Source organism: Roseovarius sp. W115 (assembly GCF_032842945.2).
Classification (GTDB): domain Bacteria; phylum Pseudomonadota; class Alphaproteobacteria; order Rhodobacterales; family Rhodobacteraceae; genus Roseovarius; species Roseovarius rhodophyticola.
On record NZ_CP146606.1, the window covers coordinates 510,948 to 568,618 of the forward strand.

General features: G+C 56.7%; 51 protein-coding genes and 1 pseudogene (1 of these 52 only partly in view). 18 read left to right on the forward strand and 34 right to left on the reverse strand.

Annotation, left to right across the window (positions count from 1 at the left end):
• From RZS32_RS02585 to RZS32_RS18965, 4 genes and pseudogenes are all read right to left on the reverse strand, one after another.
• On the reverse strand, positions 1-219 hold the 5' end (the start) of the coding sequence (locus RZS32_RS02585) for a TRAP transporter substrate-binding protein (protein ID WP_317055474.1). The gene continues 813 nt to the left of window position 1, outside the view; 219 of the gene's 1,032 nt are visible here — the first part of the coding sequence; it begins with the start codon at positions 217-219; its stop codon lies off the left edge, out of view.
• Positions 220-274: 55 nt separating this feature from the next.
• Positions 275-1,600, reverse strand: coding sequence for a TRAP transporter large permease (locus RZS32_RS02590; protein ID WP_317055475.1), 1,326 nt, complete (start codon positions 1,598-1,600; stop codon positions 275-277).
• Positions 1,597-2,169 (reverse strand): TRAP transporter small permease subunit, encoded by a 573-nt coding sequence (locus RZS32_RS02595; RefSeq protein ID WP_317055476.1) that lies wholly within the window; start codon positions 2,167-2,169, stop codon positions 1,597-1,599. Before RZS32_RS02595 ends, RZS32_RS02590 begins: the two co-directional genes overlap by 4 nt.
• Positions 2,166-2,941, reverse strand: a pseudogene (locus RZS32_RS18965) (N-formylglutamate amidohydrolase). Before RZS32_RS18965 ends, RZS32_RS02595 begins: the two are co-directional and overlap by 4 nt.
• Positions 2,942-3,077: 136 nt before the next feature.
• Between RZS32_RS18965 and RZS32_RS02610 the strand changes: the two are divergent.
• Positions 3,078-3,332 (forward strand): MurR/RpiR family transcriptional regulator, encoded by a 255-nt coding sequence (locus tag RZS32_RS02610; RefSeq protein ID WP_339106792.1) that lies wholly within the window; start codon positions 3,078-3,080, stop codon positions 3,330-3,332.
• A 17-nt stretch (positions 3,333-3,349) separates the two neighbouring features.
• Entirely contained in the window at positions 3,350-3,940 is a 591-nt protein-coding gene (locus tag RZS32_RS02615) for a MurR/RpiR family transcriptional regulator (RefSeq protein WP_339106793.1), read from the forward strand.
• Between the two features lie 9 nt (positions 3,941-3,949).
• Here RZS32_RS02615 and RZS32_RS02620 read toward each other — a convergent pair whose 3' ends face one another.
• From RZS32_RS02620 to RZS32_RS02635, 4 genes are all read right to left on the reverse strand, one after another.
• Positions 3,950-4,804 (reverse strand): ABC transporter permease, encoded by an 855-nt coding sequence (locus tag RZS32_RS02620; RefSeq protein WP_317055479.1) that lies wholly within the window; start codon positions 4,802-4,804, stop codon positions 3,950-3,952.
• A 1-nt stretch (position 4,805) separates the two neighbouring features.
• Positions 4,806-5,669: an ABC transporter permease gene (locus RZS32_RS02625; RefSeq protein WP_317055480.1), complete on the reverse strand. Its 864-nt coding sequence runs from the start codon at positions 5,667-5,669 to the stop codon at positions 4,806-4,808.
• 2 nt (positions 5,670-5,671) lie between these two features.
• Entirely contained in the window at positions 5,672-6,778 is a 1,107-nt protein-coding gene (locus tag RZS32_RS02630) for an ABC transporter ATP-binding protein (RefSeq protein ID WP_317055481.1), read from the reverse strand.
• A gap of 65 nt (positions 6,779-6,843) precedes the next feature.
• Entirely contained in the window at positions 6,844-7,905 is a 1,062-nt protein-coding gene (locus tag RZS32_RS02635; RefSeq protein ID WP_317055482.1) for an extracellular solute-binding protein, read from the reverse strand.
• A gap of 279 nt (positions 7,906-8,184) precedes the next feature.
• Between RZS32_RS02635 and RZS32_RS02640 the strand changes: the two genes are divergently transcribed.
• Both RZS32_RS02640 and RZS32_RS02645 read left to right on the forward strand, forming a co-directional pair.
• The gene (locus RZS32_RS02640) at positions 8,185-9,177 is read left to right on the forward strand and encodes a TAXI family TRAP transporter solute-binding subunit (protein ID WP_317055483.1); all 993 of its coding nucleotides are present in this window, start codon (positions 8,185-8,187) and stop codon (positions 9,175-9,177) included.
• 84 nt (positions 9,178-9,261) lie between these two features.
• The gene (locus RZS32_RS02645; RefSeq protein ID WP_317055484.1) at positions 9,262-11,388 is read left to right on the forward strand and encodes a TRAP transporter permease; all 2,127 of its coding nucleotides are present in this window, start codon (positions 9,262-9,264) and stop codon (positions 11,386-11,388) included.
• 38 nt (positions 11,389-11,426) lie between these two features.
• Here RZS32_RS02645 and RZS32_RS02650 read toward each other — a convergent pair whose 3' ends face one another.
• The 5 genes from RZS32_RS02650 to dctP are packed head-to-tail and all read right to left on the reverse strand — an operon-like array spanning position 11,427 to position 17,110.
• The gene (locus RZS32_RS02650; RefSeq protein ID WP_317055485.1) at positions 11,427-12,944 is read right to left on the reverse strand and encodes a malonate--CoA ligase; all 1,518 of its coding nucleotides are present in this window, start codon (positions 12,942-12,944) and stop codon (positions 11,427-11,429) included.
• A complete protein-coding gene (locus RZS32_RS02655) occupies positions 12,925-14,202 on the reverse strand; it encodes a malonyl-CoA decarboxylase (RefSeq protein ID WP_317055486.1) in 1,278 nt (425 codons plus the stop codon). The genes RZS32_RS02650 and RZS32_RS02655 overlap by 20 nt, the downstream gene beginning before the upstream one ends.
• Positions 14,199-15,515 (reverse strand): TRAP transporter large permease, encoded by a 1,317-nt coding sequence (locus RZS32_RS02660; RefSeq protein WP_317055487.1) that lies wholly within the window; start codon positions 15,513-15,515, stop codon positions 14,199-14,201. Before RZS32_RS02660 ends, RZS32_RS02655 begins: the two co-directional genes overlap by 4 nt.
• Positions 15,515-16,063 carry a TRAP transporter small permease gene (locus RZS32_RS02665; protein WP_317055488.1) on the reverse strand — a complete coding sequence of 183 codons (549 nt, stop codon included), beginning with the start codon at positions 16,061-16,063 and terminating at the stop codon, positions 15,515-15,517. The genes RZS32_RS02660 and RZS32_RS02665 overlap by 1 nt, the downstream gene beginning before the upstream one ends.
• A 60-nt stretch (positions 16,064-16,123) precedes the next feature.
• The gene (dctP, locus tag RZS32_RS02670; protein ID WP_317055489.1) at positions 16,124-17,110 is read right to left on the reverse strand and encodes a TRAP transporter substrate-binding protein DctP; all 987 of its coding nucleotides are present in this window, start codon (positions 17,108-17,110) and stop codon (positions 16,124-16,126) included.
• A 134-nt stretch (positions 17,111-17,244) separates the two neighbouring features.
• Between dctP and RZS32_RS02675 the strand changes: the two genes are divergently transcribed.
• The 3 genes from RZS32_RS02675 to RZS32_RS02685 all read left to right on the forward strand — a co-directional run bounded on the left by RZS32_RS02675 (position 17,245) and on the right by RZS32_RS02685 (position 20,082).
• A complete protein-coding gene (locus tag RZS32_RS02675) occupies positions 17,245-17,901 on the forward strand; it encodes a GntR family transcriptional regulator (protein WP_317055490.1) in 657 nt (218 codons plus the stop codon).
• 158 nt (positions 17,902-18,059) lie between these two features.
• Positions 18,060-18,899, forward strand: coding sequence for a hypothetical protein (locus RZS32_RS02680; protein ID WP_317055491.1), 840 nt, complete (start codon positions 18,060-18,062; stop codon positions 18,897-18,899).
• The gene (locus RZS32_RS02685) at positions 18,892-20,082 is read left to right on the forward strand and encodes a hypothetical protein (RefSeq protein ID WP_317055492.1); all 1,191 of its coding nucleotides are present in this window, start codon (positions 18,892-18,894) and stop codon (positions 20,080-20,082) included. Before RZS32_RS02680 ends, RZS32_RS02685 begins: the two co-directional genes overlap by 8 nt.
• On the opposite strand, the gene RZS32_RS02690 is transcribed toward RZS32_RS02685, so the two are convergent.
• From RZS32_RS02690 to RZS32_RS02705, 4 genes are all read right to left on the reverse strand, one after another.
• Positions 20,060-20,953: a glycosyltransferase family 2 protein gene (locus RZS32_RS02690; RefSeq protein WP_317057837.1), complete on the reverse strand. Its 894-nt coding sequence runs from the start codon at positions 20,951-20,953 to the stop codon at positions 20,060-20,062. The genes RZS32_RS02685 and RZS32_RS02690 overlap by 23 nt on opposite strands.
• A gap of 8 nt (positions 20,954-20,961) precedes the next feature.
• Positions 20,962-22,023, reverse strand: a complete 1,062-nt coding sequence (locus RZS32_RS02695) for a glycosyltransferase family 2 protein (protein WP_317055493.1) — start codon at positions 22,021-22,023, stop codon at positions 20,962-20,964.
• Positions 22,004-22,165, reverse strand: a complete 162-nt coding sequence (locus tag RZS32_RS02700; protein WP_339106794.1) for a hypothetical protein — start codon at positions 22,163-22,165, stop codon at positions 22,004-22,006. Before RZS32_RS02700 ends, RZS32_RS02695 begins: the two co-directional genes overlap by 20 nt.
• 152 nt (positions 22,166-22,317) lie before the next feature.
• A complete protein-coding gene (locus RZS32_RS02705; RefSeq protein WP_317055495.1) occupies positions 22,318-23,010 on the reverse strand; it encodes a sugar transferase in 693 nt (230 codons plus the stop codon).
• Positions 23,011-23,416: 406 nt separating this feature from the next.
• On the opposite strand from RZS32_RS02705, the gene RZS32_RS02710 reads away from it, so the two are divergent.
• Together RZS32_RS02710 and RZS32_RS02715 are read left to right on the forward strand one after the other, a co-directional pair.
• Positions 23,417-24,874, forward strand: coding sequence for a lipopolysaccharide biosynthesis protein (locus RZS32_RS02710; RefSeq protein WP_339106795.1), 1,458 nt, complete (start codon positions 23,417-23,419; stop codon positions 24,872-24,874).
• Positions 24,871-25,821: a polysaccharide pyruvyl transferase family protein gene (locus RZS32_RS02715; protein WP_317055497.1), complete on the forward strand. Its 951-nt coding sequence runs from the start codon at positions 24,871-24,873 to the stop codon at positions 25,819-25,821. Before RZS32_RS02710 ends, RZS32_RS02715 begins: the two co-directional genes overlap by 4 nt.
• Before the next feature lie 3 nt (positions 25,822-25,824).
• On the opposite strand, the gene RZS32_RS02720 is transcribed toward RZS32_RS02715, so the two are convergent.
• From RZS32_RS02720 to RZS32_RS02750, 7 genes are all read right to left on the reverse strand, one after another.
• Entirely contained in the window at positions 25,825-27,114 is a 1,290-nt protein-coding gene (locus RZS32_RS02720; protein ID WP_317055498.1) for an O-antigen ligase family protein, read from the reverse strand.
• Positions 27,111-28,517, reverse strand: coding sequence for a family 16 glycosylhydrolase (locus RZS32_RS02725; protein ID WP_317055499.1), 1,407 nt, complete (start codon positions 28,515-28,517; stop codon positions 27,111-27,113). The genes RZS32_RS02720 and RZS32_RS02725 overlap by 4 nt, the downstream gene beginning before the upstream one ends.
• Positions 28,505-29,386, reverse strand: a complete 882-nt coding sequence (locus RZS32_RS02730) for a sulfotransferase family protein (protein WP_317055500.1) — start codon at positions 29,384-29,386, stop codon at positions 28,505-28,507. Before RZS32_RS02730 ends, RZS32_RS02725 begins: the two co-directional genes overlap by 13 nt.
• 31 nt (positions 29,387-29,417) lie before the next feature.
• On the reverse strand, positions 29,418-30,323 hold the full coding sequence (locus tag RZS32_RS02735) for a glycosyltransferase family 2 protein (RefSeq protein WP_317055501.1): 906 nt from the start codon (positions 30,321-30,323) through the stop codon (positions 29,418-29,420).
• Positions 30,324-30,341: 18 nt separating this feature from the next.
• The gene (locus RZS32_RS02740) at positions 30,342-32,603 is read right to left on the reverse strand and encodes a GumC family protein (RefSeq protein ID WP_339106796.1); all 2,262 of its coding nucleotides are present in this window, start codon (positions 32,601-32,603) and stop codon (positions 30,342-30,344) included.
• A gap of 40 nt (positions 32,604-32,643) precedes the next feature.
• Complete coding sequence (locus tag RZS32_RS02745) at positions 32,644-33,525, reverse strand: sulfotransferase domain-containing protein (RefSeq protein WP_339106797.1); 882 nt, start codon at positions 33,523-33,525, stop codon at positions 32,644-32,646.
• 221 nt (positions 33,526-33,746) lie between these two features.
• Entirely contained in the window at positions 33,747-34,781 is a 1,035-nt protein-coding gene (locus RZS32_RS02750) for a LacI family DNA-binding transcriptional regulator (protein ID WP_317055504.1), read from the reverse strand.
• 122 nt (positions 34,782-34,903) lie between these two features.
• Between RZS32_RS02750 and RZS32_RS02755 the strand changes: the two genes are divergently transcribed.
• The 5 genes from RZS32_RS02755 to RZS32_RS02775 are packed head-to-tail and all read left to right on the forward strand — an operon-like array spanning position 34,904 to position 40,838.
• A complete protein-coding gene (locus RZS32_RS02755) occupies positions 34,904-36,415 on the forward strand; it encodes a tripartite tricarboxylate transporter permease (protein ID WP_422395951.1) in 1,512 nt (503 codons plus the stop codon).
• Complete coding sequence (locus RZS32_RS02760) at positions 36,412-36,876, forward strand: tripartite tricarboxylate transporter TctB family protein (RefSeq protein WP_317055506.1); 465 nt, start codon at positions 36,412-36,414, stop codon at positions 36,874-36,876. Before RZS32_RS02755 ends, RZS32_RS02760 begins: the two co-directional genes overlap by 4 nt.
• Positions 36,877-36,915: 39 nt before the next feature.
• On the forward strand, positions 36,916-37,884 hold the full coding sequence (locus RZS32_RS02765; protein ID WP_317055507.1) for a tripartite tricarboxylate transporter substrate binding protein: 969 nt from the start codon (positions 36,916-36,918) through the stop codon (positions 37,882-37,884).
• A gap of 60 nt (positions 37,885-37,944) precedes the next feature.
• Positions 37,945-39,348 carry an acylating sulfoacetaldehyde dehydrogenase gene (gene sauS / locus RZS32_RS02770; protein WP_317055508.1) on the forward strand — a complete coding sequence of 468 codons (1,404 nt, stop codon included), beginning with the start codon at positions 37,945-37,947 and terminating at the stop codon, positions 39,346-39,348.
• Entirely contained in the window at positions 39,345-40,838 is a 1,494-nt protein-coding gene (locus RZS32_RS02775) for an AMP-binding protein (protein WP_317055509.1), read from the forward strand. The genes sauS and RZS32_RS02775 overlap by 4 nt, the downstream gene beginning before the upstream one ends.
• Here the strand turns inward: RZS32_RS02775 and RZS32_RS02780 are convergent.
• The 7 genes from RZS32_RS02780 to dld form a co-directional block, all read right to left on the reverse strand.
• Positions 40,807-41,934, reverse strand: coding sequence for a Hint domain-containing protein (locus tag RZS32_RS02780; RefSeq protein WP_317055510.1), 1,128 nt, complete (start codon positions 41,932-41,934; stop codon positions 40,807-40,809). The two genes, RZS32_RS02775 and RZS32_RS02780, sit on opposite strands and share 32 nt — an antisense overlap.
• A gap of 267 nt (positions 41,935-42,201) precedes the next feature.
• Positions 42,202-43,845 carry an NAD(P)-binding protein gene (locus RZS32_RS02785; RefSeq protein WP_317055511.1) on the reverse strand — a complete coding sequence of 548 codons (1,644 nt, stop codon included), beginning with the start codon at positions 43,843-43,845 and terminating at the stop codon, positions 42,202-42,204.
• A complete protein-coding gene (locus RZS32_RS02790; RefSeq protein WP_317055512.1) occupies positions 43,845-44,891 on the reverse strand; it encodes a thiamine pyrophosphate-dependent enzyme in 1,047 nt (348 codons plus the stop codon). The genes RZS32_RS02785 and RZS32_RS02790 overlap by 1 nt, the downstream gene beginning before the upstream one ends.
• Before the next feature lie 12 nt (positions 44,892-44,903).
• Positions 44,904-45,110, reverse strand: a complete 207-nt coding sequence (locus RZS32_RS02795; RefSeq protein ID WP_339106798.1) for a hypothetical protein — start codon at positions 45,108-45,110, stop codon at positions 44,904-44,906.
• Positions 45,085-46,179 (reverse strand): transketolase C-terminal domain-containing protein, encoded by a 1,095-nt coding sequence (locus RZS32_RS02800; protein ID WP_339106799.1) that lies wholly within the window; start codon positions 46,177-46,179, stop codon positions 45,085-45,087. Before RZS32_RS02800 ends, RZS32_RS02795 begins: the two co-directional genes overlap by 26 nt.
• On the reverse strand, positions 46,172-46,747 hold the full coding sequence (locus RZS32_RS02805) for a 2-oxoacid:acceptor oxidoreductase family protein (RefSeq protein WP_317055514.1): 576 nt from the start codon (positions 46,745-46,747) through the stop codon (positions 46,172-46,174). Before RZS32_RS02805 ends, RZS32_RS02800 begins: the two co-directional genes overlap by 8 nt.
• A 10-nt stretch (positions 46,748-46,757) precedes the next feature.
• Complete coding sequence (gene dld, locus RZS32_RS02810) at positions 46,758-48,476, reverse strand: D-lactate dehydrogenase (protein WP_317055515.1); 1,719 nt, start codon at positions 48,474-48,476, stop codon at positions 46,758-46,760.
• 458 nt (positions 48,477-48,934) lie between these two features.
• Here dld and RZS32_RS02815 point away from each other — a divergent pair, with 458 nt between their 5' ends.
• Positions 48,935-49,714, forward strand: coding sequence for a FadR/GntR family transcriptional regulator (locus RZS32_RS02815; protein WP_317055516.1), 780 nt, complete (start codon positions 48,935-48,937; stop codon positions 49,712-49,714).
• On the opposite strand, the gene RZS32_RS02820 is transcribed toward RZS32_RS02815, so the two are convergent.
• Positions 49,711-50,937, reverse strand: coding sequence for a serine hydrolase domain-containing protein (locus tag RZS32_RS02820; protein ID WP_317055517.1), 1,227 nt, complete (start codon positions 50,935-50,937; stop codon positions 49,711-49,713). The genes RZS32_RS02815 and RZS32_RS02820 overlap by 4 nt on opposite strands.
• 205 nt (positions 50,938-51,142) lie before the next feature.
• On the opposite strand from RZS32_RS02820, the gene RZS32_RS02825 reads away from it, so the two are divergent.
• Positions 51,143-51,724, forward strand: a complete 582-nt coding sequence (locus RZS32_RS02825; RefSeq protein ID WP_317055518.1) for an outer membrane protein — start codon at positions 51,143-51,145, stop codon at positions 51,722-51,724.
• 69 nt (positions 51,725-51,793) lie between these two features.
• Here the strand turns inward: RZS32_RS02825 and RZS32_RS02830 are convergent, their stop codons facing one another.
• Complete coding sequence (locus tag RZS32_RS02830) at positions 51,794-52,906, reverse strand: patatin-like phospholipase family protein (RefSeq protein ID WP_317055519.1); 1,113 nt, start codon at positions 52,904-52,906, stop codon at positions 51,794-51,796.
• 356 nt (positions 52,907-53,262) lie between these two features.
• Here RZS32_RS02830 and RZS32_RS02835 point away from each other — a divergent pair, with 356 nt between their 5' ends.
• The gene (locus tag RZS32_RS02835; protein ID WP_339106800.1) at positions 53,263-54,120 is read left to right on the forward strand and encodes an isopenicillin N synthase family dioxygenase; all 858 of its coding nucleotides are present in this window, start codon (positions 53,263-53,265) and stop codon (positions 54,118-54,120) included.
• A gap of 156 nt (positions 54,121-54,276) precedes the next feature.
• Here the strand turns inward: RZS32_RS02835 and RZS32_RS02840 are convergent, their stop codons facing one another.
• Entirely contained in the window at positions 54,277-55,188 is a 912-nt protein-coding gene (locus RZS32_RS02840; RefSeq protein WP_339106801.1) for a hydrogen peroxide-inducible genes activator, read from the reverse strand.
• Between the two features lie 108 nt (positions 55,189-55,296).
• Between RZS32_RS02840 and katG the strand changes: the two genes are divergently transcribed.
• Entirely contained in the window at positions 55,297-57,474 is a 2,178-nt protein-coding gene (katG, locus tag RZS32_RS02845; RefSeq protein ID WP_317055522.1) for a catalase/peroxidase HPI, read from the forward strand.
• The last annotated feature ends 197 nt before the right edge of the window (positions 57,475-57,671 follow it).

Genomic DNA, 57,671 nt, shown 5'->3' on the forward strand with positions numbered 1-57,671 from the left:
GGGGACAAGCTGATCTGCAAAGAAAAGCTCGATCTGCATCCGGTCGCCCGCGATTTTGTTGAAGGTTTCAATCGCCGGCACCACCACTTCGGCGGCCAAGGCAGCGCCTGCATAGGTTTGCATCCGCCAGATGATGGTCGATTGCGCCAGAGCCGGTGTGGCAAGAGCGGCGGGCGCAGCAACGGCGGCGCCTTTGATAAACTTACGTCTTGTGGTCATTTTGATGTCTCCTTGTTGGTTACTCGATTGGCTTCAATGCTTTTCTTCTTATTGGTTAATTTCCGTACACATATTGCGGCAGCCACAGAGCGATCTGCGGAAAGAGCATGATGACGGTGAGCGCCAGAACCATGACCGCGACAAAGGGGATGATAGAGCGGTAGATGTCGCCAAGGCCAATCTCAGGCGGTGACATGGCGCGCATCAAAAAGAGGTTATAGCCAAAGGGCGGGGTCATATAGGCGATCTGCGTGGTGATGGTATAAAGCACACCATACCAGATCAGATCGAACCCAAGTGCGCCCACAAGCGGAATATAGAGCGGAGCAACGATCACCAGCATGGCCGTGTCATCCAGAAATGTGCCCATCAAGATAAAGCTGAGCTGCATCAGGATGAGGATCATCCAGGGGCTGAGGCCGAGGCGTTCGGTGAAGAGGCTTTCGATAGCTTTGACCGCGCCCAGACCGTCAAACACCGCGCCAAAGGCCAGAGCGGCGAGGATGATCCACATGAACATGCAGGTGATACCAAGCGTGCTGCGGACAGATGTTTCAAAAACGGTCCATGTCATCCGACCCTTCAAGACAGCCGCGAGAAAGGCGGTGATTGCCCCGATAGCCGAGCTTTCCACCAGTGACGTCCAGCCGTTCACGAAAGGGATCATCATCGCAAAGAAGATGGCAAACGGCAGAAGCCCCGACAGCAGAAGCCGGTATTTCTCGGCCTTGGGCATATCGCGCTCTTCCTCGGACAGCACAGGGCCGAGGCTTGGGTTCACACGACAACGGATGGTGATGTAGATAACAAACATCGCGGCCATCATCAGCCCCGGTATGATCCCGGCGAGCCAAAGCTGCCCCACAGGTTGACGCGCGATCATGGCATAGAGCACCAGCACGACCGAAGGTGGCACCAGAATGCCCAGCGAGCTGCCCGCCTGAATGACACCGGTCACCATACGCTTGTCATATCCACGGCGCAAAAGCTCTGGCAGGGCGATGGTGGCCCCGATGGCCATACCCGCGACACTCAAGCCGTTCATGGCCGAGATCAGAACCATCAACCCGATGGTGCCAATGGCCAGCCCGCCACGTAGCCCGCCCATCCAGACATGGAACATCTTGTAAAGATCGTCGGCAATTCGGCTCTCAGACAGGATGTAGCCCATGAACACGAACATCGGCACAGTCAAAAGCGGATACCACCGCATCAGCTTGATCGACTGCGAAAAGGCAATGTCAAAACCGCCGCGATCCCCCCAAAGAGCGAGCGCGGCGATAACGGCCACAAAGCCGATCGCACCAAACACGCGCTGACCGCTGAACAGTAGCACCATCATCGAGGCGAACATCAATAGTGCGATGGCCTCATAGCTCATTGCGCCACCTCTTCGCCGCGCAGGCGCAGGATGTCTTTGAATAGTTCCGAGAGCGCTTGCAGCAGCATCAGTATGATGCCCAGACACATGATAGATTTGATCGGCCAGAGATATGGACGCCAGATCGTGCGGCTGCGTTCCAGTGTCCCGAGGGATTTCTCGCCCGTGGCCAGATCAACGAAGAACCCCACCGGGTTTGAGCCAAAGTGCCCCAGGGAATAGGCAGTTGAACTGAGCCCACCCCAGAGCAGCACGCCAAGATAGGTGATCAGGCAAAGCACCATGAGCGCATCCGTGGCTGCTTTGCGTTTAACGGACCAGTTTTCGTAAAAGAGGTCCATGCGTACATGCGCACCCATCTGGATCGCATACGGCCCACCCAGAAAGAAGTAGGCAATCATCGCAAATTGTGCGACTTCCAGCGTCCAAAGTGACGGCTGATCGGAAAACTTGCTGATGGTTGACCACAAGAGCACGGCCATCATGGCGAAAATGCCGTACATGATGAAACGCCCGACACGGTGGTTGAAGGCGTCGGTCCACCGAATGTAGGCACGTAGGGCTTTCATGGGCGCTCCTCTTTTTCCGGGGAGGCTCGTAGCGCGGTTAGCGCCTGTTCAAACCAATGCGAAAGCGTTTGTGCCATCTTTGAACAGGCGTCTGGAGAGGCAATGAGATCATTTCGGACTTCTATCATCACGTTGAGAAGGTTCTTGCGCAGCGCATGACGCCGCAGCGTGTGCGTGACGCCATCCTCAGGGCCATAAGGCTGATTGCGCCGCACATCGTATCCGCTTGCGATGGACAACACCGCATCAGCGAGCCGGGCATCTTGGTCGTGCAGAATGCCGATTTCAACATCCCTTTCCTGACCAAGAAAGGTTGGCGTGAAACTGTGGATCGTAACCACGACAGGCGGTTTCGCGTGGTTCAAAAGAGTATCTTTCAGCGCCTGTTCAAAGGGGCGATAGTAGATTTCGGTACGCGCGCGCCGGGCTTGATGGGACAGGTCCTGATTTCCAGGCACCGTATAGATTTCGCTTACGTCCGGCATGGCACTTGGCGCTTCGGGGGGCGGTTGCAATCATAGACCAGACGAGACACGCATCCCGCCACGAGCACAGCGTTCAGGTGTTTCGACATCGCCGTTGCTGTTTCCAGCGCCCCCGGGTCCCAGGCAATGTGACTGGTGGCCACCTGTTTATCAAGACCCAAGTTATTGAAATTCGGCGGGATATAGGCGCTTGCATGTTCGCAAACCAGGACAACCTCGTGCAACCCTTCGGGATTTATCACCTGGACCACCGGGTCCAAACTTGAAGTCGCAGCCGTCTTGATCATCCCACCCTCCAATGAAGATTTTTCTTCATGGGGCTTGCGACTGTCAAATGTTTTTTGATGAATTTTTTTACAAGATCGTACATCATGTAAAAAATTGACCAAAAATTCCGCGCGCACAGTGACAAGAGACCGGACGTTGAGCACCAATACGATTGCCGAAAAACTGCAGGACCGCTCGGATGACCTGACACGATCGGAACGACAGCTTTGCGACGTGATCTTGCAGAACTACCCCGCGTCGGGCCTTGGCACGATCACCTCATTGGCCGAAGCAGCTGAGGTCTCGACCCCCACGGTGGCAAGGCTTGTGCAAAAACTTGGGTTTTCGGGGTTTCCCGAGTTTCAACGCGCCTTGAGGGCCGAGTTGAACGAGAAAATCTCAAGCCCCTGACCAAGCGCGCCTCGTGGGTGGATGATGCGCCTGAGGGTCATGTGCTCAACCGTTTCACCAAGGCGGTCATCGACAACATTGGTCAATCCATGTCCAAAATCGCCCCTGCTGAGTTTGAGCATTGCTGCGATTTGATCAGTGATCCCTCTCGCAAAATCTATGTCATTGGCGGACGCATCACGCGGACTTTGGCCGATTACTTCTTTTTGCACCTGCAGGTCATCCGGGATGATGTCGTGCAGATCACGTCGAGTTCGAATGCCTGGCCGCATTATCTGCTGGACCTCAAGGAAACCGATGTCGTCGTGATCTTTGACATTCGCAGATATGAAAACGGAACTCTGAAACTGGCGGAAATGGCGCGCGAACGTGGGGCCGATATCGTGCTTTTCACGGATCAATGGGTGTCGCCCATTGCCGACCACGCCACGGTTAGTTTTGCCAGCCACATTGCCGTGCCATCTGCATGGGACTCAAACCTGACCCTGATGCTCATGTCAGAGATCGTGATTGCCGAAGTGCAGGAGCGTGACTGGGAACATACGCAAGCGCGTATGGAAGCCTTGGAAGACATGTTCGACCGCACCAAGCTGTTTCGAAAGTTCTAGGCCTGCGCCTTACCGTTTCGCATTTTGGAACAGCAGTGAGATGAGCCCGATGGCCGCTGATACGATGATCAGCAGAAGGGAAACGGCGTTCAGGACCGGCGTCGACCCTTGTTTGAGCTTGTCGAACATCGTGATTGTCAGGGGCGATTCCGATCCCACGAGCATCAATGTGGTGTTGAAGTTCTCAAAGCTCATCAGCACTGACACTATGGCGGAGGCGATGATGGCCGGGAATAGAAACGGCAATGTAATCTGGCGGATCGCACCCCACTGACTTGCCCCAAGATTGAGGGCCGCTTCTTCAAGGCTGGGGTCGAATTTCTGCAGACGTGCGGAAATCACCAAAGTGGCAAAGGTTGCGATAAACGAAAACTGCCCGAGGATGACAAGGATCAAACCGGGGCGAAGACCGTCAAACCACAGGCCTGTTGCATCCTCCAACGTGTTGGCCACGGCACTGGAAAAGACCAGGATCGAGATACCAAGGATCACGCCGGGAATGATCAGCGGCAACAACATGAGCATGTACAAGAGCGCTTTGCCCCGGAATTCATGCCGCACGAAAAGAAACGCGTTACACGTTCCCACGGCAACCGCCAAACCAGCCACCCAGACCGCCACAAAAGCAGACGTGCCAATGGCGCGCATGATGGACCGTTCGTTGAAGACGCCGATGAATGGGGCGTCTGTTCCAAAGAACCATGCGAGTGTGAACCCCTCCCATGGCAGCGAAGGAAAAACGCTGTTGTTGAAGGCAAAGATACAGACAACGGTGAGCGGCAGTGCGAGGTAGACGAAGAACGTGATCACATAAGCGCGGTAGCACCAGATCGAAAAGCGGGAACGGGGTACCGTGGGGATCATCTCAGCGCCCCATCGTCTCAGTCAGGGATTGCCGCGAGAGCTTAAGACCGACGAAGACCACCAGCGAGGAGAGCGCCAAAAGCAGGAAGCCAAAGGCCGAGCCCAGTTCCCAGTTAAACCGGGTGATGAATTGGGTGTAGATCATGCCGGTGAACCAAAGGCTGTCTTTGCCGCCCAACAAGATCGGGGTGAGGTAGTTGCCAAGCGATAACATGAATACAACGATGCAACCCGAAACGATCCCGGGCATGGCATGGGGGATCACGATCTCACGCATCACCGAAAAACTTGTGCCACCAAGGTCGTAGCCTGCTTCGATCAGGCTGTCGTCGAGACTGTCCAGTGTTGTGACCAGCGGGACGACCATGAAGAGGATCGAGGTGTAGACCAGACCAACCATGATCGCGGCGTCGTTGTAGAGAAACTCAATCGGCCCAGCGGTTAGACCGACATATTGCAGCGCGTTGGAAAACACGCCCGTTTCGCGCAGCAAGATCATCCAACCATAGGTGCGCACCAGTTCGGACACCCAAAACGGGATCATACACATCAGAAAGAGCGTGGTCTTTGTGCGCCCCCGAGTGAGCTTGGCGATGTAGTAGGCAATCGGGAACCCAAGTAGCAGGGTCAGAATAGTCGCCAATATGGACATGATGGCGGTGCGTGCAAACGTGCGCCAATAAAGCGGCTCCGTGAAAAACGCCGCATAGTTGCCAAAGCCAATCTCATACTCCCGCACCCCGGTCTTTTCCGAAATGGACACAACGAACAGACCGATATGTGGAAGGATGATCAGGACCACCAACCACAACAAAAGCGGCGCAATCAGCAGGTAGAACCCAAGCCGGGATGCGTCAGAGGACATCGCTAAGCCCCGTCATGCGCATAGCAACGCGCCTTGGCGGGATGCCAGCTCGTGTAGACTTCGTCTCCGGGCTGCAGATCTGCAAAGGCCCCGGTTTGTGGCAAGGCCACATTGAACGACATGCCCGCCTTTGCATCCTTCAGGCTCACCATGCTGTTGGCGCCATTGAAAAACACAGATGTCACAACCCCGACGCTGGTATTTGTTTTGACTGTCAAATCCGCTTGGGCTTTGGCCAGTTCGATGGCTTCGGGGCGCAGGAAAATCTCGGCCCCCTGCCCTACGCTCAAGTCGCTGGCGTCCGCTTCGACTTCGATTTGCGTGCCCGCCTGAGTGACCATTGACAAGGCGGACCCTGACTTGGCGCTGACCTTTGCGTCAAACCGGTTCGCATCACCGACAAAACCAGCCACGAAGGCGGTCTTTGGATCGTAATAGATCTCATGCGGCGTGCCGATTTGCTCAAAGCGGCCATGGTTCATCACTGCAACCTTGTCGCTCATGACAAGGGCTTCGGACTGATCATGCGTGATGTAGACGAACGTGGTGTTGAATTCCGACTGAAGTGCCTTCAGCTCGATCTTCATATGCTCGCGCAGCTTGAGGTCCAAGGCGCCAAGTGGTTCATCCAGCAAAAGCACGTCAGGTTCCAAAACCATGCACCTTGCGATGGCGACACGCTGTTTTTGCCCGCCGGACAACTGCTCTACCCGTCGCTCTGAAAACCCAGGCAAACCAACACGTTCAAGCACTTGGGTCACGCGTGCCTTTATCTCGGACCTGGCGACACCGCGCTGGCGCAAGCCAAAGCCGACATTGTCGCCGATATTCATCGTCGGGAAGAGCGCCAGATGCTGAAACACCATGGAGACCGGGCGCTTGTTCGGCGGCACACCAAGCATTGAGCGGCCTTTGATCAATAGATCGCCGCTTGAGGGGGATTGAAACCCGGCAATCATCCGCAAAAGCGTGGTTTTCCCACATCCCGAAGGTCCCAGAATGGAAAAGAACGACCCTTGCGGCACTTCAAAAGTGACGTGATCAACGGCGCGGAAACTGTCGAAATCTTTGACAAGATCGCGACAGACAAGATCAGGCGAAACGGTCATGCGGACGGGTTCTTTTGTGGTGAAAAGGGCACCGCTCGGCGCCCCTTTCTATGAATTCCAAGACCTCAGTTCGCGGCGTTGACGCGATCAAGTGTCGCGCCTTCCATCGTCTCAAGACCAGCGGGGACCGGAGGATACCACTTGATGTTGTCAATGGCGCTCTGATCAAAGCTGCCTTGATAACGCGCCTTGAGATCGGCGCTAACACCTGCATCGCCATCAACCGCCGCGGTGAAATTGCCTGCTGTGTTGGTGATCATGGCGGCGATTTCTGGCTGCATGACAAAGTTGATCCAGTCATAGGCGGCATCATCAGCCCGGCCACGCGCAGGCAATACAAACGTGTCGATCCATCCCAAAGCCCCGGATTCAGGGGCAACAAAGGTGATATCCGGATTGTCCGCGTTGAGCTGCCAGCCGCCTGTGTCCCATGCCATGGACGCGACCACTTCGCCCGAGCGCAGAAGGTTTTTAATCTCGTCGCCACCTTCCCAGTAGGTTTTTACATTTGGTTTGCATTCGGTGAGCTTGGCTTCGACCTGGTCCAGGATCCCTTGGTACGCCTCTGTATCGGAATAGGCTGCGAACGGGTCCAGCCCCATCGAATAGGCAAAGCCAATGAGCGTTGGCCGTTTCAGGCGGTATGACACCTTACCCGACACGGAAGCTTCGCAAAGATCTGTGTAGTCTTTTACATCCCCAGCCTCCGCCGTGTTCACGACAAGCCCACTTGTCCCCCAGACATGCGGCAAGCCGTAAACTTCACCGTTATATGTCGTGTTGCCAGCCGTTGCGCTTAGCATCGACGGAATGAAAAGTTCGGCATTCACGCGTGACATGTCGATTGGCTTGTAGATGCCAAATTCTTCCTGAGCACTGGTGATCCGGTCCTGGCTGGGTTGTGCAAGGTCGAACCCGCCGCCATTTGTTGCCCGCAGCTTGGCAATCATTTCTTCGTTGTTTGACGTTGTGACTTCGACAGTGTGACCTGTCTCGGCCTCAAACTTGGCGATGACCTCTTCAGGCGCATAGCCACCCCAGGTCAAAAGCCTGAGCGTCTCTGCGTGAGCGCCCTGTGCCATCAGCGATGTCGCGAGCACAATCGACGAAACGAGTTTGATTTTCATGTCTTTATCCACCCTCTTGAATTGCAGCTGTGCTCATTAAGCCCCGCTGTATCGCATATGTCCATCCTTGATATGAGACAGATGTAACAGGAAAGCGAATGAGGTCCGCACGGGCGGAAGACACTTCTGGCCGGGTCTCTCTCAGACATGCGCCGCTGACAATTACGTGATCTTTTGCTGTTTCAATACTTGCCGATCGCGTCCGCAGCTATAAGGTAACTATTCCAGATACAAACAAAACAAGCGCCCTTGTAAGCGCAACTCTGACAGGAGGAATTCATGACTGTTATGCACAAATTAGGTGCCTTAAAGGCGTTTGCCGTTGCTGGCGCATTTGCGCTGGCCGCACCAGCGACATTCGCTGAGGACAAAAGCGACTGGCCCGATAGCTTCTCGGTCGGCACCGCCAGCCAGGGTGGTACATACTTTGTCTATGGAGCTGGCTGGGCGAACATGGTGTCCGAGACTCTGGGTATTCCAGGCGGGACGGAAGTGACTGGTGGCCCGGTTCAGAACGCCGCCCTCGTGCAAGCCGGCGAGCTTGACATGGCGATGGTCACAATGGGCCCCGCTTTTGACGCTATCAATGGCGAAAGCGCGCTGGCACCTGGTCTCAAGCACGACAAAATCCGTGCGATTTTTCCAATGTATAAAACCGGCTTCCACGCTGTGACACTTGCCGGATCAGGCATCAAGACCTTTGCAGATATCCCTGACGGAGCGGTGGTCGGCGTTGGTCCTGCGGGTGGTACACCCGGCACGTACTGGCCTCGCATCTTGGAAGGCATGGGCAAAAACGTCGAATTCCGCAATGGCGGCGCGGCTGATTTGGCTGGTCAATTGCAGGACGGCTTGATTGACGTCTACACATGGGCCGGCGGGTTGCCTTACCCATCGTTCAGCCAGCTCGATGCGCAAACGGATGTAACGTATTTCGGTTTCACGGCTGATGAACAGGCTGAAGTCGTCGCGACCCAACCTGTGGCCACGTTCACCATTCCGGCGGGCACCTACCCGTCCCTGGAAGAAGATCAGTTGAGCGTATCCATGTGGAACTTTGCGATTGCACATGCGGACGTCCCTGAAAGCCTTGTCTACGAAGTGGTCAAAAAGGTGATGACCAGCAATCCGCAAATGCTGGAGATCCACAAAGCCGCGGCCGAAACTCTGCCAGAGAACTTCGACAAGAATACGTTCATTCCCTGGCATCCTGGCGCGGTGCGTTGGTTTGAAGAAAACGGCTTTGATATCCCCGACGAGCTCAAGGGCTAACGTCTTTGATCAGTTGAAAATGCATCAGCACCCTGTTCTAAGTGGGCAGGGTGCTGTTTTTTCTTAAGCCGGTGGACAAATCAGATGACAGATACGCGGGTGCCAAACGACGGCGCAACGGACTTAACGCCTGAGGCGGCTCCAGACGACAGCCTTGTTGGGATCACGCGTTTTGGCTTTCTGCTCTGTGCCATTTATGCAGGCTGGCACCTTTATGTTCTGAACATTGCACCACTGGAGACGTGGACGTTCCGCATTGTCCATATCGCGGGCGCGCTCATCCTTGGCTTTGGCATGAGTGCTGCCGTGTCGGTGCGTCCAGCGCCCGAAGCGGCGGCGGGGCGGTTATCCGTTATTCTGGGGGCCATTGCTCTGGCCGGGACACTTGTGGGCCTTGGATCCGTCATAGCGGCGGCAAGTTTCATGGAACCGGGTGCCTCTGCCCCTCCGGAATGGACTTTGGCCGCGTTTGGCTGGGCGTTGGGTGGCGGCACCATCTTGGCTATCCTGACCGGCTGGTTGTATCCGGCACGAAGTGGCCAAATCCCCCTAGCCGATATCGCGCTGATCGTCGCGACGCTGGCCAGTTGCGGCTTTATCCTTTTCAGTCTGGATTTGCTGTCTTTGCGTCTGCGCGCAGGCACGCCTTTCGCGGACCCCAACAACGGATGGGCTGCGTTTGTGATCGTGGTTTTGATCGCAGAAATGACCCGTCGGGTGGCAGGACTAGCCCTCGTCGTCATCGCACTGGTCTTCATCGCATATGCGTTTGCAGGCCCATGGATGCCCGGTTTTCTGGAACACAAAGGCTATGACGCAAAACGTTTCTTCACCTATGTGTTCACAGACAACGGCGTACTGGGACCGACAACTGCGGTCTCTTCGACCTACATCATCCTCTTCATCATCTTCGCGGCCTTCCTGCAAAGCTCCAAAGTTGGCGATTATTTCGTGAATTTCGCCTTTGCCGCCGCAGGCCGTGCCCGCGGTGGTCCAGCCAAAGTCTCGGTTCTCGCTTCTGGCCTGATGGGCATGATCAACGGCACCTCTGCAGGCAATGTGGTCTCTACCGGATCGCTGACAATCCCACTGATGAAAAAGGTCGGCTACCAGCCAAAATCCGCAGCCGCGATTGAGGCTGCCGCCTCGACCGGTGGGCAGATCATGCCGCCCATCATGGGGGCCGGTGCGTTCATCATGGCCGAGATCACCGGCATCCCTTACACGGAATTGGTTGTCGCGGCGCTGATCCCTGCCGTCCTCTATTTTGCCTCAATCTACTTCATGGTCGATTTTGAAGCGAGCCGCACGGGCATGCGAGGTTTGAGATCAGATGAGTTGCCAAAGATGTCTGACCTCATCCGGCAGGTATATCTTTTCCTTCCTATCTTTATTTTGATCGGAGCTCTCTTCAGCGGGTACTCCGTCATTCGCGCCGGTACATTGGCCATTGCGTCAGCGGCGGTTGTCAGTTGGCTGACCCCCTACCGCATGGGTCCAAAACAAGTCTATGAGGCGCTCGGCAACGGCGGGCGTATGTCGCTTCAGATCATCATTGTATGCGCCTGTGCTGGATTGATTGTTGGGGTTATCTCTCTGACCGGCGTCGGGGCCCGCTTTTCCAACTTACTGTTTGATCTGGCACAACAAAGCACCCTTCTGGCACTTGTCTTTGCGATGATGATCGCCGTGATCCTCGGCATGGGCATGCCCACAACAGCCGCCTATGCGGTGGCCGCATCGGTTGTCGCGCCAGGGCTCATCGAGATCGGGATCGAGCCTCTGGTTGCACATTTCTTTGTCTTCTACTTTGCCGTGGTCTCGGCAATCACGCCCCCCGTGGCTCTTGCGGCCTATGCAGGTGCTGCAATCGCAGGCTCTGAGCCGATGCGCACGTCGATCACCAGCTTCAAGGTCGGACTTGCGGCCTTTATCGTACCTTTCATGTTCTACTATAGCCCGGGCCTTTTGATGGAAGCGCCCTGGTATGTCAGCTTGCGCAATCTCGTCACGGCGCTTGTAGGCGTTTACATGTTGGCAGGTGCTGTCCAGGGGTGGTTTATCGGATCGGCAGGGCCGGTTATGCGGGTTTTGTTGTTGGTTGGCGCCGTTTGCATGATTTCAGGGGACTGGCGCACTGACCTTTTGGGGATCGCGATTGCGGGGTCCTTGATACTCATCGGCTGGAAGGCAGGAAAGCAGGCAGCCTGAGTTAACCTAAAAGACATCCTTGCAAGACCGTCGGCGCCTCATGCAGGCACAAAGAGGTCCTTGTACTGGTCCCGCAGGATGTTCTTTTGCACCTTCCCCATCGCATTGCGCGGCAAGGCGTCAAGGCAGACCAGTTTACGCGGATGTTTGAAGCGCGCCAGGGATGTCGTGGCCGCAGTGGCGATAGCGTCAAGGTCGGGTGTTTCACCGGGTTCCGGAACGATAACCCCGACGACAGTTTCCCCGAAATCCGCATGAGGCACGCCGATCACAGCGCTTTCCAGCACACCGGGTTGCGCGTCGAGCACCAGCTCAATTTCCTTGGGGTAGATGTTATAACCGCCCGAGATGATCAGGTCCTTGTTGCGGCCCACGATGTGCACATAGCCACGATCATCGATCAGCCCGAGATCGCCGGTGATAAAGAACCCGTCTTCGCGCAGCTCAGCGGCGGTTTTTTCTGGCATCTGCCAGTAGCCTTTGAAGACGTTGGGGCCGCGCACTTCGATCTGCCCCACTGTGTCTTTGGGCAGGGTTTCTCCAGTTTCAGGATCAGTGATCTTCAATTCGACACCCGGCAAAGGAAAGCCAACCGTGCCTGCCCGACGTTCACCGTCATAAGGGTTGGACGTGTTCATGTTGGTCTCGGTCATACCGTAGCGTTCAAGGATACGGTGACCGGTGCGGGCCTCGAACTGTGCGTGCGTCTCGGCCAGAAGCGGAGCAGACCCCGAAATGAACAGGCGCATATGTGCTGTCAGGTCCTTGGTAAAGCGCTCATCGCTCAAGAGACGTGTATAGAACGTGGGCACACCCATCATTGATGTCGCCTGCGGCATCAGCGCGATCATGTCCTCGACATTGAATTTGGAAACGAAAATCATCGCACCGCCAGCAATGAGCGTGATGTTGGTTCCGACAAAAAGCCCATGGGTGTGAAAGATCGGCAAGGCGTGCAACAGCACGTCCTTGTCGGTGAAATGCCAGTGCTCGGCCAGGGTGCGCGCATTTGACAGCAGGTTGGCTTGCGTGAGCATTGCGCCTTTTGAGCGCCCCGTTGTGCCAGAGGTGTAAAGAAACGCGGCAAGGTCATCTTCGACGCGTGTGACGGTATCAAAAATATCTGGCTGATGGCTCGCCTTGTCCACCAAGCTGCCACACCCGGCTGCATCCAGCGTTTCCATAACTGCGCCAGATCTTGCGACAACCGGCGCCAGCCCGTCGCGTCGTGCCGGATCACAGATCACCGCGCGCGCACCGCTGTTATCGATGAAGTAGCTGAGTTCATCGACCGTGTAGGCCGTGTTCAAGGGTAAAAAGACCAAGCCGGCCTGCACGCAAGCCGCATAGAGCGCCAGAGCATCAGGAGACTTCTCGACCTGTACGGCTACGCGGTCGCCGGTCTCCAGGCCCATTACTTTCAGAACATGTGCATATTGAGCGGCCTTCGCCAGAAAGGCCCCATGCGTCCAAACCGCCCCGTCCGGCAGGATGAGGAACGGCGTGCTTTGACCGGCATGTTTGCCGAAAAGCTCATCATAAAGCGGGTTTGTCATCTACCACCCCCTGCTTGAGGGTTTTTGCCGCTGATTGGCTCAGTGAACGGATTTCCGAGGACATGGCGATTTTGTTCTGAACGGCAAAGTGTTCATGGTTTTGGGCCACTTTTGTGAGATCGTAGAGATAGTTGACCATCACACCATGGGATTGTTGCAACCCTTTCTCCGAAACATCTGCCTGGGCATGCACCATCTGAACCTGTGCCCCATTGCCCAGATGGAATCGCGCGACAGGATCACGCGGTGTGTCATCCGGCCGTTTGGCCGCCACAAGGTAGTGCGCCGCCATTGCGCGCATCAGGTCATGGTCCTCCGCAGAGGCCTCTGGCAGGGTGTCACTCAGCCAGCGGGAGAAGCCAGGAATTGGGGACAGCGTGACAAAGGTCTTCAACCCGGGAAGTTCTAGCGACAGGTCAGCCGCCACTTGCTTGATCAACGAATTGCCAAAGGAAATTCCCGCAAGCCCGGCCTGACAGTTCGAGATCGAGTAGAACACCGCCGTATCTGCGTCATCGGCCAGAATGCCCGCGCGCTCTTCGGACAGCAGGTTCTGGACAGAGCCTGGAATACCCAAGGTCAGCGCCACTTCGACAAAGATCAGAGGCTCATCCGGCATCGCTGGATGGAAAAATGCGAAACAGCGCCGGTCAGCAGGTTCAAGACGGCGGCGCAGGTCTTCCCAGCTGTCGATGGCATGGACCGCCTCATAGGCGATGATCTTTTCCAGAATATGCGCCGGGCTTTGCCAGTTGATTGGTCGCAGCACCAGAAAGCCGCGATTGAACCAGGACGCAAAGAGGTGGCGAAAATCAATATCGAGCGCCTCAAGTGATGGATCACCCTCTGACAGGCGCAATAGGTCTGCACGCATGTTGACCAGTTGCCCGGTGGCGTTGGGCACCATGTTGAGGCGCCGGATCAATTCCTGTCGCTGCGGTTCAGCCGCCAACAAAAAGCTTTTGTAGCTCGCTCTGCCCGGATCCGCCTCGTAAGTCGACAGCGCCCCGCGCACAGCTTCGGGGTCGATGTTCATCTCTTCGGCCACGTGGCGGAAGAACGCGCGTTTTCGATCATCATCCATCTCGGCAAAGCGCGTCAGGATCAATTGTCCCAGCGCACGCCCTTCGCCTTCGCTGCTGGCATTAACCAGCGCCGCGGCAAGATCTTCGGTGCTGCGCGCATCATCGGAAAACAGGTTTGCAAACTTCACCCTGCGGTCAAAAACTGTCGACAACAGATCGGCGAGCATCGTCATCTTGTGGCTCCCATCACGACATCTGGTAACCATGTGGCGATGCCGGGGAAAAGGCACAAGAGAATGATGGCGATGATCATGCAGGCGACGAAAGGCAGCGAGCCTTTGAGGATCGTTTTGAGCGAGATATCAGGCGCGATACCGTTGATGACATAAAGGTTGAGACCGACAGGCGGTGAAATCAGGCCGATTTCCATGTTGATGGTCAGCACCACGGCAAACCAGATAGGGTCGAACCCGGCGGTGGTGATGATGGGCAAAAGGATTGGGGCCGCCATCAGGATCACAGCCACTGGAGGCAGGAAGAACCCGGCAATCAACAGGAAGACATTGATCGCACCCATCAAAACCCAGCGGTTGACGTCGAGTGTGCCAATCCATTCGGCGATAGCCTGGGTGATGAAGAGCGATGAGAGCATGTAGCTGAAGACGCCCGCCGCCGCGATGATGAAGAGGATCATCACCGATTCCTTGGTGCTGTCACGCAGCACGACCCAGAGGTCGCGTGGGTTCCAAAGCTTGTAGATGATCATCGCAATGAGCAGGCACATCAATGCGCCCACCGCCGCCGTTTCCGACGGCGTCGCGATGCCGCCATACATGGCGTAAAGAACACCAAGAATGATGCCCAGAAACGGCAAGACGCGCGGCAGGATTTCGAATTTTTCGCGCCACGTGTAGCTGCCAGAGCTGAGCACAGTCGCGTCACCGGACCGCCAGGTCGAATAGAGCGACCACGCCATGAAGAGCCCAACCAGAAGCAGGCCGGGGAACACCCCGGCCAGGAACAATCGCCCAATCGATGTCTCGGTGGCGATGCCATAAACGATCATGGTCACGGAAGGCGGGATCAGGATACCCAGCGTGCCACCGGCTGCGATGGAGCCAGCGGCCACGGCATCCGGGTAGCCGCGTTTGCGCATCTCGGGGATACCCATTTTACCGATGGCCGCACATGTTGCCGGTGATGACCCCGACATGGCCGAGAAGAGCGCGCAGGCCCCAAGGTTCGAAACCACCAGTCCTCCGGGGACGCGGGTGAGCCAACGCTCCAGAGCCTCATAAAGGTCCGCGCCTGCCCGTGTGGATGCAATCGACGCGCCCATGATGATGAACATCGGGATCGACAAAAGTGCGAAGTTGTCGAGCTTGCCAAAGAGAATTTCGGGCATGAGTTCCAGCGAACGCATCCCATCAAAGACGATCAAAAAACCAGCTGAGACGATGAGAAGTCCCAGGGCAACCGAAACGCCTGAGAAGAGAACAAATATGGTGAAAAAGGCGACCAGCGCGCCAAGGACAAGAGGATCCATCAGCCGTCCTCCAGCCCAAAGGGTTTGTCAACGCCGATGATCACAGCCACCAGATCAGCGATGAGTTGCAACAGCAAAAGACCAAACCCCACCGGCAACGCAAGGTAAGGAATCCAAAGCCTTACGCCCCAAACCGTATCCGATTTCCAGCCGCGTTCCCACGCGAAATGCCAATAGTCGTAGCCGTAGAAGAGCATGACGCCCACGATCACGATCGAAAGGCTGAGCGTAACCATGGCCAAGCCAAACCGTGCCTTTGGTGGCAAGGCCAGCGGGATCAGATCGACATTCACGTGACCGCGCAAGCGCTGCACATATGGCAAGCCGATGAGCGTGGCCGCGATGACCAGATAGATTACCGCCTCGGTCTGCCACACCGTTGAGCCGTTGAGCACAAAGCGCACAAAGATCATCTGGCAGGTGATCATCACCGCCGTCACGATCATGGCCGCCGAGCACCAACCCGCCAGCGTGGAGATCGCCGCAACTGAGCGCAAAAATAGGTTGTCCCCGACGCGTGCGACCGAGGCGTTGCTTTGGCCAGCCATGGCTCACTCCTGTATTCGAATTGGGTGGGGCCGCGACACGCGGCCCCGCTCAGCCGTGGGTCACTCGACCGAAAGAGCCATATCAAGCAATTCCTGACCACCCGGTGTTTCCTCGACGAAGGCTTTGTAGGACGTCTCTTGCGCCAAGGCACGCCAGGCATCGAACTCTTCGAGCGTCATATTGGCAATCTCAACACCGTTGTCGGCAAAGATCTTGGCCGATGCCGCGTCCTGTTTCTTGGCTTCTTCGAGATAGAACGCCTCGGCCTTTTCGGCACCGGCCATAATCGCAGCTTGCTGTTCTTCGGTCAGACCCTCAAACGCGGATTTGTTCATCAAGAGCGGCTGATACATGAACCACAAGGCAAAGTCGCTGGCCGGTGTATAGCAGGCCACCTGTTCGTAGATGCGGTAGCTGACAAAGGACGACGATGAGGTGTTCGCCGCCGTCAAAACACCTGTCTGCATGGCATTGTAGATTTCGGATGAGGCCATAGAGGCAATAGATGCCCCTGCCCCGGCCAGCATTTGTTCAAACGCTTTGCCCGCTGCGCGCGTCTGTTGACCTTTGACGTCCTCCGGGCTTGTGATGCATCCATCTTTGCCGACAAACCCACCGGCAAGATAACCGTGCACAAGCACCTTCACGTCATCTTCGGCCATGAGTTCTTCCAGCTTGCCCATGAAATCGCTTTCATTGAGCCGTGCAGCATGGTCGTGGTTCTTCACCAAACCCGGCATCAGTGTCAGGTTGAATTCAGGCCGTTGACCACCTGCATAGCTGAGCGGGAAGACCGTCATATCCAACTGGCCTCGGCTCAGGGGCTTGTATTGCTCACGTGGCTTGAACAGCGATTTGGACGGGAAAATCTTGATTTCCAAGTCTACGTCAGCCGCGGCGACTTCGTTCGCGACGATCTCTGCCACCTTATGACGGACATCTGATGTGGACCATTGGTGCGACAGTCTTAGCTCTGCGGCTTCGGCAGCCCATGTGCCTGCCAAAAGCGCGGTCGCCGCCAGAGTGGCGGTGAACTTCATAGTCATAACATTCCTCCCATTGCGCTTCCGATTCTTGATCGGACTGCATTCAAGTTGCAGTACGTGCGTTCAAAGTCAATTATTTTGTATACAAGAATATGATTCTTGCGCACGATATCGCTGCATGTTAAGTGCGAAATATGGAACGCAAACGTGCAGATATCATCGCAGATGAGCTTGAAGGGCTGATTTTTGACGGCACATTTGTCGATGGTGAACGGCTGGACGAGGTTCAGCTGTCAGAGAGATTTGCCGTATCGCGCACACCAATTCGTGAAGCTTTACAGCGCCTTGCGCAATCCGGCCTGGTCGAACAACTGCCCCGACGAGGTGTCTTTGTGCGACAACCTGGCCCTATCGAGCTGATCGAGATGTTCGAAGTCATGGCCGAGTTGGAGGCGGCCAGCGCCCGGTTTGCGGCTTCACGTATTTCAGATGACGCGCTGAAAGAGCTCAACAAGACAAACGCACGCTGCAATGCGGCTGTCGAGGCGCAGGACACGGACGGGTATTACCGCGAAAACGAACGGTTTCACGCCCTGCTCTATCGCCAATCGGGCAACCGGTTTCTGGAACAGGAATGCCTGCGCCTGCAACGGCGCTTGCAGCCGTTTCGGCGTGTCCAACTCCGTTTACGGGGACGTCTCAAGCAATCCATGGCCGAACATGAGAGGATCGTTGCAGCCTTGCAGGACGGCGATGGAGAGGCCGCAGCCCGCGAGATCCGTGCGCATGTGGCAGTACAGGGCGAGAAATTCCACCACCTGATGAGCAGCCTGAATCCGGCCGCGGAGTAGACCAGGGTCTGACTGGCGCTAGTCTGCTCAAGTGTTGATCAACTGGCGGCAAATCTTCGCTGAAAACCGGACGTCCCCCTTAGCCGACGCAATCTCGCCACTTTTCCAAAACATGTAAGCAAACAAGGGATTTATCTAATTTCCCAGGGGTGCTGCCAATGAGCCTTTTTGACGTCGCGCAAAGCCGAACGACGCGCCGGTCGCGGGTGTATTCCGGACGGATCAAGCGATCTATCCTTGGTGCGGGATTGCGGCATCCAGCGATCTTCCTGCACCTGCCCAAATGCGGCGGGACGTCTCTGTCTGAGGCGCTCTATGCCACGGTGCCGATTCACAAACGCGTTGGCGTGATTGATGCCCTCTCAACCCGGCGTGCTGCCTCTGTTCTTGCCTTTGGCGAAGACGATGCGTGGCGATGTCACGATGATCTGGAGCATGGGCATCACACGTTTGATCTGCGTGAGCGGCTGCTGCTGACGCATGGGTGCTGGCACACGGATCTGATCCATGGCCATGTGCTTTTGACCGACCAGATACGCAAGCACCTCTTGGGTCGGTACAAGCTTTTGACGATCATGCGCGACCCGGTGGCGCGCACAATCTCGAACTACCGCATGGCTGTTGCTGCAGGCATTGCCGATCCGAACCCCGATATCTGGCTGCAAAGCCCAATTGCCCGGGCGCATTGCACGACATATCTGCGGTATCTGTCGGGTCAGCACAGCGTGCCAAAGGAGGCCGAAACTGCCAGTCTGGTGCGTGCTACAGAAGCGCTGAAAGACTTCTCCTTGATCGGATTTCTTGAGGATATAGAGGGCTTTGCGCATGCTTTTGAACGTGTTTTCGGAGCCACTCTGAGCTTGCACAAATACAATCAAGCCAAAGGCCCTGAGATCACATTCACCTCGGCACAGAAGGATCAGCTTTGCGAGATGTGCGCGGCAGATGCCGCTCTCTACGCTCGTGCGAAAGAATTTCAGGACCTTACCGATGAGTGAGAAAAAACGTCCCCTGCGCGTGGCTTATTTCGCCCATGACTGGGGGGATGCGGCGATCAAACGACGCGTGGCGGGGTTTGCCCGTGACGGGATCGAAGTGTCCGGCTTTGCCAGCTATCGCGCCGACGCTATGCGGCCCGATTGGGTCGTGGCCGACTTGGGCCGCACCTATGACAATGGGTATCTGCATCGCGCGCGCGCCATTCTGACGGGAGCCGAAGCGGCGCAAATCCCTGCTTTGGCTCAGGCTGATCTCATTGTAGCGCGCAATTTGGATATGTTGTTGACCGCTTTGCTTGCGCGGCGGCGCGCGCGGCTGCAAACCCCGGTGATTTATGAGTGCCTGGACATTCACCGGCTCGTTGCACGGCAGGATCGTATCGGGCATCTGTTTCGCACAATCGAACGACGCGCCTTGCGGCATTGCGCCGGGCACTGGGTGTCTTCGCCAGCGTTCCTGACCGAGCATTTTGAGCGATACTATCCAGACGCCAAAGGCGCCCGGCTTTTGGAAAACCGGTTGCAGGCACGGCTTAGCTCGCGCCCCGACGGCGCAAAAGCCATTGGAGAAAAGTTGCGGATTGGTTGGTTTGGCAATCTGCGTTGCGCGCGATCTCTCGATCTGTTGTGCAATCTTTCCATAGAGTTTGATGATAAAGTTGAGGTGATCCTGCACGGCTATCCCGCTGAAGCCGAAATCCCTGATTTTCATCACATCATCAATGCGCACCCCAACATGACCTATGGCGGTCGTTATCGATGGCCGGAGGAATTGAAGGCGATCTATGATGAGGTCGATACCGTCTGGGCCGGGGATTTCATGGATGCCGGGCTGAATTCCCAATGGCTTTTGCCCAATCGTCTTTATGAAGGCGGATGGTATGGCTGCCCGCCAATCGCCCCGGCGGATGCGCAAACTGGCCAATGGATTGCGGCGCATGAGAGCGGCTTTGTTTTAGATGAACCTCTGGAAACGACCTTACCTGCATTCGTGAAAGAGCTGTTGGCACGTCCAAACATGATCATGGCCGCGCAAGAGCGGCTTCTGGCACTTTCGGAAGATGTGTTTGTTGAACCTCGAGGCACTTTGCTCAAGTTGGTCAAGGAGGCGATCAACGCAGACACGCCCCGCCATGCCGGGCGCTCCTCGCCTTCCAAGGCTAGTATTGCGTCTTCGGCGTAAGCCGCACCAGACCTGCCATTACGCCAAGATGCATGACGCCCCGGCGCAACCACCAAAGCCGCCGGGTTGCATACCCTGCAGAGATCAAAGCCAGGATCAGGCAATAAGCGGCCTTCAACATCGCCAAAAACACGAGTTTCGGAAGCGCCCAAAGCCGCGCATCCCGGCGGCTCAATTCTCCAAACACATGCCCTGCGTTAAAGCTGCGTCGCATGAGCCAGCCGGGGGTCAGCCGGGAGGGCGCGACGTCCTCGAATACTTGGGCAGTTTCACAGATGCCCAAATGCGCGCCGGTTTGCCACAACCGGTGGAAATAGTCGGTATCTTCTCCGCCGGTGCGTCCTTTGGCAATTTCAAAGCGTAGCGCGCGCGCAGCGGCGGGCCGCATGTCGACCAAAGCGTTGCAAGTATGACCGGTACGCACCTCTCCGCGCCGAAGAACGGGGCGATTGGAATGGAAATCGCCCTTGGAGATATGCTTGGGGGCGTCTGGCGGATAGATGGCAATCGCAGGGCCAAACACCGCGCCGTAACCTTTTGCGCACAAAGCCTCATGAAGGTTCAAAAGCCAGTTGGCATCCACAATTTCATCGTCATCAATCCAAGCCACCAAATCCGCCTCGGACGCCTCAAGACAGGCATTGCGTGCGATGGAAATGTTGCGCGCCGGTGCGTGGATATACGTGATCTCGAACGGTAATTCTGCATTATCAATGATCGGGCGAGCGCTTGGCTCGGTGTCATTGTCAGCGACCAGAACACGCACCGCGGAACGGTTTGGCAGATTTATTTCACGTAACGAGTCCAGCGTCTTTGCCAGGTGCGGCCTGCGAAAGGTGCAAATGCATATATCGATGCTCACCGGGTCCATCTTGGTCGTCACCCGGTTTGAGATTGAACATTGCGCGCTGGCGCTGGTGACATAATCCGCTTTAGAAATCCAAGTCCCCAGGCCATGTGCATCGCGCCAAGCGCCGGACCCGACCAGAGCCCGTCCCTGCTGCGCAACAGCATTGCCGCTACCAGTGATGTTGAGATTAGAACGCTGGCATAAAGCGCGGGCCACATTAGCGCCAAAGATGTGAAGGGTATTGCGAGTGCTGAGCCTATCAAGAGAAGGCTGTTGAGAACCGGTATCAACTGACGCAGACGCGGTCGAGCGCGGTGTTTCAGCAAGGTGTTCGCCCGCCCGCGCCCGTAATTCCAATACTGCTGCCAAACCGCGAGCAAAGTGGGACGCATTACATAGGATATGCGCGTCTTGTCGGTCAGCCAGATCCTTCCCCCCGATTGTGCAAGCCGCACATCGAATTCGGCATCTTCGTTGTGGCTGATCGCTGGGTCGTACCCGCCAATGCGCCGGAACCAATCTATGTCGAAGGCGGCGTGATGGCCGTGATCCACAAACTGAGCCTTTTGCCCGCCGCGATGCGCGGAACCGCCCGACCCCAAAGGGGTGTCGACGATCCAGGCGGCAGCCTTTTGAAATCCGTCCTGTCCGGTGGCGTCCATGGCCGTGACCACAGACGCAGCTTGGACACGAGCATGTTCGCGCGCCAATGCCTGTACATAGCCAGCAGGGTAAATGGCGTGCACGTCGCAGCGCACCAAGAGCCTGTGATGCGGCTGCGACAACTGCGCGACGGCAGCATTGATTCCGGCGGATTGTAGGCGACCCGGGTTGTCCAACAGATGCAGGTTTGGATAGGTTTCTTTGAGACGCTCAACGATGCCTTGGGTGCCATCGGTACTGCCCCCATCCGCCACGACAACGCGACATTGCGCCATCCAGTGGGCAGGTCGCATCAGCGAGTGCAAGCAGGTTTCAATGTGGTCGGCTTCGTTCAGAGCAGGCAGAACAACAAGGATGTCCGTCGGGTCGATAGCGCTGGATTCAAGCTCAGTATCCGTGACCCAGGTGCTATTTGGGGTCCCCGCCATCATTGGGCCGCTGATCCAGGATCAGGCCAATGACCAAGAGACACAAGGGGCCAGCAAGAAAGAACGCGGCGAGGATCAACCAGAACCCTCCATCCGCCAAATATACGATCAAGGCCAGCACGCAGCTTAGAACCGGTGCCAACAGCAAAAGCCCCTTCAAAACATACCCCCCGTAGCAACAGCGCCAACTATAGCGGTGTATTTGGAATTTGGAATGTTCATTTGGTTTGTCCTTCAGTCAAAGGCCTTGAAGCAGCTTTGCCTCTCCGCCCTTTCAATTCTTTGGTACGTGGATCAGTACGCGCCGCGCCCGTTCAAAAGCACACCGATTGTCTTGGCGATGAGCCGCATGTCGCTGGTCAAGTTGCAGGTGGCCACATAGCGGCAATCAAGCTCGATGCGGTCGCGAAACGAGATGTCGCTGCGCCCGGATACTTGCCATAGCCCGGTGATGCCCGGACGGGCGGCCTGATACCGGCGGGCGGCTTCGCCGTAATCCTTGACCTCATCAATGGTTAAGGGGCGTGGCCCCACCACACTCATGTCGCCGCGCAGCACATTGAAAAACTGCGGCAATTCATCAAAGCTCAGGCGACGCATCAAGTTGCCCACTAGGGGAATCACACGAGGATCGTTTTTCAGTTTGCGATGCTGATCCCACTCGGCTTGCGCCGCGGGGTTGGATGCCAAATGTTCTTTCAGCATCTGATCCGCGTTGGGCACCATGGTGCGGAACTTCCAACAGGGAAATGGCACGCCACCATAGCCAATTCGCGTATGCGCAAAGAAGATTGGGCCGGGGGATACGACCATGATGATGATTGGCAGAATGATAAAAAACGGGAGCGTGCTCAGGATTGCGACAAGGCTAAATGCAACATCAAAAACGCGCTTCACGGTACCGCCCACAGGGGTATCGGTGCGATTTTCAGGTGCAGAAATCAGCTGCGGTTCATTGGCCTTAACTTTGGCGCGACAAGAGTTCATTGGCTCATCCCCCCGGATGCAGAATTCCCCAGTGCCTTGCCTACTAAGTGCCGAAATGTGTCGGAACTAAGGCTCAGATCCGGGCCTGTGTTCCACTTTCCGCTGGCGCCCCAGCGTTTTGGCAGAGTTTCGCTGAATTCGCCCTAAAATTGAGCAGAATATGAATAAAACCTGCGAAAACCGTCATCTGCACGTTACAAAATTTAAGCAGGCCGGATTCTGCCGATCTGAATTTCCTGCAAAAAGCGTCCCCAATTGGGCCTTATTTTCACAGTAGCCATAGCCCGCATGCATGGCGTTTTGGTGCGCGCTAACGCTGCAAGGCAGAATCACTGTTTCTGCACATGCGAATATCTCCTTGCCAGGAGCTGAATCAAGGAAGCCAGATGCCCAGAAAGAACGGCAATTGCCCATCCATTTGCAAACACGCAATAACGTCGGCAATCAGACACTCAAACGCATGATGACGTCGGCTGTGAAAACAATGCAGGGCTCTGACACCCTGCGCGCAGGCGGTGCAGCGGGTGTGATGATTGCCACGCGCGTGTTTGGGGCATTCGGCACCTTGGCCTACACAGTAATCTTGGCCCGAATGCTGACACCGCAGGAATTCGGCCTGGTCTGGACGCTTTGGTCCGGTGCCTTCATTGCGGCCTATCTCTCCACACTCAATATCGGCGCTACAGCCATCCGCGAGGTGGTTCGCGCACGCGCCTCAGGAGAGGACGCCACCGCAGCGGGGTTTGTGATCGTGAGTCGCCGCGTTCTGCTTTGCGCCGGCCTGCCGGTTGCCGCCGCCTTTGTAACGCTCATCTGGGTCCGAAATCCCGCCATGACCGAAACCTATCCGCTGGCCATTCTGCTTGCCGCCACAATGATTCCGGTCATGGGCTGGAATGCAACGAATGCTGCACAGGCTGTTGCCTTGGATCAGGTGCTGCGCAGCCAGGTGCCCGGTATGCTGCTGCGTCCTCTCGTGTTTTGCATTGTTTTGGGGTCTGCGTGGATCGCCGGGGTTTCTCTTTCGCTTGAGAGTGTTGTGGGGCTCTACCTTGCGATTGTGATCCTCATCGCCTTTGTGCAATTCGCATTGTTGCGGCGATTTTTCGACTTCATGGCCATAGCCACGCCGGACACATCTGGGTGGCAACGCTGGATTGCAACGGGTCTGTTGCTTGCCCCGAACCGGCTTTTGACCGACCGGTTGCGCGATGTTCTGTTGCTTATCGCTGCCATTCCGTTGGGCGCGGTCGGCGTGGCGCAAATGGCCGTCGCACTCAGCGTGGTGACATTCCTCAGTTTTGCGGTGAATGCCGTGGAGACGAGCTTTGCGCCCAAGATATCGCGATCCATCTCAAACGTTCAGTCAGAAGAGAGGGCCGCAGATAAGGACCCACGCACCCTGCATTTCATCGCCATGTCGGGCGCAATCAAGATTTGCCTCATGTCTGCAGGTGCGCTTGTATTGTGGCTGTTCATGCCCTTCGTGATTGGCCTTTTTGGCGCTGACTACGCGGCAAGTGAGAAGGTAATCTGGTGGCTGTTCCTCGTTCCACTGGCCAGTGCGGTCTTCGGCAACACAGCATTGATGATGCAGCTTTTCGACAAGCGTCGTGTGTTTTTCCTCACAAGTGTCCTGGGGTTGGGCGCGCTGCTGCTAGTCGGTTTTCTGACAGCAACGAGTGCGTCCAACGCGCTTGAGATAACAGCGTCAGGCTTTGCGCTGACCATGGTTGCGCTGCAAGCGCTGCGATGGGCGCTTTGCTGGATCACCACGGGCATCGATGTGTCCGCGCTGGGTGCGCTCATGCGGTGGCAAAATCACGCTCCGGACCAACAAGGAGAACAGAAGGTGGATGTATGAAAGTCTTTTTCTGCAAGGTGGATGGCGGCAATTTCGGCGACGACATGAACGAGTGGTTCTGGGATGAGCTTTTCCCGGGCCACTCCGACATTGCCCCTGACACCACGCTTTTTGGTATCGGCAGCATCCTTTGGCGCCAAAATTTTGTGGGCAATGACAAGGTCGTGGTGATGGGAAGCGGCTCTGGCTACGGTGTGGTGCCAAGCGAGCTGCCTCAAGGCACCGAAATCGGTTTTGTCCGGGGTCCGCGCACAGCGGAGCTTCTGGGGCTGTCTGCAGAGCACGCGATCACCGACCCCGCGGCGATGGTATCGACCTTTGACAGGTTTCAGGATTTCAACACCAGCGGAGAGATCGTATTCATCCCGCATGTGGGCACTTCCAAACTGCCCCTGAACTGGGACCGGATCGCACATCGCGCAGGTGTCAGCTACGTCTCACCGGCAGATAACAGTGAACACGTGATCCTGCGGCTCGCTCGCGCCAACATGGTCTTGGCCGAGTCGCTGCATGGGGCGATTATCGCCGATGCGTTTCGTGTGCCGTTTGTTCCGATTTCAATCTCTCCCACCTTCAACAGGCATAAATGGCTGGATTGGGCCGAGTCGCTTGAAATGGATATTGAATTTGACGAGTTCCTTTCAAGCATGAAGTCGACGCGCAAACGCTTAGTGCAGGTCAAGCAAGCCTTGTTGAGGAGAAAAAAGCCCAAGCTATCTAATGTAGCCAATGGCACACGCGTCGCCGAAGTGGTGTCGCAGGATGAAAAGGCGCAAGCGCGGAAATGGGTCGCGCGTCTGGCTCCGGCAATCGAGATGATGTTGGTGCGTGATCTGCAACGCGCGGCGCAAGTTCCTGGTTTTCTAAGTGGCGACAAGATCCTGCGCACCCGGCAGGAGCAGATCACGGCACGCGTAAACGAGGTTCGAGACCGGCTGGCCGCCTGACGGTCATTTCGGAACGTGTTTGCGTAGTCCGGCAATTTCGATCCGCGATGAAACGGCGAGCGCCACGAAAATCACGATCAGGTTGCCATGCTGTGCGTGTAAGAGCGGGTTGAAGAACGCCACGCCCACACCGGCCACCAGCAATGTGAGCGCCATGGCGGGCCAGACCTGATTTGAGATCATGTAGTAGCGCAGAAAGGTGAGCGTGATAGCCATAAGCGTCACCGCAATGCCAATCAGCCCCGGAACGCCCAAGGTCACCCAGATATCCAGAACGAAGTTGTGAAAGCTGATCAGCCCTTCGCCATAGGCGCGCTGCACGTAATCCACCGCCAGAAACGCGCCGGTGTCCCAATAGGCATCGAACCCAACTCCCAGCCACGGTGTTTCAGAGATCTGGGTCATGGCCAGCCCCCAAAGAGTCGTGCGCCCTGTCAGATTTGAGCTTTTGCCGAATGCGTCGAGGATTTCTGCGAAAGGATCAAATCCTCCAAATGCCATGGAAATCAGTGTTGCCATCACAGCAACGGCACCAATCCCAAATAGCCCCAAACGCAGCGTGGCAGGATAGCGATGTTGCGTGAGCAAGACGAACAGACCGGCGGATGCCAGCATGACAATGGCAGAGGTGGCTGATTTTGACAGAAACAATGCAAGTGCCGCCATCACAAAGACACCGCTGAGGACAAGTACACGTGGAAGGGTTGATCTGCGTCCGATCAGAAGGGCGATAGTCACAATCCCCAAGAGCAGCGACATGCGCCCGAGCGTGTTCTTATTGCTGAAGATGCCTAAAAGCCCGCCGGTGTAGGAATAGACCTCTCCAAACATGCCGGTGGCCCAGTTCACAAGTGACAGCGCGATCAGGGGCGTGAGGCCCAAGAGCACGATCAGGGCTATGTCGCGCGGCCTGTATCTCCAGCCAAGCCAGATCGCCGCCATGTATGTTACGATCAGTTGCATGGCCGCATAGGCCGAGGCGCCCGGCGCAACAGACCAGACCGTTGAGATTGCTGCGACAAACGGGAACGCCATGATCGCTATATTCTGGCGCAGGGCGTTGAAGAGCACGCGGAAGTGCGTGGCGTATTTCAGCGATACCATGGCGTAGATCAATGCCCACAGCAGCAAAGGTGGCAAAAACCGGTGGATGCCCTGACTGCCGGCGATAATGATCGTTGTGGCCAGCATCAGGTCATAGCAGGCCGCTGCCCAGATGAGACCGCTGGATGGGGCCTTGCGCGATGACGTTCCGAGTGGCGCGGCAAATCGTGTTAGGGCTGTCGTGGTCATCCGCCCGGCCTGAACTCAAAATTCGCCGATGTGAGGTCAGAGCGGTTTAGATCGCGAAAGATCAAAGTCTGTGGCGCTTGCGGTTCTTGTTCATCAATGAGCCACACGTCCGGGCCGACTTGTTCCAACCTGCGCAACGCTTCTGGGCCCGCGTTGAAAGTCCAGCCCGTCAGCGCCAGAACATCGTCAGCTGCAAAGTCTGTAATCACCTTGGACCCACTGTCACCTGCAATCACAAACCGATCTGCACCACCTCCGCCGGTCAGAATGTCAAACCCGCCTTTGGGGTGGAACGTTTGTGAGGCGGCACCACCGATGAGGTGTTCATCGGAGTCACTTCCCTGAACATTGATTGAACCGGTTTCAGTCTTTGTTTCAGGGGTTTGCGCAAAGACTTTGACGTAGTCGATGATGAAGGTGCTGGCAAATGTCTCGGCGTCCTTGTCAGGGTCCGGCGCACCCGCCCATTTGCCGCCGATCTGATTGTTGAAGATCACAGCCATGGGTCCCGTCACATCGCGAGGTGTCGGTGTGCGGTAGATCTCTCGCAAATCATTGCTGTTGGGGCCAAACCACCAAATGATTTCATCCGGCGTCCAACTGACGGCATAGGTGTTGAAGTTATCAAATATCTGACGCTCAAATGCCTTTTCGACATCCACCGTCTTGGCAAAGGTAAAGCGCGGACCTTTCTGACGTTCGCGGCGAATGGCGGGTTGCGGCACGCCATCCACCACCTCAAACGGATTTGTCAGCGTTGGCTCAGGCGCATGCGAGCCGTCGGCGGCGATCTCGTCAAAATGCACCCTTAGGTGGACGCGATTGTCAGGAGAGCCACGACCCTTGCTACCATTTTCGCGCCCAAGCACTTCAAAAATGTCGATCTCCGGCGGCCAGCCATTGACCGACGGCACAAGCCAGAAAGCCGACCAATGCCCTTTGCCCTCAGGCAGTTTGGCGCGCATTTCAAAATATCCGTAGGTCTGCGACCAACTGGAGAAGGTCGAAAGCGAGCCGGAGTAGTAGCGCACGTTTTGAACCGCCTGCTCCTTGTAGCCTGCCTGCCGGAGCAAAGCCTGTACATCGCTCATATCTGACTTGGGAATGGGGGCCGCGGCAATATGCAACTTGCCGTCTTCAATCCTGAAAGGGTTGAGCCCCAGCGGACTACCATCCTGACGCGTCAGGGTTGGGTTTACGTAGAGCGAGGGCGGACCGTTGCCGATGTATTTCTGACGGCGTGGATAGTCGCGCCAGATACCAGTTGTACCGTCAAAACGGCTCAGCGGGCGGTCGAATTCCTCTATCAAAATGGGGGTGTAGCGCGACATGTCCGGTCCCGCCTGCACGGAGGAGCCCAGCAACACCAAAATAAGCGCAAGAATGCTGCTCAAACGGACCATTGCGCAAACTCCATTCCGGCAATCTTGCGAAACCGGGCCGCGTCATCACGCAGCAACTCAGAGGCCGCTTGCAAGACCTCCTTGCCCAAGACCGGAACCTCAATTGGATCACGGCGGGACAAGACGCGGCCCAACGCCTGTCGTGTTCCATCAGGAAAGAACCGGTCGACGCGGCGGGCAAGCTTTGAGCGCGCGGCGCGTTTAATGAAGGGTGGAATACGGGCCACCTCATCGGCCGTGTTCGTCGCGGCCAGTTCACTGACATGTTGTGTCGCTAACCCAAGAAACCCGGCGATCTCATCCAGAACGGTTTGGGGGCTGTCACAGAGCGTTTCGAAGTCTATGATCAAGAGCTGCCTGCGATCAAAATATGCCAGGTATTTCTCAATCTGCGCGGCATAGCGGCTGCATTCGATCATGTGGTGGCCATTGTCACTGGAAAGCAAATCCTGAGGGGCCACGCGCATATGCCCGTGCAACCAGGAATGACGGTAGTGCGACGCAAAGCGGGCGACAGGATCACGCGCGCTGAAGATAAACTTCACATCTGGAGCTACGGCATGAATGCGTTTGGGCACGCCTGTAAAAACATCGTACTTGGTATAATTCGGCGAGGCTTCGCCCAAGCAGCTTCGTGTCAGATCGAACTGCGCTTTGTACCACTCCACGCCCAAACCCTGTTCGGCATCCTGCAAAAAGTAATCAGCCTCCTTGATGCGAGCCATGCTGATGTCGTTACGCTGATCAAGATATCGGTGCAGGGTTGTTGTGCCTGCTTTCATCGCCCCTATGACAAAGAAATGCGGAGCAAAGTCTGGTGCTTCTTTCTCTATGCGATCGGCCCTTTTATCCTTGCTCAACACTGCCATGGTGTGGTCGCCCCTCTGACACGCATCTCGTCTACTCTTCATACCAAGCGGCGGCACGAAGCGGACGCGCGCGGCTCGAACGGGCACGCAGGTAAGTGTAAAGAAAGGCCAGCTTTCTCAGCTTGACCTGTCCCCTGAGCGCCATGAGCGGCGTTGCGCGGTCATAAAGGCTGTCGATGCGGCGTGGCATAGCAGAGAGGCCATAGGTCGTCAGGTGCTCACGCAACAGGTTCATTTGCAGGTCGCGTAGCTGATACCGCATTTGCCGCGCCCAAAGTGCGCGCAGGCCACTCCAGCTTGTGACGGGAATGGACTGATAGCTGAAAAACGCTTCTGGAACGGGGCGGATACGACCCGGATCAGGCGTTGCGCCCGGCTCTAACCCGCTGAGCAAAAGCCAGCGCAGAAACGGATCATCGCCAATCAAGCCCACGGGCATATTGATAGACTGCGCCTTGATCCGCGTCAGCGTTTCCCCACACAGGGCATAGAAGTTACCCGGCATGCCGTGGTGAAAAAGGATGCGCCGCGCCCAGGCCTTGGCGGTGCGTCCGCCTTGCGGCAAGGTCGAGGCGGCCAAAGCCTCGGGGTGGACAGCAAGACTGGCATGGATTTCGTCAATAGATCCTTCCGAGACCTGCACATCACCGTCGATAAAGACATGCAACGCGCAATCCTCTGGCGCCAGATGGTTGACATAAAAGCTCCAGGCATTGGCTTTGTCGCCCAGCGCGATCACCACAGGCTGAATGCGCGGATCGTCCTCGGCAAGAGCATTGACGATGCTTTCGGTATTATCCGTGCTGCCATTGATCAAAACAAAGACCGGATCGTCTGGCCCAAGCCCCGCACGTTGCACCGCGCGAATGTTGGCGGCAATGCCGTCCGCTTCGTTGTGGGCAAAAACAGCGACAGAGGTTCTGTGATGTTGGCTCATCAGCGCCTCCTTACGCCGCTACTTGTGGGCGAGTGGGGCCATCGCGAGGTGCTGTTTTTCCAGCTCCGCCGAGGATGGAACCATGGTCAGAACAGCGCCCACTGATTTACCCGTCCGGTTCAACCCGCGCGCCAGCGCAAGCTCAAATTGTTCAATCGTGTTAAAACCCCAGCGAACAGCCAACACGACATAATCCGCGAGATCGGCACACATGCGCGCGTCCGAGCTTTCGCTGAGCGAGCCGATATCCAGAACCACCACGTCATATTCAGCCTTCAGACTTTCGAGATATGTCACGATGGTGCCCGGATTGATCAACTCGATCATGTCGGCGGCTTTTGCGTCTTCTACGCGCCCGGAGAAATCGAAATCCGTTATCGGCATTTCGGCTTGATGGGCCGCGTCGGCGTTGGCTCCATCCATGCTCTTACCCTCAACCCGACGAGTGGCAAAAACCTGCGACAGATCGGGATTGCGCAGGTCAAAATCAATGAGATGCGCGCGTTTGCCCTGTTTGGCGTAGTAGGCGGCGATATTGGCCGCGAGGGTCGATTTGCCCTGACCCGGCGAGGTGGACGTCACCGCGATGATCTGCGCCTTTTCGGCAGACGGGTTGCTGGCCACCGCATCAAAAACAATTGACCGAATGGTTTCGGAAAACTCAGACAGCGGAAAATCTACTGCATAACTCAGCTGCGCCATGTCACGGTCGCGTTTGCCACCGCTCAGAGCTGGGGCGTTTACATCGCGCCTGTTCCAAAACCGTGATAATCCAAAGGGCAAAGACACACCCGTGATGCGCGGGACGGCCCCAATATAGCGCAGGCCCAGCGCCTCGATCTGACGCGGCTGACGAATGCGATTATCGAGCTGCTCCAGCAGGAAGATGGCGACCATGGCGAGGAACACGCCTGCGACCAAGCCAAGCGCCAGGATTTTCGAGGTCTGCGGCGCACTTGGTCCGGCGGGCACCTGCGCGGCGGTCAAAACCCGGGCAGAACTTGTGTTGTAAGCAAAATCGTCCGAGGTTTCGTGAAAGCGCGTCAGCAAGGCTTGGTAGACGGCGCGCGCGCCATTGGCGCGCATCTGCAACTCACGCAGTTTCGCTTCTTTTTCCGATACAGTGGCCACATCCGCACGCAAGGCATCGCCCCTGTCAGACAATCGCTTTTCTTCGGCCAAAGAGAATTCGATCTGGTTTTCAAGCTCACGCGCGACACGCTGGTATTGCAAATCAAGCTGCGATTTCATCGCGTCCAGTTCACCGGTTATAATGCTGGCCTGCAAAGAACTGCGGGTGCCATTGGCGGTCATTCTGGCAACCTCAATCTCGGCCTGAAGGATTTCAGCCCGGATTTGTTCGATCTCCGGCACGCCCATATTGGTGACATCTGTGGCGGTGCTTCCGTCACTCAGAACTTTACGAACCCGTTCCAGCAAGAGTTCCTTGTCAAACCGCTCATTCCGCAGAGTGACCAGAGCGAGGTTCAGATCGGAAAGCTCGGTTCCGACCACTTGGCGATCACCGGAATCAATCTGATTCACGAGACGAAACTGGTTAACCTCTTGCTCTGCCAATTCCAGTTCTTCCACCGCCTCACGAAGGGCGGTCGACGACCAGCTGTTAAGCTGTGCCAGACGCTCGGCCTGCACTTCCAGGCCGCTGACGAGGTATTCTTCTGCATAGGCATTGGCGATGGCTGCCACTTTTTGTTTGTCTGTGTGCTTGGCGGTGATTTCGATCACATAGGTGTTGCCCAGCCGCCCGATCTCCATCGCGCGACGTAACTTTGACACGGCCCGGCGCTTGGCCGCCTCTTCCGGGCTGAGCACACCGGTTTGATCTTCGTCTTCGGCTGACACGAAAAGCGATTTGAGACGTGCGGTGAAGTTAGGTGATTTCGGTTCTTCCTCTTCGGCAGGATCCAAGGCGGCAAGACCAAGCTTGTCCACGACCCGTTCGGCCAGCGCATTCGACATCAGAATTTCGACCTCGGAATCCACGACGAGCGCATCTGAGCTGAGCAGGATGCCTCCAGCCTCCTGGAAGCCCCGGCTTTCGCGAGGGTCGATGTAGATCGTGGTGGTCGCCTGATAGACCGGGGTCATGGCCACGATGCTGATCAAAGACAGAAAAAGACACACCCCCATAAAAGCGCCCAAAAGCCAAAGATGCCGGCGCACTGCTTTGAAAGCCGAAGACAAGACATGGGCCACGCTTGGGGGTTCGCTGCCCTCGCCTTGCGGTGGGGTCAGCATATTTCGTTCGATCAACGTCACGTCTTGAGACCCTGCTTTTGGATATCGTTGCCTGGGTTGGTCAGCTCGCGATGGGTGTCTGCACCATTTGGGCGACAGCGCTTTCCCATGTGGGCCAAGGTAAAGACTGACGTCCCAACAAGTCTGCCAGATCAAGCACCTCTGGCGCGAAATACTCCGCTAACTGATACTTTGTGCTCTCTTGCATTGGCGGGATCTGATCGCGCAGATCGGTGCTGTTTGCCTTCAGCAGCCCCGCAACAGGCGTCGCTGATTTTAGCCTTACAAGCTGTTCTTCCAGCCCAACACGCCGCATCAGGTCCCCACCGCTGCGCAAAGCGCGACGCAACCCGGGAGAGCGCGCCACATCGCTCACATTGCGCCGCTCGGATGCGACGGCTGACACAAAGTTGGCGTTCACGCCGACAAAGTCATAGACGCTGGCCGCCGACCGAACCGGGTCAGCGTGAATTTCTTCGGCGAGCAACACGAGAACTTGTTGCGGCCCAAACATATCCACCCAGCGCTTGAGATTTGTGAAATAGCGACCCTGCTCCAGATAGGCCGGGTTGTTCAGAAGCCCTTCTTCAAAACTCTGGGGCTCTATATGGCCTTTGATCACCTCGTGTAGATGATTGGAATAGGCCCGCGCCACCGGGTCGCGCAGCAATACGATAATCTTGAGTTCGCTGCTGTAGTGCCAGGCACGCGATGCAGCCCGCGGATCAAAAAAATAGGATGGAGACGTATCGCATCTCGCAGTGCAGTCAGCCAGGTGACTGAAGTGGCGCTCGTACCACTGATAGCCGTGGTCAAAATAGTAAGAGAAGAAATCAACTTCCTTAGGGTCAGATACACCGACCTGAGGATGGACGCCAAGTACAGAATGCAGCCAAGATGTTGCGCATTTTTGTGCACCAATTCCGAGCACTGTTGGTTTCATGTCATAGCCCCTTACAACTTTGAAAACGCCTGTATTGCGGGCCCTGACCGGCTTTCAGCCTTGGCAATCAGCCCGCATCCACACCCCAGAAATTGTCGGAAAATGTGGCCAAACTGTGGTTGCGTTTCGCAGCTTTTCTTGACGGGCGGATTGCTGCCCAAGCGTGCTGAAAAAATGGACAGTTTTGAAACATTTTGGCCGTTTTGAGACGACGCGCTACGCTAGACGCTGCTTCGGGGCCGCGCGCTTGTCGCGCGTACAACCAGCTCCGGCGAAATAAGGTCGCCCATCGCGACCGGCGCATCCGCGACAATAGCGTCAACGATGCGTTTGGCCCCCTGCGCCCCGATTTGGCGTGCCGGGATACGCACGGTCGTCAGACCAGGCTCAAACTCCTTTGAGCCTTTAAAGTCGCCGATGCCCGTCACAGTCAAATCATCGGGCACTGAGAGTTGGTTTTTCATCAAACCATGAATTACACCCCATGCCAGAACATCATTCCCACATATGACGGCGGTGGGGCGCTCTTCTGTCGCGATCAGCGCCTGGATGGCTTTCTTGGCTGCCGCAACGCTGTAGGGGGTCTCAAATGTCCAACCTTCGCGAACACCCAAACCTTTGGCATGAAGCGCCTGCTTTACACCGTCAAAACGCAATTGCGCACGATCATTGCCTGCCAGCGGCGGAAACAGGGTGGCGATGTCCCGATGCCCCAACCCGGAAACATGCGCCCCAATGAGCCTGCCAGCTTCAAAATTATCCGATCCTACGCAAGTCAGCGGTGCATCGTCAGAGTAATTCCAAAGCAGGACGCTTGGCATCGATTGCTGCGTCAGAAGCCCGTAGGTGTCCTCCGAATGCTCAATCCCTATCAACGCCATCCCATCCACGCGATGTTCCAGCATCTTGCGGGTGAGCGCATATTCGCGATCAAGGCTATACCCGTGCGAGGCCAGAAGGATGGTAAAACCCAATTCTTCCACGGCATCTGAGAAGCTCTGCACCAATTCGGCAAAGATCGCATGGTCAATTGTGGGGACGATCAACCCGATTGTGCCGCTGCGGATACCGTGGATGGTTTGCGCAGCACGGTTTCGGATGTAGCCCAACCGCCGCACGGCCGCATCGATTTTCTTGCGCGTGTTGGCTTTGACCAGTTCTGGATGATTGAAGCTGCGCGACACGGTCGACGGAGACACGCGCGCGGCCTTTGCAACAGCGATGATATCCGCTTTTTTATCAATTTTATCAGTCATATAAATCGTATTTTCCACGGCATAATGAAAACATTTGCAAAACTATTTTCATCACTTACCCTGACCGGTCAATCACTTTCGCGGACTGGGGGAGGACATCTGCGTTGGAATTTCTGGCCTATATGGGCGATGTCTTTACGCCAATCAATTTCGGACTGCTGCTGATTGGAACGATTGGCGGTTTGATCCTGGGTGCGACACCGGGCTTGTCGCCAACCATGGCGGTCGCGCTTCTGATCCCCTTTACCTTCCGGCTTGAACCGGCGCAGGGTCTGATCCTTTTGGGGGCGGCCTATACCTCTACCGTTGCAGGGGGTGCTGTGAGTGCCATTTTGCTCAAGATACCCGGTGCCCCGGCCAATATTGCCACCACTCTCGACGGGCATACGATGGCGCAGAAAGGGCAAGGCGCACGCGCGCTGCAACTGTCCTTTCTCGCCTCGGCCGTTGGCGGCGTTTTCGGTGTGTTGCTGCTCATTTTCCTGACCCCGGTTCTGGCGCAATGGGCGCTGGCCTTTGGACCAAGTCACCTTTTCTGGCTGGCCATACTCGGTGTGACCATCATCGGTTCTCTGGATTCAAGCTCGGTTGTCAAAGGGCTTTTGTCAGGCTGCATCGGCCTGTGGCTGGCGACAATTGGCTTTGACGACATCATGGGCGCGCAGCGGTTCATCTTCCATGACGCGGTCGCGGGGGGCATCAACGTGATCCCGGCCCTGATTGGGCTTTTTGCCATTCCACAAGTCATCACCATGTTTGCCAAAGGGCGTAAACGACTGGACGCAGAAGTCATTGCAGTCGAAAAACATCCCATTGGCCAAGCGGTTGGCGAGGTGTTCCGTCGCAAGCGTGCGCTCACCATCGGGACGATCACCGGGTCCATTATCGGGCTCATTCCCGGTGTGGGCGGTCAGATCGCGGGTCTCGTGGCCTATGACCAGACCAAGAAAACCAGCCCCGAACGCGAGAAATTCGGCACCGGGCATTCCGAGGGTGTCATCGCTGCGGAAAGTGCCAACAACGCCATGGTTGGCCCCTCGCTTGTACCGCTTCTCACCCTGTCGATCCCCGGCTCGCCCACCGCCGCCGTGCTGCTGGGCGGGTTGCTGATCCACGGTATTTTTCCGGGCAGCGACCTCTTTGACAACTACCCTGATGTCGCCTGGACGTTTATCAATTCGATGCTGATCGGGCAGATCCTGATGTGTATCTTTGGTCTTTATGTGGCCGGGTTGGCAGCGCGGGTGGCGCAGGTTCCGAATGCCGTGATGGCCGCCGTTGTGCTGGGCCTTGCGCTCTTTGGGAGCTACTCGGTGCAAAATTCCATGGGCGATGTCTATGTCATGATGGCGCTTGGCACAGGCATGTACTTCCTTGAAAGGTTCGGCTTTTCAGCAGCCCCCCTGGTGCTCGGCCTTATCCTTGGGCCGATCGCCGAGGCCAACTTTATCCAAGGCTCGATGATTGCAAATGCCACGTCGAGCATGGGGGAATATTTCTTCTCCGGCACGCTCAACCTTGTTCTTATCGGCATTGTCGTGGCCTCCGTCGGCTATTCGCTCTGGATGGAATTGCGCGACAAACGTTACACCACAAAGGATGACGCGGTGCTCAAAGAGGAGAGCCTGTCATGACCGACCTGCCCCGCACTCAGCACATCATTGCCAGCGGTCTTGTCGCCGCTGTTGGCATAGCGGTCGCTTACATCAGCTATACACAGGAACCCGCCGAGGCATTTTTGTTCCCGCGGCTGATCTCGACGGTCTTTGTGGTTCTGGCCCTCTGGACCTTTGGCAAGGCGGTACTGGGGCGCACCAAGGTAGGCAATGGCCTGAGCCGCGGCGCGATCACCAACATCTTGCCAGGCCTGATCGTAGCGTTGATTTACGTCTTCTGGGCAGCCAAGGCTTTGGGCTTTTACACCGCATCAACGATCACCTTTTTCATTCTGTTATCGCTTTACGACCCGGCTCCGCATGGCGAGGCGCGCACATGGATCAAACGCGCCCTCATCACAGCCGGTTTTCTTGCGGTGATGTACGGGCTCTTTGCCCAATTGCTCACCGTCTTCACACCAAAAGAAATCTTATTCTGAACCGCAAAGGCGGCAGATCACACCAAGGGAGGAAAACCTATGAAGAAACTACTTGCAGCGGCCTCGATTGCCCTGATGGCACTGACAGGCGGCGCGTTTGCCGACGGTCACGCCAGTTATCCCGAACGCCCCGTGATGCTGATGGTCAGTTACGGCGCCGGGGGTGCCACCGACTTTCAGGCGCGTATCGTGACCATGACGGCGGGCAACGAGGACGCGTTGGGCATGCCTATTGCCATCATCAACAAGCCTGGCGCAGGCGGTCGTGTCGGCTGGAACTGGTTTGCCACGCAGGCCGATGCCGACGGCTACACATTGGGCGCCTACAACGTGCCGCACTTCATCGCGCAGTCCATCGAGGGCGGCGTGGAGTATTCCACTGAAAACTTTGAGCCCATCGCCAACTGGGGTGCTGACCCGGCGGTTTTCGTGGTCGCGGCTGACAGTGAGTTCAACTCGATGGAAGACGTGGTGAACTACGCCAAGGAAAACCCTGGAAAGCTTACCTTTTCAGGCGCTGGCCTTTTCGTGGGCCACCACATCGCAGCGCTGCAGCTTGAGAAGGCGGCGGGCGTGAAGCTGGCCTATATTCCCAACAACAAAGGGGGTGCGGGTGCCATGAAAGCCGTCATTGCGGGCGAAGTGCTGGGCGGGGTCAACAACCTCTCAGATGCCTTCCGCGCGCGTGAGGCAGGCAATGTCAAAATCCTCGGCGTTTTTGATCTGGAGCGCAACGAGTTCCTGGAAGACGTGCCAACGATGAAAGAGCAAGGCTTCGATATCGACAACGCGTCGGTGAATTTCCGTGGCGTGATGGTGCCCAAGGGCACGCCACAAGGCATCATCGACAAGCTGGCTGAGACCGTGCCCGCGATGTTCGAAAACGCCCGTGTGGCCAAGCGCATGAAGGCGGGCGGCAGCCCAATGCACATCATGACCCGCGACGAGGTGCTTGCGATGTGGAAAGCCCGCGAAGAGACGCTCAAAGAGCTGCTCGCAGGTCTTTAAACCAACCGTAGGGTGGGTTTGAAACCCACCCTACCCCAACACAAACGGACATGACCCGACATGAATGCCCCTGATCCCATTGCAGAGCTTGACGCCATCGTGGCGCGTGCACGCGCAGCACAGGCGCGGTATGTGGCCGAGGGCAGTCAGATACGCTATGACCGTGCCGCCCAAGCAGCGGCCTGGGCGATCATGGAGCCAGGGCGCAACGAGACCCTGGCCAAGCTCGCGGTTGAAACGACCGGGCTGGGCAATGTGCCGGACAAGATCACCAAGAACCATCGCAAGACTCTGGGTCTGATGCGCGACATCAAGGATGTGAAAACCTTTGGTGTTATCCGCGATGATGCAGAAACAGGAATTACCGAGATTGCGCGTCCCATGGGGGTCATCGGCGCGATTGTGCCCTCAACCAACCCAGCGGCGACGCCGGCGAACAACATCATTAACGCGCTGAAATGCGGCAATGCCATCGTTGTGGGCCCGTCACCCAAGGGCGTGGCCTCTTGCGAGACATTGCTGGGCTACATCCATGCCGAGTTTGCCAAGATTGGCGAGGACCCGGATCTGGTGCTGATGGTCCCGGCCCCGGGGTCGAAAGAGAAAACTCAACGCCTGATGGAGACCTGCGACAAGGTCGTGGCCACGGGCAGTCAGAACAACGTTGTGCGGGCGCAAACCTGCGGCACGCCTGCTGTGGCGGTGGGCGCAGGCAATGTCACTGTGATCGTGGATGAAACCGCCGATCTCGATCAGGCTGCAGAGAAAATCCGAGCCTCCAAGACCTTTGACAACGCCACATCTTGTTCGTCGGAGAACGCCGTTGTGGTCGTGGACGCGGTCTATGACGCCTTTGTCGCCGCCATGGCGTGCGCGGGCGGCGCGGTGGTCGAGGATGAGGCGGGGATCGTGGCGCGGCTCTGGCCTGATGGGCATCTCAACCGCGCGGTCATCGCGCAGGATGCCGACAAGATGATCACGGCGCTTGGCCTCCAAGATGCGGTGCCTGACGGCACGGAATACATCGCTGTGCCCACCAATGGCATCGGCCCGGATCATCCACTAAGCGGCGAGAAACTCAGCCGGGTTCTGGCGCTCTATCGTGCGCAGGATTTTGACGATGCGGTTGCAGTCACACAGGCCATTCAAAACCATCAGGGCGCAGGACATTCGGTCGGCCTGCATTCATCCAAAGACGACCGCGCGCACAGGCTTGCGCGGGAAATCCCGACAAGCCGCATCATCGTCAATCAGGCGCATACCTTTGCCACGGGGGGATCCTTTACGAACGGAATGCCGTTTTCGCTCTCGATGGGCTGCGGGGCGTGGGGCGGCAATGCGGTGGATGAGAATGTGCACTGGAAGCACTTTCTGCAAACCACGAAGATCATTCGGGAAATCCCAGCACGCGAACCCAGCCTAGAGGACATCTTCGCTGAGTATTGGGACGCTGCAGGGCAATGAATCTGTCGCGTACAACGCCGCCTGAGGGAACTGTTCGCGATTGGCTTGACGCGCGGGCGGCGTCGGGCGGCGTCGCAGTGGTGTTGCCGGGAACTGATCGTGAGGTCAGCTGGTGCGCCTTGCGCGATGGTGCGCAGGCGTTTGCTGCGCAGCTCACCGCTATCGGCTGTGACAAGAGCGAAAGCGTGGCCATTGTTGCCCCCAATAGCGTTGAGAGCCTTCTGGCCTTCTTTGGAGCCCTCTATGGCGGGTTTCGTGCGACGATGATTAACCTCGCTGCCGGGCGCGATGCCATCGCCTATGCGCTGGACCATTCCGAAGCGCGCTTTGGCTATGTGCATGCCGAATGCCAAACGCTGTTTGACGCAGCCAATGGGGCAAACGTGGTTCCCGTTCCCCTAAACGGTCAGGCCACAGCGCAGTTGCACGAAATCATGCCGGATGATGATGCCCTCTTGATGTACACCTCGGGCACCACCGGCCGCCCGAAAGGCGTGGTGCACAGTCATTCGAGCCTGCTGGCGGGTGGGTGGACCACGGCGGTGGCCCATGATCTTGGGCCGCAGGATCGCGGGTTTTGCGTTTTGCCGGTCTACCATATCAACGGGCTGTGCGTGACGGTCATGGGGAGCCTTGTTTCTGGTGGCTCATTTGCCATCGTACCCAAGTTTTCCGCCACAAGGTTCTGGCCGCAGGCGGATGAGGCGGAAATCACCTGGTTTTCTGTAGTCCCAACAATCATTTCGCACCTGTTGCACGGCGATACCGAACCTGGTCTCGCCTGTCGCGATCGTATCCGCTTTGGGCGGTCGGCCTCGTCGGCTCTGGCGGTTGAAACGCAGTCGTCCTTTGAAAACCGCTTTGGCATTCCAATTGTTGAGACCATGGGGCTCACCGAAACCGCGGCACAGATCCTGTCAAACCCCCTGCCCCCAGGCATCCGTAAAATCGGCTCACCAGGCATCGCCTATGGCTGCGAAGTGACGATTCAAGATGGATCGGGGCTGTCCCTTCCCACCGGCACTGAGGGCGAGATCGTGGTGCGCGGCCCAAATGTCATGCGTGGCTATCTCAAAAACCCAGAGGCCACGGCGGATGCATTTCGGGACGGCTGGCTTCGCACCGGTGACCTCGCGCAGATGGACGCGGAAGGTTACGTTTTTGTCACCGGAAGATTAAAAGAGTTAATCATCAAAGGCGGGGAAAATATCGCTCCAAGAGAAGTGGATGAAGCGCTTTATACCCACCCCGACGTGGTCGAGGCCGCCGCCTTTGCCCGATCCTGCGCGCGGTACGGGGAAACCATCGAAGCGGCGGTGCGCGTCCGGGACGGCTCGGGCCTGACATCTGCCGCGCTTCTAAGCATCTGCCAGGAACGTTTAGGAGCCTTCAAAACCCCGGACACAGTGCATTTTCTCGATGAATTACCCAAAGGCCCATCCGGCAAAATTCAACGCCTCAAGCTGGCCAGCCTGATTGAGACGCATTGAAGCTGATATTGCTCAGCAAAGGCTTTTTGTTTCGCACATGCCGTGCAATCAGTTTCTTTTGCTGTTTGCCCCGAGGAATGAAACACGCTGGTTTGGGCTGGTAATCCTCAGCCGCAAGCTGCGGGAAAATCGACAAAAGTTCTTGCAAAGCTTCATCACTCACAGACTTTAGCGCCATGGGGCCTGTAAACAGGCTCTCGCTGGGGGCGCCTTCGGCAAAAATCACTTCATGTGCGTCAAACAGAAGGTGAATATATTCAACATCTTGCACGTCCGTTTCTATGTAAATCCCCGGCAGTGCGGTCAAGGCAATGGCCGGGACAAGAACATCCGAAGCCCCGAACATGCGCTCTGCAATCTTGGACTGCACAAGCATGCGATGCTGGCGCGATACCAGCAAGTCACGTTTGGGCAGACCATTGCCCAAGGCGCCCGCAGAGATTCGGATCGGACATAGTTTCGGATTGGCCAAAAGCTGTGCGTGATCAAAGCACCGACGGCCGATCCAGCGGATTGTGACGGCTTCTCCGTCTTTGTTGATCACGTCATCCCCGGGTCGTAAGTCACATATCGCTCTGTTTCCTTCGGGCGTTACAATCTGCACACCGGGTGTAAAACACGTGACAAAGTCGGCGGCAGGTATGTCCGCCTGCCCGCTGGACCCCGGCCCCTCAGCCGCAGAAATGACCTCCAGCGACACCCCACGCGGTGGAAACTGCCCAACAAAAGCAAGCCCCTCAACCGTTCCGAAAGCTGGTGAGGAGTTGCGTAGGTTGACGCCAATGACTTGGTAAATCTCACCTGTGTCATTGTCGCGAAGCTCAAACTGATACTCGGCCTCGATACGAGTGCCGTTTGAGAACAAGACTCCATCAAAGGTCTGCGCCCCGTCTAGCCGTTGATTGCCGTCATTGTCGTCAAAATCCGCGTCACTGCCGCTATCAGTGACATCCAGTTGAGTGAGCGGACCATTGCCCAGCGTGATGAATGCACCCACCAAATGCGACCCATCGCCTTGCGTCACGCCGTCAAGAATGGTGCCACCGCTTATGGTGACATCACTCTCAGGGAGTATCGCAATCGTATAGTCCGCCACGTGCTCGCCCCACCTGCGAGCAGAAACAAAGGTGCCGCGCCCTGCAAAAAGCAGAACAAACCCAAAGTCTTATTGTATTAAATGAGTCACCGCCGTCTCTGCCTCAAGTCGTCCCTGTGTGCCCAGGAAACATTTATTAAGGACGTTATAGCCCAAATCCTACGCTGTTTCCACAGCGATACGCATGAGGCCGAAACAACAACAGCCCCGGATACCCCCGAGGCTGTCATTGGAAAATTGTTTCAAACAAGAGGCATGATCTTTCGTTCAGATCTCCTCGGGCTCCATTTTGATGGCACCGCATGGGCATTCCGCCGCGCAAATGCCGCAGCCCTTGCAGTAGTCATAGTCAAACTCAAACCGTTTGCCCGGCCCAAGTTTGATCACCGCATTATCAGGGCAGACGCCATAGCAGTTGTCGCACTCAAAACAGTTGCCGCAACTCAGACAACGGCGCGCCTCGTAGAGAGCATTGGTTTCATCAAGCCCGTCTACGACTTCGCCAAAAGTTGATTTGCGGCGCTCAATGTCCAGCATGTGCTGCACGGTTTCTGGCGCGTCTGTGTAATACCACGGGTTCAGCTTGTCGAAATCAGCGATCTCGGGCTTCTCCGGCTTGGTGTAGGTATCCGCCTGAAGCCAGGCGTGGATGGCGCGTGCGGCGTGTTTGCCGTGGCCGACCGCAACCGTCACTGTCCGCTCGGAGGGCACCATATCGCCGCCAGCAAAGACACCGGGATGGCCGGTCATGAACTGGGTGTTCACCCGGATGGTTTTATCCGCAATCTCAACGCCTTCCAGCTTTTCAACAAAGCTGGTGTCAACGTTCTGACCCAAAGCCATGACAACGGTATCGGCCTCTAGCTCATCCATTTCACCGGTGGGCTGAGGGCGGCCGTTTTCGTCAAGCTCCATACGTTCGACCATAACCTTGCCGCTGTCATCCATTTCCTTGATCGTGGTCAGCCAGTTGACGATCACGCCTTCTTCGATGGCTTCATCCATCTCAAAGTCATGTGCCGGCATCTGATCGCGGTTGCGGCGATAGACGATGATGGCCTCATCGGCCCCCATGCGCTTGGCGGTCCGGGCCACGTCCACGGCGGTGTTGCCGCCACCATAGACCACCACGCGACGGCCCAGCATGGGTTTGTCTTCGGCAGTTTCCATATCGCGCAGCACGCCCACGGCATCCAGAACGCGACCAGCATCAGCCGCCGGGATGTTCACCCGGTTGGCCAGATGCGCGCCAATGGCAAGAAACACGGCATCAAAACCGCCCGCTTCCTTCTCGGCGGCGATGTCTTCGACACGTTTGTTGAGCACAAACTCCACGCCCATGTCTTCGATCCGCTTGATGTTGGCCTCGACCACATCCCGCGGCAGCCGGTAGGCGGGAATGCCAAAGCGCATCATGCCACCGGCGACAGGTCCAGCCTCATAGATCGTGACCGAATGGCCCAGACGGCGCAGATGATAGGCCGCAGAGAGACCCGAAGGCCCAGAGCCAATAACAAGGATCTTCTTGCCGGACAGCTCAGAGGGCACGCGCGGCACCCAGCCGAGCTTCCGCGATTGGTCATCCAAGAACCGCTCAACGGCGTGGATGGACACGGGCGAGTCGATGTCCTTGCGGTTGCACGCACTTTCACAAGGGTGATAGCACGCGCGCCCCATGATGCCCGGCAGCGGATTGTTCTTCATGATCTCTTGCCAGGCGTCTTCGTAATTGCCCTCCTCGGCCAACGCGAGCCAGGCCTGTATGTTTTCACCGGCCGGGCAGGCATTGTTACAAGGTGGCAGACGGTCCAGATAGACCGGACGCTCGGTCCGCCAGCTGCCGGTGTGATTGTCCAGCGACGTACCGACATCGACAGTAATGGCGAAGGGGGCTGTTGTTGGAAGGGTCATTAGACGGTCTCCTCTTCCGGGCGCAGCAGGTCATACTCCGCGATGTTGTAGTCACACATGGCCTGAAGCTTTTTGATGGCCTCGGCACCGGCATCTGTTTTGAACAGATGGGCGAAGCGGCGCTGCGGTTTGAGATATTGCTCAATCGGGACGCGGCTGCGGATCGGGCGCGTGGCCGTCACCTGACCATGTTCCGCTTCAAAGAGTGGGAACATGCCTGTCTCGACCACAAGCCGGGCCAGATTGATCGTGCTGTTCGACGCACAGCCCCAACCAAGCGGGCACGGTACGTAAACGTGGATGTAACGTGCACCCTTGAAACTCATGGCTTTTTCAACCTTGGCTTCCAAATCTTGCAGATAGGCAACCGAGGCTGTGGCCACGTAAGGAATATTGTGCGCCATGGCGATCTTGGGCAGGTTTTTCCCCGTGCCAAAGACGTTGCCGGGATAGGCCTCGCCCGCGGGCATTGTGGTCGCGGTACGCGCGCCGCCCGGTGTCGCACCGGACCTCTGCACGCCAGTGTTCATGTAGGCTTCGTTGTCATAGCAAATATAGAGCACGTCATCATTGCGTTCGAACATGCCACTGAGGCAACCAAAGCCGATGTCCACCGTGCCCCCATCGCCGCCTTGAGCAATCACGCGGGTCTTGCGCCCCTTGGCTTTCATCGCCGCCTGCATGCCCGAAGCCACGGCAGGCGCGTTGCCAAAGAGCGAGTGCATCCAGGGCATTTGCCAACTGGTTTCGGGATAAGGTGTCGTGAACACTTCCAGACAGCCCGTCGCGTTGGCCGCGATCATATCGCCGTCTGACATGCGCATCGCGGTATCAAGCGCATAGCGCGCACCCAGCGCTTCGCCGCAACCCTGACAGGCCCGGTGGCCTGAGGTGATGGCGTTGGAGCGGTTCATCGACGACTGAACATTGCGCTCATCGGCGTCCACCAAGCGGTTGCCCACTGTAAAGGTGCCCTTCTGGTAGAATTTCACCTTCTGATCCGCGGGAATATCATCTGCGGTGCGAAGTTTTGGTATCTCGTTCATCGCTCTGCCCCCTTATTCGGCTGCATGGCCAGCCGCGCCGCCAAAGGCGGTGTCGACCTGGATGTTTTTCAGGATGCTCTCGGCAACGGGGCCAGAGGCGATCTGCGCGCGCTGACGCGCCAGCTCGGCATTCACGATGTCCCATTGCAAATCGAGGAACTCGACCGGCTCAAGTTTACCCGCCATGGCCCGATCAAAGAGCTTGTGCAGCGAAGGCATCAGTGATGGGGCGTCCGCCAAGGCCGGCAACGACAGTATTCACATGCGTGCGCGTGCCCTGCATCGCCATCATGACGTTGTTGGCCACCACCCCGCCAAACCCCACGGCAAAGCTTTTCTCAAGCACCACCACTTCCTTGGCTTCTGCCAGAACCTTGCGCAGTTCAGCGGTTGGGAACGGGCGGAATGAGCCGATGGTGACAACGCCGATTTTCTTTCCGGCCTCACGCATCTCATCGACGGTATCCTTCACCGTGCCCGCCACCGAGCCCAGTGTCACGATAATCGTGTCAGCATCCTCGGTGTGGTACTTGCGAAGAAGGCCCCCGCTGTCACGTCCAAAGATGTCTTTGAACTCAGCCGCGATCTCGGGGATCACATTGAGCGCCTGCATCTGCTTGTCATGCGCCAGATAGCGCACTTCGGTGAATGCTTCTGGGCCAACCATGGCGCCAATCGAGTACGGATTGGCCGGGTCCAGCACTTGCTGCGGCTCAAACGGAGGCAGGAAGGCGTCAACTTGTTCCTGGCTTGGCATTTCAACCCGCTCGTAGGCATGCGTGAGGATAAACCCGTCCATACACACCATGACCGGTTGGCTCAGCCGTTCGGCAATTTTGAAAGCCTGAATATGAAGGTCCAGCGCCTCTTGATTGGTTTCAGCAAATATCTGGATCCAGCCCGCATCACGCATCGACATGCTGTCGGTATGGTCATTCCAGATGTTGATCGGCGCACCAATGGCGCGGTTGGCCACGGTCATCACGATCGGCAGACCCAGACCGGATGCGTTGTACACCGCCTCGGCCATAAAGAGCAGGCCTTGGCTCGCGGTGGCAGTATAGGTGCGTGCGCCACAGGCCGACGACCCGATACAGGCCGACAGCGCGGCAAACTCGGATTCCACGTTCATGTATTCGCAGGTGCCAACTTTGCCCTCGCGCACCAGCTCGCCACAATGTTCCACGATGTGGGTTTGTGGGCTGATGGGATAGGCACAGATCACCTCGGGGCGGCAGAGCGCTACGGCCTCGGCAACGGCCTGGCTGCCTTCCATTTGTTTAAGCATCTTCAAGCTCCTCTCCCAAGGCTGCAGCGTGCGCGGCGCGCGCCGCGGCGATGTTTCCCTCGGCGATCTTTCCACCAAATTTCGTTCCAATGGCCTTTTCCACGCTCTCAAGGCTGATCTGGCCCGCCTCTGCAGCAAATGCCCCAAGCAGGGCCGCGTTTGGCACGGGACGACCGACGTGTTTCTTGGCCAATCCTGACGCATTGACGCCCACCACGTGACCCTTGGGCAAATGCGAAACCCTGTCGGCGATGCCCAGCTCGTGCCAATCCTTGGTCGAGTTGATCAGAACATACCCATCCGGTTTCAGCCCCTGAAACACATCCAGCGCGTGAAACAGTGTCGGATCCTGAATAATCAGGCAGTCCGGCTCCAGAATAGGCTCGCGACGGCGGATTTCCTTGTCGTCCAGACGGCAAAAGCTGACCACCGGTGCGCCGGTGCGCTCTGACCCAAAGGAGGGGAACGCTTGCGCGTGTTTGCCTTCAACAAACCCCGCGATTGAGAGCATCTCGGCGGCGGTCACAACGCCCTGCCCTCCGCGTCCGTGTAATCTGACCTGGAACATCGTGTTCTCCTTATTCGGCGGCTGCCGGCATATGGTTACAGCCGCACTCCGCACCGTAGTGCTTCGCGCGAGACGTCTTACCGATGCCGGGATTGAAAGAATTGGTGGGATCGAGTTCTTTGTAGTGTGCGGCCAGCGCAGGCTTGGCCTCATAAAGATGCCCGACATTGTGTTCGGCTGGATATTCCGCGCCACGCGTGTCCAGAAGGGCCAGCATCTTGGCCTTCACAGCCTTGGCGTCGACCCCTTTGCGCAAGATGTAATCCTGGTGGAAGACATGGCACAGGAAATGCCCGTAATAGAGCTTGCCCACCAGATCGCGTTCGATCTCTTCCGGCAGGGTTTCCAGCCACTCGCGGTCATTGCGCTTGAGCGCAATATCCAGCGCCAGAACATCCTCGGTTGTGGATGTATTAACCGCATGCATACGCATCGCGGCACCCGCAGCGGCAAACCGGTGCAGCATCGCCTTTTTGGTTTCCATCTCGTCGCAGAGAAACCACCCTTCGGCGCCAACCGTGTCGTTGAGAATGGTCTCTGTGTCGGCGGCGGTATGGCCCGACACCTTCAGGATCAGGTGATGTTCAAACAGATCCCGGAATTGCATCAAACGTTTGGGCAATGCTTCGGGCACCAGGCGGCTGAACCCTTGCATGACGCGGTCCACCAGGTTCTTTGGCAGAAACCGCAGCTTGTTGAGCCGCGCGTCCAGAGCCCCCTTCATCGCAAAGAAAAGCGGCAACCGGTCCGTTCCAAACCAATGGATCATCAAAAGCGTATCTTTGCCGTATCGGCGCGCAATGTCGAAACATTCGCGATGCAGGTATTCACCACTGACCGGCACGTCTTCAAGCTCGGTCAGAACCCTGCGCCTCAGCTCGGTTAGCGCTGACGGGCTGTTGGTGCCGATGTAATAGACTTTTTCGCCTTCTTCGACCGGGAAGGTATCGAGACGCGCAGCAAAAACGGCAAGTTTTCCAGCACATCCCGCTGCCTCATGAAGGCCGCCTGGGTCTGCGTTATAGCGCGCTGGCGTGTCGGCATCGACATCCGACACCTTGGAGGCATAGCCCTCGGCCGAGGCATGGCCCGCATCTTGACTCACGGCCGCGGGATCTATCTCACCGCGATCCAGACGCCCCAGGATTTCTTCGGGCGCGTCGCCCAGATCAATGCCCAGGTGATTGACAAGTTCAAGCCGCCCGTCCGCCGTGATCTGCGCGTAAAGAGACAGTTCTGTGAACACAGGGCCACGGCGCACAAGCGAGCCACCGGAATTGTTGCACACGCCCCCCAGGATCGAGGCCCCGATACAGGAGGACCCAATCACCGAATGCGGCTGACGCCCCAGTGGGGCCAGCATTTTTTCCAGCTTGAAGAGCGTCCCGCCGGGCAGGCTCACGAACTGACGGCCCTCATCCAGCAGGTGAATCTTGTCCATGCGCAGCGTCGAGAGGATCACCACATCGCGGTCATAGCTGTCCTTGGGTGTCGAGCCTTCGGTCAGCCCGGTATTGGCCGCTTGCATGATCAGGATCTTGTCGGCAGCCACGCAGGCCTGCAGAAGCTTCCACATTTCAACCAACGTACCGGGGATAACCACCGCAATGGCCTCGCCTTCCCCAGAGCGGAACCCCTTGCGATACCGCTCTGTCTGGCTTTCGGAAGTCAGGACATGTTTGGCCCCAACGATCTCTTTAAAGGTCTTGATCAGGTCTTGGTTGTCCATGTCGTTGCCTCCTCTTTGGCCGCCACACCAAATTGAAATTGGCGTGCCTGCCCGGAACCAGGGAGAGAGGAGTTACTTGTTCCGGGCAGGTCACGTGGTTTGCATCGACCGAAAGACCGGTAGGTGCAGAAATCCAAAATTACTTGGTCCAGAGCAGAACGGCGCACGTCCGGGCGGCGCTGCTGCTTCTGGTCTCACACATCCTCGCTTGCGGGTGTCCGCTGGGGATGGTGGAATTCATGTCGTCCTCCAAAATTTCTCCGCGCACCCTGCGCAGACCTCCTCACGTGGTAAATTTGATTTACCTCTCGTTGGGTAAACACTTAACAAATCATCAATGGTTATGGATTTGATCTAAATCAAGAAGACATAACATACTGATTAAAATATATTTTCTCACAATAATAGTTCTTGCAACCCATGAGAGGACAACTTACTTTACCTCTGGAGGTTAGAAAATGAGCATTGCTACAACCATTTTTGACAGAATCGATTCTGGCCCACTGGCAGACATCATTGTGCGCCAGATCGAGGATCTGATCGTGCAGAGAGTCCTGAAAGAAGGCGACAAGCTTCCATCTGAACGCGAATTGGCCGAGCGGATGAATGTCTCGCGTCCGAAACTGCGTGATGCGCTGAAGGCGCTAGAGGAACGAGGTTTGCTGACCATCCGTCATGGCGAAGGGACGTTTGTCGCGCAACTCACGGGACAAGCAATGCAACCCGCACTGATAGAGTTATACGCAAGGCACGGACGGGCGTTCTTTGACTACCTAGAGTACCGACGCGCACAAGAAGGCCTTGCTGCGCGTTTGGCCGCGGAGCGGGCCACGCCGACAGACCGCGCTCAGATCGAACGATGCCTGGCCACATTGGAAGACGCCGAGGCAAGAGATGATGTCGAAGCCGCACGCGAGGCGGATGTGGTGTTTCATGCCAAGATCACCGAAGCCAGCCATAATGCGATGCTGATCCACATGATGGCGTCCATCTATGACCTGACCCGGCGCGGCGTGTTCTACAACCGCGAACATCTGCGCACTTTGGACGGCACCAGTAAAAAACTCCTCGAACAGCATCGTTTGATCGCAAAAACGGTTTTGTCCGGTGACGCCGACGCGGCTGAAAAAGCCGCGACCGAACATATGGACTTCGTTGAGAAATCCTTCCGCATCGGGATGCAACAGGCCGAAAGCGAAACCATCGCCAAAAAGCGCGCCGCTATGCAGAACGACTAGCAATCACGACCCACAGCGCGGGCGATCGCGTGACAGGCGGCCAGGAAATCTTTTTTGCGATCAACATCCAGAAAAACAGGCCAGGTTGAGAGCTTTACGAAGACCATGCCGCGCTCAGGCGAAACGTAGATAAACTGACCAAACACCCCAAGGCTGAGATGGCCCATGCGGTCGGCATCCTCAATCCAGAACTGGTTGCGATAGCGCCCATTGGGCAGTGCCTCTCGCGAGATGTCGTTAAAAAGACCATGATCGCCGCTCCGCACATCCTCGACCCAGGCTTTGGGAATGACCTGCCTGTCGCCGACGCGGCCGTCATCCAGATAGGCTTGCCCCATCCGAGCAAAATCCCGAAGGCTGGCGTTGAAGCCGCCACAAGACAGCGCATATCCGGACGTATCCACGGTAAAACAGGCCTCTGTTTCAGCACCCATCGGCTTCCACAAACGGTCCGAGACGATCTGCGGCAGGCGCTGCCCTGTCACGCGTTCCATCGCATGCGCCAGAACGTCGGTCTCCATCGACCGATACACAAAGCGTTCACCATGTTCTGCATCGCGCTCGGTCAGTGTGAGCATCTGGTCGTGAATGCAGGCTGGCCAATGTTCCGCCTCATAGCCTTTGGGCACTGGCTTCCACCCTGCGGCGACGTCCATCTTGCCAATATCACTGGCCCGGTTGGCATAATCGGACTCGTCAAACTTGGTGCCCGAAGTCATATCCATAACCTGTTGCAACGTGGCCCCCGCCCAAGCGGTCTTGGCCAGTTCGGGCAACGGATCAGTCACCGGCGCTGACGGGTCAAGCAAACCTTCCTCGATCAGACTGGCGGCCGCTGTCGAGGTCACGGACTTGGACACGGACTGCGCCAGATGCACCGTGCGCGGCGTCATACCATTCCAATAGCTTTCGTGAATGATGCGCCCATCCAGCAGGACCAAAAACCCATCGGTATAATCCCGGTCGATCCACTCCGAAACGGTGGTCGCACCATAGGATGCGCGAAACTTGATCTCCTCTAAAGGTTCCACCGCCTCAATTAACTGCGACGGTGTGTCAGAGGCAGGCACAGGCGCAGTTGGCAGAAATCCCCGCACATGCTGAAACGCCCAGCGGTTCCAAGGCGGACGATCCCAGTCAAGAAATGGCAAGCGCCACTCTGGCGGCGGCGGGCTTCCCTGCATGATAGGAGGAGCGGTTTCAGAGTTTATGTAGCTTTTCATTAAATCCCCCTGCTTTTGATGCAGCCTACGGCAAGATCTGCACGCCGCAAACTGGCGAAACTCTTGGCTGAAATACGCCAATGATCACAGAAGCGAGAGCAACTGTTAAATGCATAAGCGAAACTGATCTATATAGTGAACTCAACCGTATTTGGTTTACTGATGCGCCTTTAGGTACGAAGGCGCACCAAAAAGAGGATAAATTATGTTAAAGCATACACTCACGGCAGCTGCAGCCCTTCTGGCTGCAAACACTGCATTCGCTGGTAATGTGACCGCGCCAGCCGAAGAACCTACCCTTGCTCCCGCAGCGCCTGTCGCGGCATCCCCCAACTGGACCGGTTTTTATCTTGGCGGACAGATTGGTTACGCAGATGTCGACACAAACTTAGCGGGCGTAGACGGTGATGATGTCATCGGCGGTATCGTCGCTGGGTATGACTATGACCTCGGCAACTGGGTTGTCGGCGCAGGTCTTGATTACGACTTTGCCGACATCGACTTGGGCGGCGCAGCTTCGGTTGAAAACGTTTTCCGCGTCAAGTTGCGTGGTGGTTACAAGATCGGCAACGGTCTGCTCTACGCCACCGGTGGTTACGCCAACGCTGACACAGATACGCTCAGCGATGATGATGGCTATTTCATTGGTGCCGGATATGAGCACCTGATTGCCAATCAATTCTCCCTGGGTGGTGAAATCCTTTACCACGAATTCGACAATTTCAACTCCACAGGGATTGACGTCGAGGCCACAACGATTCAACTGCGTGGCACGTTCCGGTTCTAAAGCGGTTCGCGATAGATCTGAACGCGGCGAAAAAGCCCTCAAGGTGGAAACCTTGGGGGCTTTTTACGTCTAGAACCTTTTGCCACGCGCGGCGCGTTCAGCCTCAAGCTCCAGCACATTGCTTTTACCGGCAGCCCCGGCCTCACCAAAGAGCGCATCAACGTCAAGCGTGGACGCCACTTCAATCTGTTCAAAGTTGACCTTCAGCCAGCGATCCGCATGCGCCCGCCCAATATCACGCAGATGACACAGAAACGCCCATTCCGAATTGAGTTTGGACGAGGCATCGAGGGCAAGCATATCATCGCAGCCATCGATCATATGTAGATAAATCCGGCGGAACTGATCCTCTGACAACTGCCCCTCTACGATCAGGCCGTCAATCAGATCAATCGTCTTCACATCGCGCAGCATGGATGCGTTGAAAGTGATCTCGTTGAGCCGGTTTTGGATGTCTCTGGCGCGCTGCGGTGTGCCGGGGCGTTTCAACGGATTGATCTGCACGATCAATATGTCCGGACTTGGAGAATGGTCGATAAACGGGAACAGCACCGGGTTGCCCATGAATCCACCGTCCCAATAGGGCACACCGTCGACTTCCACCGCCTTGAAGAGATGCGGCAGACAAGCAGAGGCCATAACCACGTCCAACGTGATCTCGTGGCGATGAAACACCCGCGCGTGGCCGGTTTCGACATTGGTGGCCGAAATATAGAGCCCCATGTCGTCGCACCCGGCCACTTTGTCGAAATCGACAAAGTCCTCGACCAGATTGCGCAGCGGGTTGTAGCCCAAAGGGTTAAGATCATAAGGCGAGGCCATGCGGCTCAGCAAATCCATCCACAGATAGCCGGGGGAATTGTCCAAAGACCAGGAACCAGACGCAATACCCCATGGCGTGCGTTTGATCGGGCTGAGCTGCCCTGCCCGGCTCACGGCGTGCCAGAACTCTTCCAAAGCGGCCTGCGCACCACGCGCGCCGTCGTCATACATGCCCTGGGTGGCAACAACCGCATTCATCGCCCCGGCGGAGGTGCCACTGATGCCTTCAATCCAAAGCCGGTCTTCTTCGAACATCCGATCCAGCACACCCCAGGTGAATGCGCCATGTGACCCTCCACCCTGAAGCGCAAGGTTTATTGCCTTTTCGTGCCGTTTACCGCGCCCATATGCCTTGGCCATGTCTCGCCTTTCAAAAGCCCTGTCGCGACACCCGGAAATCGAATATGACGACGTTGTTCGACCTCTACATAGGGCAGGTGCAGCATAGTTTGAATGACTAAAGCGCCTCACTTTCAACCTGAGACATCAGCGACCAGCGAAACGCGGGCAACGATTGGGTGTCACGCTGCGTTTCGCGATCATCATTGCGTCAGGTTCAGCCCGACCTACTTTAAGGCGACAAAAGGCTTCTGCAGACCAGTCTTCCAGGCATATAGGCCTAATTCAGCACCGTTTGGCAGATATGACCAATTGAGCCTTGAACAGGCAGAGCTTGCCAGTATCGTCCACCCAAAGCCGTTATTCCGACTTTATTGATGAAAGTTAGCTCCATGGCCGCCTTCGAAGTTCTCGCCATTAGTCCGGATGATCCCAACGCTCCAGAACTGTTTTCCAAATCCCTGCGGGGCACCGGGTTTGCGGTCATCAAGGACCACGATATCGATATGGTGGAAATCTCGGACATGTATGATGTCTGGTCCAAGTACTTTGCCGATGAGGCCAAGCATGACGACGCCACTCCGGGAAGCGATCCGGCCGGGTACTTTGGCTATAAATCCGAGAACGCCAAGGGCCGGACACAAAAAGACCTCAAGGAGTTTTTCCACGTCTACCAGTCTCGCGATGTGCCGCCAGATTGCGAAGCTGTGACAAGAAAATTTCATGCAAGCCTGATTGGGTTGGGCGAAACCCTTCTTGGATGGCTGGATCAGGTCACACCACCCGAAGTGGCCAGCAAGCTGTCGATGCCGTTCACCAGGATGGTTGAGGGATCACAAGACCACCTTTTGCGCGTGCTGCACTACCCGCCCCTGCCCGACGACGTTGAGCCCGGAGAAGTGCGCGCCGCGGCTCATGGTGATATCAACCTGATCACGCTGCTGGTAACAGGGTCAGAGCCGGGGCTTCAGGCACAGGATGTCAACGGCGATTGGCATGATATCCCGTGTGGCACTGGCTACATCAACGTCAATGCGGGCGACATGCTCGCACAGGCCAGCCATGGCTATTACCCGTCAACCGTGCACCGCGTCATCAACCCGCCAAAACAGGAGAACCGCGCTCGCTATTCTCTGCCGCTCTTCATGCATCCGCGACCGGACGTCCGGCTGGCCACGCAAACGGCAGGAGAGTTTCTGCAGCAACGACTGAAGGAAATCGGTCACGCCGGGTGAGACAAGGGTTAGGGTTTTGCAAACTGGAGCGGTCAAAGAGCAAGCAGTTTCGCCAATGATTTCCACAATAGTTCGAATGGTTAGACTTTTGGCTCTTTCTCACTGACTAAGAACGACAAATCCGCAGGTGTTTGCACAATTGAACAGAGAGCTTGATCAGCCGGTGAGCCGGTCCCTCTGAGCCTGGCCAATCTGCCGGATTGAAGCCCCGAGGCCCATCAGTTGTTTCTCGAGGGGGTTTGTCTTTCTCCAGATCATGCCAATCGTGCGTTTGGGTTTGTTTTTATGGAACCGCGAAATCGTCACCGACGTGCCATTTGCCTCAAGTGGGACAGCCATCTCCGGTATCAGAGTCAATCCCAGACCGGCATCCACCATTTGAACGAGTGTCGCCAGTGAGGAGCCTTCCATCAACAGGCTTGGGTCGGATGACCTTATGTCACAAAAGGACAGAGCTTGATCGCGAAAACAATGCCCCTCTTCGAGCAACAAGAGCTTCATCTCTTGCAATCGATCCGGTGTCGGCACCGGTTTGTGGGCAAAGGCTTCGGATCGGACCAGGACAAATTCTTCATCAAACAACGCGAATTCGCGCAGGCTAGGTTCCGAGACCGGTAACGCGGCGATCACAAAATCTAGCTTTGACTGCATCAAGTCATCAAGCAGCGATTGCGTCACGGATTCGCGTGGGCGCAATTCAAGCTCTGGCAAGGCAACCGATAACCGGCGGATGATTTCGGGAAGCAGGTACGGCGCCACTGTCGGAATAATTCCCATCCGAAGCCTGCCTTTTAGTGGCCCATCTGGTTTGCGCGCCAGCTCGGACATTTCATCCACATCCGTAAGAACCTTACGGGCTCTGGCAAGGAACTCTTCGCCCAGAGTTGTTATCCGGATTTTCCGAGAGGCGCGCTCAACAAGCGGCGCACCGAGCATCGTCTCCAGTTCTTTGATCTGCGCCGACAAGGCTGGTTGTGTGATCCCGCTTGCTTCTGCTGCGCGGCCAAAGTGGCCCATCCGTGCCAGGGCATCGAAGTATCTGAAATGTTTGAGAGTAAAGCCAATCATAACCTGAGCCTATCGTTACAAGAAGAATTTGCAATTGGAAACTATCCAACAGCAACGCTATCTCTGAGGCATCAATCCAGAATCGTTTAAAACTCCAGGAGATTAGAGATGGACGGAAACAGAATGCCAGGTCTCGGCGGCTGCCCAGTGAACCACGGTGGTAACACGTCGATGGAAAAGCCCGTAGCAAAGTGGTGGCCGAACGCGCTGAACCTCGACATTCTGCATCAGCATGGTGCGCGTACCAATCCGATGGATCCCGACTACAAGCATCGCGAGGCGGTGAAGGGGCTCGACTTTGAGGCCGTCAAAGAAGACGTCAAGGCGCTGATGACCGAAAACCAGGACTGGTGGCCAGCGGATTGGGGACACTATGGCGGCTTGATGATCCGTCTTGCATGGCACTCGGCTGGCTCATATCGCTTGCAGGACGGTCGCGGTGGCGCAGGCTCTGGCAACATCCGTTTTGCGCCACTGAATTCCTGGCCCGACAACGCAAGCCTCGACAAAGCCCGTCGGCTCTTGTGGCCAGTAAAGAAAAAACATGGCAACGCCCTCTCCTGGGCTGACCTCATCATTCTGGCTGGCAACATGGCTTACGAGTCCATGGGCCTGAAAACCTTTGGCTTCGGCTTTGGTCGCGAGGACATATGGGGGCCCGAAACCGACGTCTATTGGGGGTCGGAGAACGAATGGCTTGCGCCCTCAGAAAGCCGTTATGAGGACCTGGATGACGCATCGACACTTGAGAACCCGCTTTCAGCTGTGCACATGGGCCTCATTTATGTGAACCCCGAGGGTGTGAACGGCAATCCTGACCCGGCACGCACTGCCCATCACGTCCGCGAAACCTTTGCGCGTATGGCGATGAACGATGAAGAAACCGCGGCGCTGACTTGCGGCGGCCATACTGTTGGCAAGGCACATGGTGGCGGCGATCATGGAAATATTGGTGCAGAACCTGAAGGATGCCCAGTCCACATGCAGGGTTTTGGTTGGGACAACCCCGGTCACAACAGCAAAGCATCGAACGCGTTCACTTCAGGCATCGAAGGCGCTTGGACAAAGGAGCCAACGAAATGGGATATGGGCTACTTCGACTATCTCTTTGGGTATGAGTGGGAACTGACCAAGTCTCCAGCAGGCGCGCATCAGTGGACCGCCGTGAACATGCCGGAAGACGAAAAGCCGCTTGATCCGTCCGATCCCTCGGGCCGAGCGATGCCAATGATGACTGACGCTGACATGGCGATGAAGGTTGACCCGATCTACAATGAGATCTGTCAGAAATTCCGTGCCGACCCAGAGTACTTCGCAGACACATTCGCCCGTGCTTGGTTCAAGCTGACCCATCGCGACATGGGCCCTCGCGCGAACTACTATGGGCCGGACGTACCTGGCGAAGACTTGATTTGGCAAGATCCAATCCCTGCTGGCCCGACTGGTTATGACGTGGCTGCCGTCAAATCAAAGATTGCAGAAAGCGGTCTGACTGCAGCTGAGTTGATTGCAACAGCCTGGGACAGCGCACGCACGTTCCGCGGCTCGGACAAGCGCGGTGGTGCAAATGGAGCACGCATCCGGCTGGCACCTCAAAAAGACTGGGCAGGCAACGAGCCTGATCGTCTTGCCAAAGTGCTGGGTATCCTCGAACCAATCGCTGCCGAGACCGGAGCGTCTGTTGCTGACACAATAGTTCTGGGTGGCAATGTCGGACTTGAAATGGCCATCAAGGCGGGAGGACACTCAATCGAGGTGCCGTTTACACCGGGTCGCGGCGATGCCACTGCCGAACAGACCGATGCCGACAGCTTTAGCGTACTTGAGCCGGTCGCGGACGGGTTCCGCAACTGGCAAAAGGACGCCTATGCAGTATCGGCTGAGGAAATGATGCTCGATCGGGCTCAGCTCATGGGTCTGACGGCATCGGAAATGACTGTCCTTCTTGGCGGGCTGCGCGTCCTGGGAACCAACCATGGCGGCAACACCTATGGCGTCTTCACCGACCGGGTCGGCGCGCTGACGACGGACTTTTTCGTCAATCTGACGGATATGTCCTATAGCTGGCATCCGTTGGACGATGGAACCTACGAGTTGCGCGATCGGGCAACCGGTGATGTCAAATGGCCAGCCACCAGTGCGGATCTTGTCTTTGGGTCGAACTCTGTCTTGCGCGCCTATGCCGAAGTCTACGCACAGGACGACAACAAAGAGAAATTCGTAAATGACTTTGTAGCGGCCTGGACCAAGGTCATGGACGCCGACCGCTTCGATCTGGTCGCTTGAACCCAAGACTCTCGGGCGGGCTAAGTCCGCCCGAGATAAACTCAAGGCACATCGCCAGACTGGATTGCGACCACAGATTACGGCTTAACCTTACGATCCTCTCAAAAACATTTCGCGTTCAAACACATGCACCTGAGATTTGTGGGGTCGCGCTTGATTTGAAAGGGAACACAGCCGCAGAGCGACTTGCCGGTTTT

Bases quoted from the DNA above. Each gene is read 5' to 3' on its own strand.
- RZS32_RS02590 (WP_317055475.1), bottom strand. From the start codon at position 1,600: ATGAGCTATGAGGCCATCGCACTATTGATGTTCGCCTCGATGATGGTG.
- RZS32_RS02595 (WP_317055476.1), bottom strand. From the start codon at position 2,169: ATGAAAGCCCTACGTGCCTACATTCGGTGGACCGACGCCTTCAACCAC.
- RZS32_RS02620 (WP_317055479.1), bottom strand. From the start codon at position 4,804: ATGATCCCCACGGTACCCCGTTCCCGCTTTTCGATCTGGTGCTACCGC.
- RZS32_RS02625 (WP_317055480.1), bottom strand. From the start codon at position 5,669: ATGTCCTCTGACGCATCCCGGCTTGGGTTCTACCTGCTGATTGCGCCG.
- RZS32_RS02630 (WP_317055481.1), bottom strand. From the start codon at position 6,778: ATGACCGTTTCGCCTGATCTTGTCTGTCGCGATCTTGTCAAAGATTTC.
- RZS32_RS02635 (WP_317055482.1), bottom strand. From the start codon at position 7,905: ATGAAAATCAAACTCGTTTCGTCGATTGTGCTCGCGACATCGCTGATG.
- RZS32_RS02640 (WP_317055483.1), top strand. From the start codon at position 8,185: ATGACTGTTATGCACAAATTAGGTGCCTTAAAGGCGTTTGCCGTTGCT.
- RZS32_RS02645 (WP_317055484.1), top strand. From the start codon at position 9,262: ATGACAGATACGCGGGTGCCAAACGACGGCGCAACGGACTTAACGCCT.
- RZS32_RS02650 (WP_317055485.1), bottom strand. From the start codon at position 12,944: ATGACAAACCCGCTTTATGATGAGCTTTTCGGCAAACATGCCGGTCAA.
- RZS32_RS02655 (WP_317055486.1), bottom strand. From the start codon at position 14,202: ATGACGATGCTCGCCGATCTGTTGTCGACAGTTTTTGACCGCAGGGTG.
- RZS32_RS02660 (WP_317055487.1), bottom strand. From the start codon at position 15,515: ATGGATCCTCTTGTCCTTGGCGCGCTGGTCGCCTTTTTCACCATATTT.
- RZS32_RS02665 (WP_317055488.1), bottom strand. From the start codon at position 16,063: ATGGCTGGCCAAAGCAACGCCTCGGTCGCACGCGTCGGGGACAACCTA.
- dctP (WP_317055489.1), bottom strand. From the start codon at position 17,110: ATGACTATGAAGTTCACCGCCACTCTGGCGGCGACCGCGCTTTTGGCA.
- RZS32_RS02675 (WP_317055490.1), top strand. From the start codon at position 17,245: ATGGAACGCAAACGTGCAGATATCATCGCAGATGAGCTTGAAGGGCTG.
- RZS32_RS02680 (WP_317055491.1), top strand. From the start codon at position 18,060: ATGAGCCTTTTTGACGTCGCGCAAAGCCGAACGACGCGCCGGTCGCGG.
- RZS32_RS02685 (WP_317055492.1), top strand. From the start codon at position 18,892: ATGAGTGAGAAAAAACGTCCCCTGCGCGTGGCTTATTTCGCCCATGAC.
- RZS32_RS02690 (WP_317057837.1), bottom strand. From the start codon at position 20,953: ATGGACCCGGTGAGCATCGATATATGCATTTGCACCTTTCGCAGGCCG.
- RZS32_RS02695 (WP_317055493.1), bottom strand. From the start codon at position 22,023: ATGGCGGGGACCCCAAATAGCACCTGGGTCACGGATACTGAGCTTGAA.
- RZS32_RS02705 (WP_317055495.1), bottom strand. From the start codon at position 23,010: ATGAACTCTTGTCGCGCCAAAGTTAAGGCCAATGAACCGCAGCTGATT.
- RZS32_RS02715 (WP_317055497.1), top strand. From the start codon at position 24,871: ATGAAAGTCTTTTTCTGCAAGGTGGATGGCGGCAATTTCGGCGACGAC.
- RZS32_RS02720 (WP_317055498.1), bottom strand. From the start codon at position 27,114: ATGACCACGACAGCCCTAACACGATTTGCCGCGCCACTCGGAACGTCA.
- RZS32_RS02725 (WP_317055499.1), bottom strand. From the start codon at position 28,517: ATGGTCCGTTTGAGCAGCATTCTTGCGCTTATTTTGGTGTTGCTGGGC.
- RZS32_RS02730 (WP_317055500.1), bottom strand. From the start codon at position 29,386: ATGGCAGTGTTGAGCAAGGATAAAAGGGCCGATCGCATAGAGAAAGAA.
- RZS32_RS02735 (WP_317055501.1), bottom strand. From the start codon at position 30,323: ATGAGCCAACATCACAGAACCTCTGTCGCTGTTTTTGCCCACAACGAA.
- RZS32_RS02745 (WP_339106797.1), bottom strand. From the start codon at position 33,525: ATGAAACCAACAGTGCTCGGAATTGGTGCACAAAAATGCGCAACATCT.
- RZS32_RS02750 (WP_317055504.1), bottom strand. From the start codon at position 34,781: ATGACTGATAAAATTGATAAAAAAGCGGATATCATCGCTGTTGCAAAG.
- RZS32_RS02755 (WP_422395951.1), top strand. From the start codon at position 34,904: ATGGGCGATGTCTTTACGCCAATCAATTTCGGACTGCTGCTGATTGGA.
- RZS32_RS02760 (WP_317055506.1), top strand. From the start codon at position 36,412: ATGACCGACCTGCCCCGCACTCAGCACATCATTGCCAGCGGTCTTGTC.
- RZS32_RS02765 (WP_317055507.1), top strand. From the start codon at position 36,916: ATGAAGAAACTACTTGCAGCGGCCTCGATTGCCCTGATGGCACTGACA.
- sauS (WP_317055508.1), top strand. From the start codon at position 37,945: ATGAATGCCCCTGATCCCATTGCAGAGCTTGACGCCATCGTGGCGCGT.
- RZS32_RS02775 (WP_317055509.1), top strand. From the start codon at position 39,345: ATGAATCTGTCGCGTACAACGCCGCCTGAGGGAACTGTTCGCGATTGG.
- RZS32_RS02785 (WP_317055511.1), bottom strand. From the start codon at position 43,845: ATGACCCTTCCAACAACAGCCCCCTTCGCCATTACTGTCGATGTCGGT.
- RZS32_RS02790 (WP_317055512.1), bottom strand. From the start codon at position 44,891: ATGAACGAGATACCAAAACTTCGCACCGCAGATGATATTCCCGCGGAT.
- RZS32_RS02795 (WP_339106798.1), bottom strand. From the start codon at position 45,110: ATGCCTTCGCTGCACAAGCTCTTTGATCGGGCCATGGCGGGTAAACTT.
- RZS32_RS02800 (WP_339106799.1), bottom strand. From the start codon at position 46,179: ATGCTTAAACAAATGGAAGGCAGCCAGGCCGTTGCCGAGGCCGTAGCG.
- RZS32_RS02805 (WP_317055514.1), bottom strand. From the start codon at position 46,747: ATGTTCCAGGTCAGATTACACGGACGCGGAGGGCAGGGCGTTGTGACC.
- dld (WP_317055515.1), bottom strand. From the start codon at position 48,476: ATGGACAACCAAGACCTGATCAAGACCTTTAAAGAGATCGTTGGGGCC.
- RZS32_RS02815 (WP_317055516.1), top strand. From the start codon at position 48,935: ATGAGCATTGCTACAACCATTTTTGACAGAATCGATTCTGGCCCACTG.
- RZS32_RS02820 (WP_317055517.1), bottom strand. From the start codon at position 50,937: ATGAAAAGCTACATAAACTCTGAAACCGCTCCTCCTATCATGCAGGGA.
- RZS32_RS02825 (WP_317055518.1), top strand. From the start codon at position 51,143: ATGTTAAAGCATACACTCACGGCAGCTGCAGCCCTTCTGGCTGCAAAC.
- RZS32_RS02830 (WP_317055519.1), bottom strand. From the start codon at position 52,906: ATGGCCAAGGCATATGGGCGCGGTAAACGGCACGAAAAGGCAATAAAC.
- RZS32_RS02835 (WP_339106800.1), top strand. From the start codon at position 53,263: ATGAAAGTTAGCTCCATGGCCGCCTTCGAAGTTCTCGCCATTAGTCCG.
- RZS32_RS02840 (WP_339106801.1), bottom strand. From the start codon at position 55,188: ATGATTGGCTTTACTCTCAAACATTTCAGATACTTCGATGCCCTGGCA.
- katG (WP_317055522.1), top strand. From the start codon at position 55,297: ATGGACGGAAACAGAATGCCAGGTCTCGGCGGCTGCCCAGTGAACCAC.